General features: G+C 68.8%; 53 protein-coding genes and 1 riboswitch (1 of these 54 running past the window's edge). Of the genes, 31 read left to right on the forward strand and 22 right to left on the reverse strand.

Annotated elements, in window-relative coordinates; translation table 11 throughout:
• Nucleotides 1-115 precede the first annotated feature (115 nt).
• The gene (locus CJ014_RS12710; protein WP_245427294.1) at nt 116-1495 is read right to left on the reverse strand and encodes an ATP-binding protein; all 1380 of its coding nucleotides are present in this window, start codon (nt 1493-1495) and stop codon (nt 116-118) included.
• Between the two features lie 156 nt (nt 1496-1651).
• Between CJ014_RS12710 and ppk2 the strand changes: the two genes are divergently transcribed.
• Nucleotides 1652-2608 (forward strand): polyphosphate kinase 2, encoded by a 957-nt coding sequence (ppk2, locus tag CJ014_RS12715; protein WP_100080939.1) that lies wholly within the window; start codon nt 1652-1654, stop codon nt 2606-2608.
• Nucleotides 2609-2660: 52 nt separating this feature from the next.
• Here the strand turns inward: ppk2 and CJ014_RS12720 are convergent, their stop codons facing one another.
• A complete protein-coding gene (locus CJ014_RS12720; protein WP_100080940.1) occupies nt 2661-4034 on the reverse strand; it encodes a glutamine synthetase family protein in 1374 nt (457 codons plus the stop codon).
• 169 nt (nt 4035-4203) lie between these two features.
• On the opposite strand from CJ014_RS12720, the gene CJ014_RS12725 reads away from it, so the two are divergent.
• Nucleotides 4204-5373 (forward strand): alpha/beta hydrolase, encoded by a 1170-nt coding sequence (locus tag CJ014_RS12725; protein WP_100080848.1) that lies wholly within the window; start codon nt 4204-4206, stop codon nt 5371-5373.
• 11 nt (nt 5374-5384) lie between these two features.
• Here the strand turns inward: CJ014_RS12725 and CJ014_RS12730 are convergent, their stop codons facing one another.
• The 4 genes from CJ014_RS12730 to CJ014_RS12745 are packed head-to-tail and all read right to left on the reverse strand — an operon-like array spanning nt 5385 to nt 8151.
• Nucleotides 5385-5738: a helix-turn-helix domain-containing protein gene (locus tag CJ014_RS12730; RefSeq protein WP_100080849.1), complete on the reverse strand. Its 354-nt coding sequence runs from the start codon at nt 5736-5738 to the stop codon at nt 5385-5387.
• A 45-nt stretch (nt 5739-5783) separates the two neighbouring features.
• A complete protein-coding gene (locus tag CJ014_RS12735) occupies nt 5784-6344 on the reverse strand; it encodes a Smr/MutS family protein (RefSeq protein ID WP_100080850.1) in 561 nt (186 codons plus the stop codon).
• Nucleotides 6345-6347: 3 nt separating this feature from the next.
• Nucleotides 6348-7442, reverse strand: a complete 1095-nt coding sequence (gene mltA / locus CJ014_RS12740; protein WP_245427297.1) for a murein transglycosylase A — start codon at nt 7440-7442, stop codon at nt 6348-6350.
• A 7-nt stretch (nt 7443-7449) separates the two neighbouring features.
• The gene (locus CJ014_RS12745) at nt 7450-8151 is read right to left on the reverse strand and encodes a Tim44/TimA family putative adaptor protein (protein ID WP_100080852.1); all 702 of its coding nucleotides are present in this window, start codon (nt 8149-8151) and stop codon (nt 7450-7452) included.
• 244 nt (nt 8152-8395) lie between these two features.
• Here CJ014_RS12745 and CJ014_RS12750 point away from each other — a divergent pair, with 244 nt between their 5' ends.
• On the forward strand, nt 8396-8902 hold the full coding sequence (locus CJ014_RS12750) for an FxsA family protein (RefSeq protein WP_165790831.1): 507 nt from the start codon (nt 8396-8398) through the stop codon (nt 8900-8902).
• 132 nt (nt 8903-9034) lie between these two features.
• Nucleotides 9035-9520, forward strand: a complete 486-nt coding sequence (gene secB / locus CJ014_RS12755; RefSeq protein WP_100080854.1) for a protein-export chaperone SecB — start codon at nt 9035-9037, stop codon at nt 9518-9520.
• Nucleotides 9521-9610: 90 nt separating this feature from the next.
• On the opposite strand, the gene CJ014_RS12760 is transcribed toward secB, so the two are convergent.
• Complete coding sequence (locus CJ014_RS12760; protein WP_100080855.1) at nt 9611-10381, reverse strand: carbon-nitrogen hydrolase family protein; 771 nt, start codon at nt 10379-10381, stop codon at nt 9611-9613.
• A 203-nt stretch (nt 10382-10584) separates the two neighbouring features.
• Between CJ014_RS12760 and CJ014_RS12765 the strand changes: the two genes are divergently transcribed.
• A complete protein-coding gene (locus tag CJ014_RS12765; RefSeq protein WP_100080856.1) occupies nt 10585-11913 on the forward strand; it encodes an NAD(P)/FAD-dependent oxidoreductase in 1329 nt (442 codons plus the stop codon).
• 3 nt (nt 11914-11916) lie between these two features.
• Here CJ014_RS12765 and hemW read toward each other — a convergent pair whose 3' ends face one another.
• From hemW to rph, 3 genes are read right to left on the reverse strand one after another with little or no spacing between them, the layout of a single operon-like run.
• Complete coding sequence (gene hemW, locus CJ014_RS12770) at nt 11917-13119, reverse strand: radical SAM family heme chaperone HemW (RefSeq protein ID WP_207765741.1); 1203 nt, start codon at nt 13117-13119, stop codon at nt 11917-11919.
• 4 nt (nt 13120-13123) lie between these two features.
• Entirely contained in the window at nt 13124-13789 is a 666-nt protein-coding gene (locus CJ014_RS12775) for a non-canonical purine NTP pyrophosphatase (RefSeq protein WP_100080857.1), read from the reverse strand.
• A gap of 13 nt (nt 13790-13802) precedes the next feature.
• Entirely contained in the window at nt 13803-14525 is a 723-nt protein-coding gene (rph, locus tag CJ014_RS12780; protein WP_100080858.1) for a ribonuclease PH, read from the reverse strand.
• Nucleotides 14526-14707: 182 nt separating this feature from the next.
• Here rph and CJ014_RS12785 point away from each other — a divergent pair, with 182 nt between their 5' ends.
• Entirely contained in the window at nt 14708-15814 is a 1107-nt protein-coding gene (locus CJ014_RS12785) for a class I SAM-dependent methyltransferase (protein WP_100080859.1), read from the forward strand.
• A gap of 3 nt (nt 15815-15817) precedes the next feature.
• A complete protein-coding gene (locus tag CJ014_RS12790) occupies nt 15818-16645 on the forward strand; it encodes a TrmH family RNA methyltransferase (protein ID WP_100080860.1) in 828 nt (275 codons plus the stop codon).
• Here CJ014_RS12790 and CJ014_RS12795 read toward each other — a convergent pair.
• The 3 genes from CJ014_RS12795 to CJ014_RS12805 all read right to left on the reverse strand — a co-directional run bounded on the left by CJ014_RS12795 (nt 16642) and on the right by CJ014_RS12805 (nt 19219).
• Nucleotides 16642-17160 carry a GNAT family N-acetyltransferase gene (locus CJ014_RS12795; protein ID WP_100080861.1) on the reverse strand — a complete coding sequence of 173 codons (519 nt, stop codon included), beginning with the start codon at nt 17158-17160 and terminating at the stop codon, nt 16642-16644. The two genes, CJ014_RS12790 and CJ014_RS12795, sit on opposite strands and share 4 nt — an antisense overlap.
• Nucleotide 17161: 1 nt before the next feature.
• Nucleotides 17162-17728 (reverse strand): helix-turn-helix domain-containing protein, encoded by a 567-nt coding sequence (locus CJ014_RS12800; RefSeq protein ID WP_100080862.1) that lies wholly within the window; start codon nt 17726-17728, stop codon nt 17162-17164.
• Nucleotides 17729-17863: 135 nt separating this feature from the next.
• The gene (locus tag CJ014_RS12805; RefSeq protein WP_100080863.1) at nt 17864-19219 is read right to left on the reverse strand and encodes an MFS transporter; all 1356 of its coding nucleotides are present in this window, start codon (nt 19217-19219) and stop codon (nt 17864-17866) included.
• Between the two features lie 435 nt (nt 19220-19654).
• On the opposite strand from CJ014_RS12805, the gene CJ014_RS12810 reads away from it, so the two are divergent.
• From CJ014_RS12810 to CJ014_RS12820, 3 genes are all read left to right on the forward strand, one after another.
• Entirely contained in the window at nt 19655-21190 is a 1536-nt protein-coding gene (locus CJ014_RS12810; protein ID WP_100080864.1) for a YifB family Mg chelatase-like AAA ATPase, read from the forward strand.
• Between the two features lie 213 nt (nt 21191-21403).
• On the forward strand, nt 21404-23857 hold the full coding sequence (locus CJ014_RS12815) for an ATP-binding protein (RefSeq protein WP_165790832.1): 2454 nt from the start codon (nt 21404-21406) through the stop codon (nt 23855-23857).
• Nucleotides 23858-24030: 173 nt separating this feature from the next.
• Nucleotides 24031-24939, forward strand: a complete 909-nt coding sequence (locus tag CJ014_RS12820) for a GntR family transcriptional regulator (RefSeq protein WP_100080866.1) — start codon at nt 24031-24033, stop codon at nt 24937-24939.
• Here the strand turns inward: CJ014_RS12820 and CJ014_RS12825 are convergent.
• Nucleotides 24933-25775, reverse strand: a complete 843-nt coding sequence (locus tag CJ014_RS12825) for a fumarylacetoacetate hydrolase family protein (protein WP_100080867.1) — start codon at nt 25773-25775, stop codon at nt 24933-24935. The genes CJ014_RS12820 and CJ014_RS12825 overlap by 7 nt on opposite strands.
• Before the next feature lie 221 nt (nt 25776-25996).
• Here CJ014_RS12825 and CJ014_RS12830 point away from each other — a divergent pair, with 221 nt between their 5' ends.
• Nucleotides 25997-26359, forward strand: a complete 363-nt coding sequence (locus CJ014_RS12830) for a cupin domain-containing protein (protein ID WP_100080868.1) — start codon at nt 25997-25999, stop codon at nt 26357-26359.
• Between the two features lie 170 nt (nt 26360-26529).
• Here CJ014_RS12830 and CJ014_RS28305 read toward each other — a convergent pair whose 3' ends face one another.
• Nucleotides 26530-27243, reverse strand: coding sequence for a cold-shock protein (locus CJ014_RS28305; RefSeq protein ID WP_100080869.1), 714 nt, complete (start codon nt 27241-27243; stop codon nt 26530-26532).
• 213 nt (nt 27244-27456) lie between these two features.
• On the opposite strand from CJ014_RS28305, the gene CJ014_RS27555 reads away from it, so the two are divergent.
• The 3 genes from CJ014_RS27555 (at nt 27457) to CJ014_RS12845 (ending at nt 29024) form a co-directional block, all read left to right on the forward strand.
• Nucleotides 27457-27705: a hypothetical protein gene (locus CJ014_RS27555; protein ID WP_133121848.1), complete on the forward strand. Its 249-nt coding sequence runs from the start codon at nt 27457-27459 to the stop codon at nt 27703-27705.
• Between the two features lie 77 nt (nt 27706-27782).
• A complete protein-coding gene (locus CJ014_RS12840; protein ID WP_245427299.1) occupies nt 27783-28166 on the forward strand; it encodes a DUF2852 domain-containing protein in 384 nt (127 codons plus the stop codon).
• A 108-nt stretch (nt 28167-28274) separates the two neighbouring features.
• Entirely contained in the window at nt 28275-29024 is a 750-nt protein-coding gene (locus CJ014_RS12845) for a M48 family metallopeptidase (protein ID WP_100080871.1), read from the forward strand.
• A 141-nt stretch (nt 29025-29165) separates the two neighbouring features.
• Here CJ014_RS12845 and CJ014_RS12850 read toward each other — a convergent pair whose 3' ends face one another.
• Nucleotides 29166-31394 (reverse strand): transglycosylase domain-containing protein, encoded by a 2229-nt coding sequence (locus tag CJ014_RS12850; protein WP_165790833.1) that lies wholly within the window; start codon nt 31392-31394, stop codon nt 29166-29168.
• A gap of 310 nt (nt 31395-31704) precedes the next feature.
• Nucleotides 31705-31907, forward strand: a riboswitch (cobalamin riboswitch).
• A 91-nt stretch (nt 31908-31998) separates the two neighbouring features.
• Here CJ014_RS12850 and CJ014_RS12855 point away from each other — a divergent pair.
• The 7 genes from CJ014_RS12855 to cobJ are packed head-to-tail and all read left to right on the forward strand — an operon-like array spanning nt 31999 to nt 40060.
• Nucleotides 31999-32364 (forward strand): DUF1636 family protein, encoded by a 366-nt coding sequence (locus CJ014_RS12855; RefSeq protein ID WP_100080872.1) that lies wholly within the window; start codon nt 31999-32001, stop codon nt 32362-32364.
• Entirely contained in the window at nt 32361-33389 is a 1029-nt protein-coding gene (cobW, locus tag CJ014_RS12860) for a cobalamin biosynthesis protein CobW (protein ID WP_100080873.1), read from the forward strand. The genes CJ014_RS12855 and cobW overlap by 4 nt, the downstream gene beginning before the upstream one ends.
• 12 nt (nt 33390-33401) lie before the next feature.
• Nucleotides 33402-36728 (forward strand): cobaltochelatase subunit CobN, encoded by a 3327-nt coding sequence (gene cobN / locus CJ014_RS12865; protein ID WP_100080874.1) that lies wholly within the window; start codon nt 33402-33404, stop codon nt 36726-36728.
• The gene (gene cobG, locus CJ014_RS12870) at nt 36725-37945 is read left to right on the forward strand and encodes a precorrin-3B synthase (RefSeq protein WP_100080875.1); all 1221 of its coding nucleotides are present in this window, start codon (nt 36725-36727) and stop codon (nt 37943-37945) included. The genes cobN and cobG overlap by 4 nt, the downstream gene beginning before the upstream one ends.
• Nucleotides 37942-38568 carry a precorrin-8X methylmutase gene (locus CJ014_RS12875; protein ID WP_100080876.1) on the forward strand — a complete coding sequence of 209 codons (627 nt, stop codon included), beginning with the start codon at nt 37942-37944 and terminating at the stop codon, nt 38566-38568. The genes cobG and CJ014_RS12875 overlap by 4 nt, the downstream gene beginning before the upstream one ends.
• Nucleotides 38565-39296, forward strand: coding sequence for a precorrin-2 C(20)-methyltransferase (locus CJ014_RS12880; protein WP_100080877.1), 732 nt, complete (start codon nt 38565-38567; stop codon nt 39294-39296). Before CJ014_RS12875 ends, CJ014_RS12880 begins: the two co-directional genes overlap by 4 nt.
• On the forward strand, nt 39293-40060 hold the full coding sequence (cobJ, locus tag CJ014_RS12885) for a precorrin-3B C(17)-methyltransferase (protein WP_100080878.1): 768 nt from the start codon (nt 39293-39295) through the stop codon (nt 40058-40060). The genes CJ014_RS12880 and cobJ overlap by 4 nt, the downstream gene beginning before the upstream one ends.
• On the opposite strand, the gene CJ014_RS12890 is transcribed toward cobJ, so the two are convergent.
• Complete coding sequence (locus tag CJ014_RS12890) at nt 40036-40794, reverse strand: cobalt-precorrin-6A reductase (protein ID WP_100080879.1); 759 nt, start codon at nt 40792-40794, stop codon at nt 40036-40038. The two genes, cobJ and CJ014_RS12890, sit on opposite strands and share 25 nt — an antisense overlap.
• Nucleotides 40795-40813: 19 nt before the next feature.
• On the opposite strand from CJ014_RS12890, the gene cbiE reads away from it, so the two are divergent.
• The 3 genes from cbiE to cobM are packed head-to-tail and all read left to right on the forward strand — an operon-like array spanning nt 40814 to nt 43190.
• Entirely contained in the window at nt 40814-42034 is a 1221-nt protein-coding gene (gene cbiE / locus CJ014_RS12895) for a precorrin-6y C5,15-methyltransferase (decarboxylating) subunit CbiE (RefSeq protein ID WP_100080880.1), read from the forward strand.
• On the forward strand, nt 42031-42411 hold the full coding sequence (locus CJ014_RS12900) for a cobalamin biosynthesis protein (RefSeq protein ID WP_165790834.1): 381 nt from the start codon (nt 42031-42033) through the stop codon (nt 42409-42411). Before cbiE ends, CJ014_RS12900 begins: the two co-directional genes overlap by 4 nt.
• Entirely contained in the window at nt 42408-43190 is a 783-nt protein-coding gene (gene cobM / locus CJ014_RS12905) for a precorrin-4 C(11)-methyltransferase (RefSeq protein WP_100080882.1), read from the forward strand. The genes CJ014_RS12900 and cobM overlap by 4 nt, the downstream gene beginning before the upstream one ends.
• On the opposite strand, the gene CJ014_RS12910 is transcribed toward cobM, so the two are convergent.
• Nucleotides 43187-44302 carry a cobalt-precorrin-5B (C(1))-methyltransferase gene (locus tag CJ014_RS12910; RefSeq protein WP_100080883.1) on the reverse strand — a complete coding sequence of 372 codons (1116 nt, stop codon included), beginning with the start codon at nt 44300-44302 and terminating at the stop codon, nt 43187-43189. The genes cobM and CJ014_RS12910 overlap by 4 nt on opposite strands.
• 74 nt (nt 44303-44376) lie before the next feature.
• Between CJ014_RS12910 and CJ014_RS12915 the strand changes: the two genes are divergently transcribed.
• Complete coding sequence (locus CJ014_RS12915; protein WP_100080884.1) at nt 44377-45687, forward strand: cobyrinic acid a,c-diamide synthase CobB; 1311 nt, start codon at nt 44377-44379, stop codon at nt 45685-45687.
• A gap of 6 nt (nt 45688-45693) precedes the next feature.
• Here the strand turns inward: CJ014_RS12915 and CJ014_RS12920 are convergent, their stop codons facing one another.
• On the reverse strand, nt 45694-46272 hold the full coding sequence (locus CJ014_RS12920; RefSeq protein WP_100080885.1) for an NADPH-dependent FMN reductase: 579 nt from the start codon (nt 46270-46272) through the stop codon (nt 45694-45696).
• Nucleotides 46269-46937, reverse strand: coding sequence for a peptide-methionine (S)-S-oxide reductase MsrA (msrA, locus tag CJ014_RS12925; protein ID WP_100080886.1), 669 nt, complete (start codon nt 46935-46937; stop codon nt 46269-46271). Before msrA ends, CJ014_RS12920 begins: the two co-directional genes overlap by 4 nt.
• Before the next feature lie 142 nt (nt 46938-47079).
• On the opposite strand from msrA, the gene CJ014_RS12930 reads away from it, so the two are divergent.
• Nucleotides 47080-47778 carry a Crp/Fnr family transcriptional regulator gene (locus CJ014_RS12930; RefSeq protein WP_100080887.1) on the forward strand — a complete coding sequence of 233 codons (699 nt, stop codon included), beginning with the start codon at nt 47080-47082 and terminating at the stop codon, nt 47776-47778.
• 7 nt (nt 47779-47785) lie between these two features.
• On the opposite strand, the gene ubiB is transcribed toward CJ014_RS12930, so the two are convergent.
• A complete protein-coding gene (gene ubiB, locus CJ014_RS12935) occupies nt 47786-49315 on the reverse strand; it encodes a 2-polyprenylphenol 6-hydroxylase (RefSeq protein WP_207765742.1) in 1530 nt (509 codons plus the stop codon).
• Between the two features lie 103 nt (nt 49316-49418).
• Nucleotides 49419-50177 (reverse strand): bifunctional demethylmenaquinone methyltransferase/2-methoxy-6-polyprenyl-1,4-benzoquinol methylase UbiE, encoded by a 759-nt coding sequence (gene ubiE / locus CJ014_RS12940; protein ID WP_100080889.1) that lies wholly within the window; start codon nt 50175-50177, stop codon nt 49419-49421.
• A 127-nt stretch (nt 50178-50304) separates the two neighbouring features.
• On the opposite strand from ubiE, the gene mutM reads away from it, so the two are divergent.
• From mutM to dnaN, 5 genes are all read left to right on the forward strand, one after another.
• A complete protein-coding gene (gene mutM / locus CJ014_RS12945; protein WP_100080890.1) occupies nt 50305-51171 on the forward strand; it encodes a bifunctional DNA-formamidopyrimidine glycosylase/DNA-(apurinic or apyrimidinic site) lyase in 867 nt (288 codons plus the stop codon).
• 165 nt (nt 51172-51336) lie between these two features.
• Nucleotides 51337-51603 carry a 30S ribosomal protein S20 gene (gene rpsT / locus CJ014_RS12950; RefSeq protein ID WP_100080891.1) on the forward strand — a complete coding sequence of 89 codons (267 nt, stop codon included), beginning with the start codon at nt 51337-51339 and terminating at the stop codon, nt 51601-51603.
• Between the two features lie 572 nt (nt 51604-52175).
• On the forward strand, nt 52176-52673 hold the full coding sequence (locus CJ014_RS12955) for a rhodanese-like domain-containing protein (protein ID WP_342588542.1): 498 nt from the start codon (nt 52176-52178) through the stop codon (nt 52671-52673).
• A 382-nt stretch (nt 52674-53055) separates the two neighbouring features.
• Complete coding sequence (gene dnaA, locus CJ014_RS12960; protein WP_100080893.1) at nt 53056-54519, forward strand: chromosomal replication initiator protein DnaA; 1464 nt, start codon at nt 53056-53058, stop codon at nt 54517-54519.
• A gap of 218 nt (nt 54520-54737) precedes the next feature.
• Nucleotides 54738-55331, forward strand: the 5' portion of a protein-coding gene (gene dnaN / locus CJ014_RS12965; protein WP_100080894.1) for a DNA polymerase III subunit beta. Its footprint extends 525 nt past the window's final position; the window shows 594 of its 1119 coding nt (coding positions 1-594); its start codon is at nt 54738-54740; its stop codon lies beyond the right edge, outside the window.

Raw genomic sequence — 55331 nt, forward strand, 5'->3', positions numbered from 1 at the left:
CATTGGCCGTCTCGTACCCGTCACAGCCGCGGACCCTAGCGGCCTGGCACTACCCTTCTATGACGATTGGGCTACAATATTGTGACAATATAATATGCTGAAAACAAATGGGAAATCAAATTTCCAGCCGCTCGGCGACAGCGGGCTCCGCTTCTTTCGTCATCTCGGCATCCGCGAGGTCGGGCCGGCGGGGCAGCCAGATGTTGACGGTCGTGCCCGTACCCACTTCCGAGCGGATGACAAGGCGCCCCTGGTGGCGATTGACGATATGCTTGACGATGGCGAGGCCGAGGCCGGTACCGCGCTGCTCGCGGCTTCGCGCCGCGTCCACCCGGTAGAAGCGTTCGGTCAGGCGCGGCAGATGCTCGGCCGCGATGCCGGGGCCGTCGTCGGCGACGCTGGCACGGAAGCCGGGGCGGCCATCGTCACCGGTTTCCTCTGCGAGCGTCAGTGTGATGCGGCCGCCGTCGCGGCCGTATTTGACGGCGTTCTCGACGAGGTTGGTCAGCACCTGCGTCAGTTCGTCGCGGTCGCCGGCAACAGGGGCGGCGGTCAGGTCGCCTTCCATGATGACCGTCGCGTCGCGCGTGGCCGCGACGGGGGTCAGCATGTCGGCGACCGATGGCAATATCTCGGCGAGATCGACGGCGCCGGTCGGGCGAACGTGCGCTTTCATCTCGAGCCGCGACAGCGACATCAGGTCGTCGATCAGCCGGCCCATGCGCCGGGCCTGTTCCAGCATGATGGCCAGGAAGCGCTCGCGATTGGCTTCGTCGCGCCGGGCCGGACCGAGCAGCGTCTCGATGAAGCCGGTGAGCGAGGCGAGCGGTGTCCGGAGTTCATGGCTGGCGTTGGCGATGAAGTCGCTGCGCATGCGGTCGAGCCGAACGGCTTCGCTCTCGTCCCGGAAGCGCAGCAACACGAAATCCGGCCGTTGGCGCGGCTCGGGGCGCGGCAGGCGCAGCGGCGCGCAACGGACGACGAAATGCCGCTCGCTGGCACCTCGCTCGACGAAGCGCACCGGCAGCAGGTTTTCGCCGCGGCCGGCGCGCTGGACCGCATCGAGGATTTCCGGCACGCGCAGCCGGAAGGCCAGCGGGTCGCCGATACGGGCCGTGCCGAATTCGGCGGCGGCGGCGGCGTTCTGGTAGCGCAGCGTGCCCTCGGCATCGGTGAGAAAGGCCGGCTCCTCCATGCCGTCGAGCACCAGCTTCATGCCGGTGTCCGGCCAGCGGCGGGCCGGCAGCCGGTCGGCCGGCTTCGGCGCCACTGCCCTTCCGGCCGGCAGAACGGTGAGAGCGGCCGCCCCGGTGGCGAGAAACCCGGCCAAGGCCACGGCCGGCGGAAGGTCGGCGGCGAACAGCATGACCACCCAGAAGACGACCGCTGCGACGAGCACCGTCTGCAAGCGCCCTTCGGCGAGGGCCTCGCCAAGCGGCCCGCGTGCCTCCCGCAACGCGTCGTTGTTCTCCGGCCTATCCGGCATGGGGCTCATGGCGTTCATTTGTCCTTAAGCGAAAACGCGGAGTCTGTCATATTGATAAACGTCTTTTGTGACGCTTGTAGCGCGGGTCGCTGTGCCCGCGACGATTGCGGATGCGTCGAGTCTGGGGGAAAGCCGATGGGAAAGAAAGACAAATCGACGAACGACATGACGCGTCGCTTCGTATCGAGCGTCGAGCTGATCGCCGCCCGCGAGGGCGCCGCCGTGCTGGCGACGCAGGCGCCCGACGCGCCGCCGATCACGCTCGGCAAGACGACCTTCGACCTCGACAATCCCTATCTGCCCGAGGAAATCGAGATGGAGGCCCTTGCCTCCGGCGGTTATCCCTACAAGGAGAGCCTGAAGGAGAAGGCCTATCTCGAAGAACTGCGCGTATTGCAGATCGAGCTGGTCAAGCTGCAGAAGTGGGCCAACGACACCGGCCAGCGCATCGTCCTGCTGCTGGAAGGGCGCGACGCCGCCGGCAAGGGCGGCACCATCTCAACCTTCCTCGAATACATGAACCCGCGCTCGGCCCGTCACGTGGCGCTGGCCAAGCCGTCCGACGTCGAGCGGGGCCAGTGGTATTTTCAGCGTTACGTCAAGGAATTGCCGACCCGCGGCGAAATCGTCTTCTTCGACCGCTCCTGGTACAACCGCGCCGTTGTCGAGCCGGTGATGGGCTTCTGCACGGCCGAGGAGGCGAAGCTCTTCCTCGAGGAAGTGCCGCATTTCGAGCGCCTGCTGATCCACGACGGTATCGTGCTGATCAAGATCTGGCTCGACATCGGCCGCGAGATGCAACTGAAGCGTTTCCACGACCGCCGTCACGATCCCCTGCGCATCTGGAAGCTGTCGCCGGTCGACCTCAAGGCGCTCGGCATGTGGGACCAGTATACCGCCGCCCGCGACCAAATGCTGAAGGCCAGCCATTCCGACCTCAGCCCCTGGATCGTCGTTCGCTCCAACGACAAGAAGCGGGCCCGTCTCAACGCCATCCGCTACCTGCTGTCGAAGCTCGACTACGACCGCAAGAACCTGGCCGCCATCGGCGAGATCGACGACAAGATCCTCGGCAAGGGGCCGAAGTTCCTGAAGATCAAGAACGGCAAGAACAAGGACTGAAGCTAATGCCGGGGGTCGCCGAAAGCGGCCCCTTGGCATTCTGGAGCTCGGCTCAGGCCAGCCTCAGATACCAGTGAATGTCGCGGTCGCTGACCTCGGCGAAGAAACGGTCGCACTCCGCTTCCTTGATGGTGAGGTAAATGTCGGTGAAGCGCGCGCCGAGCCGCCGTTTCAGGAAGTCGGAAGCGCGCGCCCGCCTCAGCGCCTCCGGCCAGAAGCGCGGCAGCGACGCCTCTACTTGGGCATAGCCGTTGCCGACGATCGGCTCCGACGGTTCGCGCCTTTCCTCGATGCCCTCCAGCATGCCGGCGATGACCGCGGCGAGCGCCAGGTAGGGATTGGCATCGGCGCCGGCGACGCGCTGTTCGAGGTGGCGCGTTGCCGGCGGACCGCCGGTGACGCGGATCGGCACCGAGCGGTTGTCGGTTCCCCAGGCCGGGCCGAGCGGCGCGTAGGAATTGGGCTTGAAGCGGCGGTAGCTGTTGGCGTTGGGCGCGAAGATCGCCATGCTCTCGGCCATGGTGGCTTCGAGGCCGGCGATGGCGTGGCGGAGAAGCGCATTGCCCTCGGGCTCGCGGCTCGCGAAGAGATTGTTGCCGGCCTCGTCGCACAGGCTGACATGGAAATGGGCGCCGGAGCCGGCGAACGCCGCATAGGGCTTGGCCATGAAGGTGGCGACGAAGCCGTGCCGCTCGGCCACGCCCTTGACGAGGCGCTTCCACAGGATGGCGTCGTCGGCCGCCCGCAGCGCGTCGTCGCGGTGTTCCAGCACGATCTCGAACTGGCCAGGAGAATATTCCGAGATCAGCGTGCGGGCCGGCAGGCCTGCCGCTTCGGCGGCGGCATAGACCGCCTCCAGGAAGCTGGAAAAGTCGCCAAGATCCTGCACGAGATAGGCCTGGAGGTCGGTCGGACGGAAGCCGTTCGGCGCCGTCGGCGGCGTCACCCTGCCCTCGGCCGCCGCCCGGCCGTCGATGAGGTAGAATTCCAGCTCGACGGCGGCGGCCGGCCGGAACCCGAGGGCCTGCGCCGCGTCGACCACGCGGGCGAGCGCGTGGCGAGGATCGCTGGCCGAGCCCGATCCGTCGCCCTCGAAGGAGGTGAGGAGGAACTGGGCGGTCGGCACCTGCCGCCAGGATGAGCGAACGAGCGTGCCCGCGACCGGCCGGCATAGGCGGTCGGCATCGCCCATTTCCCACAGCAGGCCCGTTTCCTCGACGTCGGCCCCCTTGATGTCGAGCGACAGCACCGAACAGGGCAGCGGCCGCCCCGTGCGGTAGGCGCCGAGCAGTTCGGAGCGGCGCAGCAGCTTGCCGCGCTGCACGCCCGAGCAATCGGTCAGGAAGCACTCGAACTGGACGACGTCGGGATTGGCGGCCAGGAAGGCCTCGGCCTCCGCGACATCGGCGATCTTGACGGCGGACATGGATAACGGTCCCGGCATGTCGGCGCCCGGCGCGAACCGCGGGCGACGGAATGAAATCCCCGCCGTCATGGCATTTCCCGCCGCCCGTTGTCCAGCATGGCGAGGTTGGGGCTTGGCCTGACTGCCCTCGCTCGGCTAGAACGGAGGCCACCCTTGCCACCGGGTCGCCATGCGTTTCCGTTTCGCCCTTCTCTTTCCGCTGCTTTTGCTCGCCGCCTGCGCCGGCTCCCGCCCCGACGGCGGCGCGCTCGAAGTGACGACAGTGGCGGCGCCGGGCGCGACCGAGCACGAACTCCTGGTGGCGGCGACGCGCGAACGGGCGAAGACCGGGCCGGCGATGTTCAATGGCGAACGGTCGACCGGACTCGACTTTGCCGACCTGTCGATCTCGGTGCCGCCAAACCACACCACCGGCGATATCGAATGGCCGTCGCCGCTGCCCGGCGATCCCACGAAACAGTTCGTGGCCCGTTCGCTCGCCTATGTCGATGGCGCCGACGCCTTCAGGGCGCGCCTGAGAGCCAGGGTCGCCGCCCTGCCCAAGGGACGGCGCGCGGTGGCGGTGATCGTCCACGGCTTCAACAATGATTTCGACGAGGCGGTGTTCCGCGCCACCCAGATCGTCCACGACACCGGCTTCGACGGCGTGACGGTGCTGTTCACCTGGGCGTCGCGCGGCTCGGTGTTCGACTACGTCTACGACCGCGACAGCGCCACCATCGCCCGCGATGGCCTGGAAGATCTGCTGCGCATCGCTTCCGAGAGCGGGGTCGAGGACCTCTTCGTCTTCGCCCATTCCATGGGGAACTGGGCGACCATCGAGGCGCTACGCCAGGCCAAGATCGCCGGCCATGGCGATTTCAACGGCAAGCTTCGCACGGTGGTGCTGGCGGCGCCCGACATCGACGTCGACGTGTTCAAGGCGGAGATGCGGGTGATCGGCCGGCCGAAATATCCCTTCGTGCTGTTCTCGTCGTCGGACGACCAGGCGCTTTGGCTGTCCGGCCTGATCGCCGGCGAAAAGCCGCGCCTCGGCGCCTACACGGAAGACAAGGAAGCCATCGCCGACCTTGGTGTGATCGTCATCGACATCTCCGCCACCGCGGCCACCGATTCGCTCGCCCACAACAAGTTCGCCGTCGTCCTGCCCGACTTCGTCAGCCGGCTTGGCGAACGCCTCAGGCGCGGCGACCAGCTGGCAACGGGGCGCGGCAGCCTCTCGGAAACGACGCGTGGCCTGGGCGATTCGCTCGGCAGTCTCGTCGGCAACACGGCCGGCGCCGTGATAACGCTGCCGGCCTATCTCCTGACGCTGCCGATCCGGGCGGTCGGCGGCTGATATCCAACCGATCAGCGTTTTCCAACGAGGTCGATCAGCCGGTCGAGCGTCCCCTCGTCGAGGCTGCCGATCCGTTCGGCAAGGCGGTTGGCGAGCTCGGTCGCCTTGGGAGACAGGCCCTCGGTATCGATGACGACGCGCGGATGCGACAGATCGGCCAGCCGCTCGAGTTCCTCGGCTTCGTCCCAGATGATGTTGAGATGGCCGATGATCCGTTGCAGAAGATCCCAGGTCGGCCGGCCGCGCCGGCCGTGCTCGAGCGCCGACAGATAGGCCGGCGAGACGCCGATCGCCGCCGCCATCGACTTCAGGGTCATGCCGCGCGCCTCGCGGATTTCGCGCAGGCGGGCGCCGAACGGCGTCATCCTTTTCCTTTCCGGCCCGACGGATCGCGACTTTCGCTCTCGGGGCTACTTCCTCTTGCGGATGCGCACATAGAGCGCGCCGCCGCCGCCATGCACCGGCCCGGCGTCCTCGTAGCCGAGCACGACCCGCCGGAATTCCGGCAGGCTCAACCAGAGTGGCACGACGCGCTTCAGCACGCCACGCTCGTGATCGTGCAGGCTCTGGAAATCCCCGCCGGGCCGCCCCTTGCCGGTGATGACCAGCACCACTTTCCAGCCCATGCTCTGCGCATGGGAGAGAAAGCCCGAAAGCCGGGCATGGGCTTCGTCCTGCCGGTAGCCATGCAGGTCGAGCCGGCCGTCGATGGCGGTGCGGCCGCGATTGACGGCCTGCCGCTCCCGCTTGCCGAAGGGATGCAGCTTCGGCAGGGCCGGCTTGGCGGTTGGCTGAGGCGGGGCGGCCGGCGGCAGGTGGACGAGCGGCCGCTGCGTCTCGGGCTCGGCGGCGGCGATCGCCGGTGGCGGCGCAACGATCTTTTCGGGCCGCAGCGGCGTCACGGTCTTCCGCACCGCCCGCCAGAGTTCTTCCTCCTCGGGAGCGAGCGGCCGGCCTTTGCGGCGGGACATCGGTCAGCCCTCCCGCGGCACGAGCAGGGTGAAGCGAGCCGGATCGCGCACCCGCGCCGCCAGCGCGAAGGCGTCGTCACCCGAGCCGAAGAAGATGTCGCCGCGCGCCGGCCCGACGATCGCCGAGCCGGTGTCCTGCGCCACCATCAGGCGCCGGAACGGCCCGGCGGCAAGATCGGCCTCGACGAATACCGGCGCATGGAAGGTGATGAGCGAGCGATCGACGGCCAGCGACCGGCCCGGCGTCAGCGGCACGCCGGCCGCGGCGATCGGCCCCAGGGCGGGATCGGTCACCGGCGCCTCGCGAAAAAAGATGTAGGAGCGGTTGCGGGCGAGCGCCGCCCGCCGCTCCTGCGGCGCGAGATCGTCGAGCCAGGCGCGCAGCGCGTCGGCGGTGGCTTCGGCCGGACTGCGCACGACGCCGCGTTCGAGCATCAGGCGCGCCACGGAAAAATAGGGATGGCCGCTTTTGGCCGCGAAGGTGACCCGCATGAGGTCACCGTTCGGCAGGCGGAGCCGCGCCGCGCCCTGAACGTGGATGAAAAAGGCCTCGACGGCGCTTTTCACGAAGGCGATCGGCCGCACGCGCCCGTCGAGCGCCCCCGCCATGATCGCCCCCCTTTCGGGACAGGCGGCAAGGCGCCCCCGTCCATCGTCGAGGGCCCAGGTCAGCGCCGGATCGAGAGCGCACCGGTCGTCATGGACGCCGACTTCGCGCAAACCGTCGGGCGGCGCGAGCAGGGGAACCGGGAATGCGAGCGAGGGGGCAAGCCGCGCCTCCACCTCCGGCTCGAAGAAGCCGGTGACGAAGCCGTCGCCGGCAATCGGCTCGATTCGGAACGGTCGGAAATGCGCCTCGAAGAAGGCGCGCGCGGCGGCGGAATCCACGGTGTCGCCGAGGGCGGCCGCCAGTTGGCCCTTCTGGGCCAGCGCTGCGCCGTCCGGTCCGAGGATTTTGCAAGTCGGGGTCTTGTCGATGAGGCGGGCTGCCGAGCGCCGGAAGGCCGCGAAGGCGGCGGCGTGGTCGTCGTCGATCCATCCGGGAAGGTCGGTGAAGGCGACCGCCACGAGATGGGCGGCGGGAAGCGCGTCGGCCAAGATGCTGTCAGCCCCCGGCATCGGTGGCGACGAGCTTCCAGTTCGGATCCGACGACCTAATCTCGCGGGCGAACGTCCAGACGTCGGTCACCTCGGCCACCCGTTGTGAATCGCCTTCGACCACCGAACCGTCGCGGCCGTGGGTAACCGAGATGAGCTGCGAGGAAAAGCGCACCGTCACCTGCGCCACGCCGTTCTCGATCCCGGCGTCGGCCACCTCCGCCTTGTCGATGCCGACGAAGGTGAAGTCTATTTTCTCGCCGCGTCCCTCGCGTTCGGCGATCACGCCGGAAAATCCGTCGAAGACTTCGCGCGACAGCAGCGGCTTCAGCGCCGCCCGGTCGCCGGCGGCAAAGACGGAGACGATCATCTCGTAGGCCGCGCTGGCGCCCGCCATGAACCCGTCGAGGTCGAAGTTGCGATCGGCCGAGGCGATCGCCTTGAGGCCGGTATTGGCGCTGCCGGCGGGGATCGCCTCGTCGATGCGGGCGAACACGGCTTCGCGCGGATCGGACCGGCCCTCGCGCGGCAGCGTCACCACATTGTCGCCCGCCGGCGGCGGTTCGATTTCCGCCTTGCGACCGGCGAACGGGTCGAAAGGCGGCTTCTCGTTGCCGGTGCGCGTGCCGAGCACGCTCCTGAGGCGCCAGAAAATGACGACGGCGATCACGAGGAAGATGAGGCTGGTGAGATCGAGGAAGGCGTTCATCCGAGCATCGTTTCCCTCAGTTGGCGCCGGAAGGGCGCAGCATCGCATTTTGTGTCGTCTGCCTATGTAGGCGACGGCGGCGGCGAGGGAAAGACGGACATGCGGTGAATCTGGAGCGATTTCGACGACACGGCCGCCATTTGCCGCCGTCGTCGCTGCGACCATATGGGAGCGACAGCGACCCTTGCGCCCGACCGGACGGCCGGCCATCATGCCAGAACACGCCGACCGAACCGGAACCGTCATGCATCTTTCGCCTTACCTGCCCGTTCTTCTCATCGCCTGGCCGATCGCCGAGATCGCGACGCTCATCTGGGTGGGCGGCCACCTCGGCGTCATCAACACCGTCGGCCTGGTGCTGCTCGCCGCCTTCGGTGGCCTGGCGCTGTTCCGCTATGTCGGTTTCGGCCTGCTGCGCCGCGTGCAGGCCGAACTTTCCGGCGGGCGGATGCCGACCGGCACGCTGCTCGAAGGCTTTGTCGTGCTCGTCGCCGGCATGTTGCTGATCCTGCCGGGCTTCCTGTCCGACGTGCTGGCCTTCCTGCTGCTGTTCGCCCCGGTTCGGCGGCTGATCATTGCGGCGATCGCCTCGCGTCTCACGGTGTCGACGGTTTCCTCGGGCCGCCGCCCCGCCGACGACGGTGTCGTCGATCTCGATGAAGACGAATGGGAAAGGCGCAACGACAGTGATTCGCCCTGGTCGGACCGCCCGCCGATCCCTCCGCCCGACCGTGACGGCGATCGGTCTTGATCTCACCCGTCAAGCCTGATAGCGCTCGGACCCGCGGAAAAATCGGGAAACGGCCCTCTGCTGCCGGTTCCACCTAACACGAGGGTCACCCTTGCGGGCGTTGTCGCCCCGGCTGGCCGGAGGAGTGCGAAAATGAGTTCGGTTCAGCCCGAAAACGGCGCCGCTGAAGCCCAGCCGTCGATGAGCGTCGTCGCCCAGTATGTCAAGGATCTGTCCTTCGAGAACCCGAAGGCGCCGGACAGCTTGCGGGCCCGCGAGACCGCGCCGCAGATTTCCATCGGCGTCAACGTCAACTCCCGCCAGCGCAGCCAGAGCGACTACGAGATCGATCTGCATCTCGAAGCCAAGGCGGCGATCGGCGAGGAAGTGGTCTTCAACGTAGAGCTGTCCTATGGCGGCCTCATCACCGTGCAGAACGTCCCGGCCCAGCACCTGCACCCTTACGTCAATATCGAGGGGCCGCGTCTGTTGTTCCCCTTCGCGCGCCAGATCATCGCCGATGCCGTCATCCGCGGCGGTTTCCCGCCGCTGCTGATCGACCCGATCGATTTCGTCGCCCTCTATCAGCAATATCTCGCTCGCCTGCAGCAGATGCAGCAGCAGGGCGCCGCCAACTGAGGCGAATGCTCCGAACCCGTCGCGAACGGCGCGTCTCCGGAAAGGGGCGCGCCGTTTGTCTTTAGGCGGAGGCCGCTCCTTGACCGCCGCTCAGGCCCCGAGATCGGAAAGATAGGTATTCTCGGCGCGGGAGCCGGCATAGGCCTCCGGCTCGATGCGGGCGAAAAGCAGCGCCTCGTCCCGGTCGCCGGGCGCGGCGAGAATGGCGCCGTCCGGCGCTGCGATGCGGGAAAGGCCCGCGTAGGCGAATTCGCCGCCGCCGCCGCAATTGTCGACATAGGCGACGAAAAGCTGATTCTCGAAGGCGCGCACGGCGATCATGTGGGCGGCGATGAACTCGCCCGATCCGCCGACCGGCAGGGCCGTCGGCACCAGCACCGCATCGGCGCCGGCCCGGGCGAGACGGCGGACATTCTCGGGAAATTCCACGTCGTAGCAGATCAGCAGACCGAGGCTCAGCCCGTCCTGGCGGACGATTGTCGTCGAGGGCGGCGCGGCGCGGAACCAGCGTCTTTCGTAAAGGCCATAGAGATGGCTCTTGCGATAGACCGCCCGGCTCTCGCCGCAGACCCAGAGCGCGCTGTTGTAGAGCGCGTCCCCGTGGCGCTCGGCAAAGCCGGCGACGATACCGATGGCATGCCGGCGGGCGATCGCCGCGACCCTGCCGGCGAGCGGACCGTCGGCCGGCTCCGCCAGAAGCGGCAGGTCGGGGCCGGCGCCGTAGCCGACGAGGCCGAGTTCCGGCGTCACCAGAAGGCGGGCACCGCCGGCCGCCGCCTCGGCCGCCCCCCGCTCCAGCCGGTCGAGATTGGCGGCGACGTCGGACGGGCGGGATTGCATCTGCAAGGCGGCGAGCAGCATCGGCGGCTCCACGGGATGGGGGTGAGTTCAAGAGGCATACAGGCCGGGCGTGCCCCGCTCAAGCCGTTGCCGCCCGTATGAGAAAAATGCTCTTCATATAAGCGGACTTCGGAAGCTGCCGGACTGGATCGGCCCGAATTTTGGCTTAAAACAAGGGTGCTGCTGCCGGTCATTTCGGCAGCCTTCCGGGGAGTTTTGCAAAAATGGGTCCGCAGGTCGATCCCGTTCCGTCCGATATCGTGGTGCCGAAGGAGGCCGACGTCGTCATCGTCGGCGGCGGAATCATCGGCACCAGCTCGGCGCTCTATCTGGCCGAGCGGGGCCTCAAGGTCGTGCTTCTCGAAAAGGGCCATGTCGGCGGCGAGCAATCGAGCCGCAACTGGGGCTGGGTGAGGCAGGCCGATCGCGATCCGCGCGAGTTCGATCTCATTCGCGAGGCGATGCGGCTGTGGCGGGAGATGGGCGCCCATGGCGTCGGCGATACCGGCTTCCGCGAGACCGGCATCTTCTTCGCTGCTCGCCGGGGGCGCGAGGTCGACGGCTACCGCGCCTGGGTCAAGGCGGCGGCCGAGCACGGCATCGCGTCCGAGGTGATCGAGGGCGAGGCGGTGCGCGCCGTCATGAAGGACGATCTGTCGCCGCCGCCGGCCGGCCTCTGGTGCCCGAGCGACGGCTGCGCCGAGCCGCAGAAGGCGGCGCCGGCCATTGCCCTTGCCGCCCGGGCCAAGGGCGCCGTCATCCTCACCGACTGCGCGGTGCGCGGCCTCGAGGTGGCCCTCGGCGAGATCGTGTCGGTGGTCACCGAGCGCGGCAGCATCAAGACCAAGCGGGTGGTGCTCGCCGCCGGCGCCTGGTCGCGCCGCTTCCTGAAGGATCTCGGCGTCACGCTGCCGCAGCTCAAGATGCGCTCGACGGTGTCGCGGACCAGCCCGGTGGCCGGCGGTCCCGATGCCGGCATCTGGGACGACGTGATCGGCATTCGCAAGCGCGCCGACGGCGGGCTCACCGTGGCCAACGGCGTCGCCAACGTGGCGGCGCTCACCCCCGACCATCTGCGCTTCGCCCTCGACTTCCTGCCGGCGCTCATGGCCGACTGGCAGCACGTGTCGCTGTCCTTCGGTTCGCGCTTCTTCCGGGAGATCGACGACTGGCCGACGAGGCCGCTCGACAAGACGTCGCCCTACGAGAAGACGCGCGTTCTCGATCCGCAGCCGGATGTCCGCTTCCTGCGCCGGACCATGACCGAATTGAAGCGCCGCTTCCCGTCGTTCCAGGATACGCGCATCGTCCAGGCCTGGGCCGGCTTCATCGACGTGACGCCGGACGTGGTGCCGGTGATCTCGGAGGTGGATGGCCTTTCCGGTCTCGTCGTCGCCACCGGTTTTTCCGGTCATGGCTTCGGCATCGGGCCGGGCGCCGGCTGGCTGGTCGCCGATCTCGTTACCGGAACGACGCCGTTCGTCGACCCGACGCATTTCCGCCTGTCGCGCTTCTCCGACGGATCGAAGCCGAAACCGGCATCGAGACTCTAGACTTCAGGCGGCGAGGTCGGCGACCACGGCATCGAGCACGAAGGCACCGGCCGGCGTGGTGCGGATGCGGCCATCGGGCAGCACCTCCACCATGCCGTGGGTGACCAGGTCGGAGATCCGTGCCGCGTCGAAGCGCCGGCCGGACAGCCGCTGATAGCGGGACGCGTCGATGCCTTCGACAAGGCGAAGGCCCATCAGCAGCATCTCGTCGCCGGCCATCTCGCCGAAGATTTCCTCGGTCTCGATCACGCCGTTGCCGGTCTCGGCGACACGCCGCATCCAGGCTTCCGGGTTGCGCTCGGCAATGGTGGCGAGGCGGCCGCGGTCGTCGCCGTGGACGATGCGGCCGTGGGCGCCGGGGCCGAGACCGATATATTCGCCGTAACGCCAGTAGAGGAGATTGTGCCGGCTTTCGCCGCCCGGTGTGGCGTGGTTGGAAATCTCGTAAGCCGGCAGGCCGGCCGCGCCGGTGATCGTCTGCGTCAGCTCGTAGAGATCGGCGGCGGCGTCGGCATCGGGCACCACCAGCTTGCCGGCGGCATATAGTTTCTCGAAGGCGGTGTCCGGCTCGATGGTCAGCTGGTAGAGCGACAGGTGGTCGGCGGCAAAGCCGATGGCGCGCCTGAGCTCGGCTTCCCAGGCGTCGAGGCTCTGGTCGGGACGGGCGTAGATGAGGTCGAAGGAAAGGCGCGGAAACGTCTCACGCGCCAATTCGAGCGCGCGGAGCGCCTCGTCGACGTTATGCAGCCGGCCGAGGAATTTGAGGTCCGCGTTGTTCAACGCCTGCACGCCGAGCGACAGGCGATTGACGCCGGCTGCCCGATAACCGCGGAAGCGCTCGGCTTCGACCGACGACGGATTGGCCTCCAGCGTGATCTCGGCATCGGCCGACATCTGCCAGTGATGGCCGATCAGTTCGAGGAGACGGCCGACGCTCTCCGGCTTCATCAGCGACGGCGTGCCGCCGCCCAGGAACACCGACGTCACCGTGCGGCCGGGGGTCAGGCGGGCATGGGCGGCGATCTCCCGCTCCATGGCGGCGAGATAACCGGCCTCGTCGATGCCCTTCGGCCGGACGTGGCTGTTGAAGTCGCAATAGGGACACTTGCGGGCGCAGAACGGCCAATGGACGTAGACGCCGAAACCGATGTCCGGCGTGCCCACGTCCGTCGCTGCCACGCCCGACAGGAGATCCCGTTCGCTCATCGGCTCACCCGCGCGGTCCGAAGCCTATGGGGAAGGCGCCCTCGACCAGCAGCTTCAACGACCGCGACCGGTGCGACAGCGGCCCCGGCACGCCCCAGATCGAGCCGTGCTTTTCCGCCTCGGTCATCTCGCCGAACGTCCTGGTCTCGCCGTCCGGCATGAAAACAGGATCGTAGCCGTGGCCGAAATCGCCCGAGCGCGGCGGCCACACCAGCGTGCCGTCGCGCTTGCCGAGATATTCCTGGGTATGCCCGTCCGGCCAGGCGAGGCAGAGCAGCGACACGAAGGTCGCCCGCCGCTTGTCCGGCGTCGCGGCGCCGACCTTGTAGAGCTCCTCCTCGACGAGTCGCATGGCCATCGACCAGTCGCGGTTCGGCCCGGCCCAGTCGGCGGTATAGACGCCCGGACGACCGTCCAGGGCTTCGACGCAGAGGCCGGAATCGTCGGCGAGCGCTACCTCGCCGGCGGCGCGGGCGGCGGCCAGCGCCTTGATGCGGGCATTGTCGACAAAGCTCTCGCCGTCCTCGACCGGCACCGGCAGGCCGAGGTCGCCGGCCGAGACCAGCTCGATGGGAAGACCGCCCAGCAGGAAATAGAATTCCCGGAGCTTGCCGTTGTTGTGGGTGGCGACAATCAGGCGCTTGCCGTCGATGCGGCGCTGTTCGGTCATATCCTCAGTCCTCTCAGGAGGCGATGGCCGCTTTCTGCAGCTCGATCAGCTTGGCGATGCCGCCCTTGGCCAGCCTCAGCAACTGCTGCAGCTCGTCTTCGGAGAACGGGGCGCCTTCGGCGGTGCCCTGGATCTCGACGAGGCCGCCGGAGCCGGTGATCACGAAGTTGGCGTCGGTCTCGGCCGAGGAATCCTCGATATAGTCGAGGTCGAGCACCGGCACGCCGTCGGAGATGCCGCAGGAGATGGCGGCGACGTGGTCGCGCAGCACCTTGGCCTGAGCCGGCACCAGATTGCGCCGGCGCATCCACTCGATGGCGTCGTAGAGCGCCACGAAGGCGCCGGTGATCGAGGCGGTGCGGGTGCCGCCGTCGGCCTGGATGACGTCGCAGTCGATGACGATCTGCCGCTCGCCGAGGGCGATCAGGTCGACGACGGCGCGCAGGGATCGGCCGATCAGCCGCTGGATCTCCTGGGTGCGGCCCGATTGCTTGCCGGCCGCCGCCTCGCGCTTCATGCGCTCGCCGGTGGCGCGCGGCAGCATGCCGTATTCGGCGGTCACCCAGCCCTTGCCGCCGCCCCTCAGCCACGGCGGCACCTTCTCGTCGACCGAGGCGGTGACGAGCACGTGGGTGTTGCCGAACTTCACGAGGCAGGAGCCTTCGGCGTGGCGCGACACGCCGCGTTCGAGGCTGACGGGACGCAACTCGTCGGGGGCACGGCGGGACGGGCGCATGGTTTCTCCAAAGAATATCGGGCGCGGAGCGATGGGCTTCGCAAGATCGCGCCCTTGTAGCGCTGTCGGGGAAGTCCCGTAAAGGGCGGCGATCGACGAACGGGCGGGAAAGCGGCGCTTCATTCCGGCCGGCGGCCGTGTATAAGGGGCCGGAACCTCCTTTCCTGCCCGGACGATCCGCCTTGGCCAAGCCGCCCTTCCCCGTCAAGCCCGCATCCCGCGCCGGCCGCCCCGCCTCCCGCAAGCCGGAGCGACAGGCGGACGCGGCGAAAGAAACGGCCCGGCCGGAGACGCGCGGTCACGAGGCTCGCGGCCCGGCCCGTCCGTCGGGAGCCGCGGCGCTGAAGCGACCGATGCCGGCCGTGCTCGGCCCGCGCCTCGCCGCCGAGGAGGTAGGATCGCTGCTCGTCACCGAGGGGTGGGACGATTATCGCCTTCTCGACATGGGCGAGGGCGAGAAGCTCGAGCGCTACGGTGCGCTGACCGTCATACGGCCGGAGCCGCAGGCCATGGGGCCGCGCCGGCTGGCGCCGTCGGTCTGGGCGGCGGCCGGCGCCGCCTTCACCGGCGACGTCGAGGAGGACGGACCGGGCCGCTGGCGGACGGAGCCGGGCATCGGCAGCGCCTGGGAGATGCGGGTGATGGGCCTGCCGGTCGTCTGCCGGCTGACCGCTTTCCGCCACGTCGGCATCTTCGCCGAGCAGATCGCCCACTGGACCTGGATGGCCGAACGGCTTCGCGCGCATCGCGGCCCGGAGCGGCCTAAGCTCCTCAACCTCTTCGGCTACACCGGTATCGCCTCGCTGATCGCCGCCGAGGCCGGCGCCGAGGTGACGCATGTCGACGCCTCCAAGAAGTCGGTGGCCTGGGGGCGGGAAAACCAGGCGCTGGCCGGTCTCGACGCCGCGCCCATCCGCTGGATCGTCGACGACGCCGTCAAGTTCGCCGAGCGCGAAGTGCGGCGCGGCAAGCGCTACGACGGCATCCTGCTCGATCCACCGCGCTTCGGCCGCGGCCCGGACGGCGAGGTCTGGTCGCTGGAAGCCGACCTGCCCCATCTTCTCGACCTGACGCGCCAGATCCTGGCGCCGGGACCGGCCTTCATGGTGCTGACGGCCTACGCCATCCGCGCCTCTTTCCTGTCCATTCACGAGATCACCGCCGATCTCCTCGGTCACCGTCCCGGCACGATCGCCTCGGGCGAGCTCGCCGTGCGGGAAACCGGCGATCCGGCGCGGCCGGGCCGGCTGCTCGCCACCTCGATGTTCTCACGTTTTCTCGGAGCCTGAGCCATGGCCGACAGGGAAAGGGCGCCCGGCGCCGTCCGGCAGATCACTTCGCTCGTCAATCCGATCGTCAAGGATATCCGGGCGCTCGCCATGAAGAAGGCGCGCGAGGAAACGGGACGGTTCCTCGGCGAGGGGCTGAAGCTCGTCACCGACGCGCTGGAGGAGAACTGGCCGATCGTCGCCATCGCCTATGCGCCGGCGGTGCGCGACCAGCCGCATGTGGCGAAAGCCGCCGCCGCCGTGCGGGCGCGCGGCGGCGACGTGCTGGAGATGGGCGAGGCGGTGCTCGCCAAGATCACCCGCCGCGACAATCCGCAGATGGTAGTCGGCGTGTTCGGCCAACGGCTGAAGCCGCTGGCCGACGTCAAGGTGGGTGAGGGCGAGGTCTGGGTGGCGCTCGAACAGGTGCGCGACCCCGGCAATCTCGGCACCATCATCCGCACCGTGGATTCGGTCGGCGCCAAGGGCGTCGTCCTGGTGGGCGACACCTGCGATCCCTTCTCCTTCGAGACGGTGCGCGCGACCATGGGCTCGCTGTTCCACGTGCCGCTGGTCAAGACCAATCGCGACGCCTTCCTCGCCTGGGCGAAGGCGACGGGCGTCCGCCTCGTCGGCACCCACCTCAAGGCGACGCACGACTACCGCAAGGTCGAAAGCCGCGCGCCGACGGTGCTGGTGATGGGCAACGAGCAGGCCGGCATGACCGAGGAGATGACGGCCGCCTGCGACGTCCGCGTCAAGATCCCGATGGCCGGCCGGGCCGACAGCCTCAATCTGGCGGTGGCGACCGGCGTCATGCTCTACGAGCTCCGGCGCGGCCAGCTGAGTTAAGTGAGTTCCTTGTAGTAGTAGAGCGTGCCGGTGTAGCCGCCGTGCGGTTTCAAGGCGTAATTCGGAATTTCGCCGGCGAGACGGAAGCCGCAGCGCTCGTAGAGCGGTCCGGCGCCGCCGTCGCTCGCCGTGTCGAGCACGATCAGCGTCCGCCCCTTAGCGCGAGCGATCTGCTCGGCCGCGCCGATCAGCGCCGTGGCGATGCCGCGGCCGCGATGGCTCGGCCGCGTCATCATCTTGGCGAACTCGGCCCGGTGCGGCTGGTTGGGCGGGCAGTCGAGCAGCAGCGTCAGCGTGCCGACGAGCGCCTCGCCGTCGAAGGCGCCGAGGATAACGCGCCGGCCCTCGACGGCGGCGGCGAGCGATCCCTGCCAGAAGGCGCGTGCGTCTTCCACGGCCAGCGGGTGCATGAAGCTGACCGAGCCGCCGCCGGCCACCGTCTCGACGATCAGCGTGGCGAGCGCCTCGATGGTGGCGGCATCCGGGCCGAGCGGACGGATGGTGATCTCGGGCATGTCAGCTCCTCGTCAGCGCTACGACATAGCGGGCCGGCGCGTCGCTCTCGTTGGAAATGGTCACGTCGGCCGGCGGGCCGAAGCCGAGGCAGTCGCCGGCCGCCAGTATGTGCCGGCCGTCCGGATCGCTGACGACGAGTTCGCCCTCGGCCAGCCAGACCACCTGCCGGATGAAGGCGTAGGAGGCGGCCGGCAGCAGGGCGCTTTTTCCCGGCGGCATGATCACCTCGACGATTTCCAGGGGATGGTCGGGGCGAAGGAAGACCTGCCGCCGGAGATAGCCGGTGTCCGGATCGCGCCAGATCGCCTGATCGGAAGCCCGGATCAGCCGGTCGGCGCCGGCTTCCGCCCTGACCAGCAGGCCGGCCAGCGTCAGATCGAAGGCGGCGGCGAGCCGGACCAGCACGCCCGCCGTCGGCGAGGCGTCGCCGCGCTCGATCTTGGAAATGGTCGCCTTGCCGACGCCCGAGCGCGCCGCCAGGTCGGCCAGCGACCAGCCGCGCCCCTCGCGCTCGAGGCGGATGCGGGCGGCCAGCCGGGCGCCGGCTTCGTCTTCAAAAGTATCCATACATCTCTTATAAGAGACGCCAACGCGGAAGGCAACGAAGAAACGAAGCTGCCAAAGGCAGCTTCCGGCACCAAGCGCCAAAGAAAAAGCGGCCGCCGATGGCGACCGCTTCCTCGAGTATTTTGCCCTTGCCGATCAGGCGTCGATGTCGACGCCGCTCGTTTCCTTGCCGAGCACCAGCGAGATGAAGGTAAGGCCGGCCATCACCGTCAGGTAGACGCCGACCCAGAACGGACTGCCAGCGCCATAGGTCCAGAGCGCCACGGCGATGAACGGCGCGACCGCGGCGCCGAGGATCGACGACACGTTGTAGGAGATGCCGGAGCCGGTGTAGCGGACGTTGGCCGGGAACAGTTCGGGCAACAGGGCGCCCATCGGACCGAAGGTCATGCCCATCAGCGTGAAGCCGATGATCAGGAAGGCCATGACGCCGAAGCTGCCGAGCGACAGGATCGGCACCCAGACAAGGCCGAACAGCATGATGGCGGCGGTGACCCAGAGCAATGTCCGCCGGCGGCCCCAGCGGTCGGCCCAGGGACCGGACACCATGGTGAAGATGCCGAAGAACACCACGCCGACGATCATCATCATGACGAAGGTGCGATAGTCGTAGCCGAGGCCGGGGATCGGCGCCGTGGTGGCGGCGCGGCCATAGCTCAGCGAGAAGGTGGTCATCAGGTAGAACAGCACGTAGGTCGCCAGCATGTAGAACGTGCCAAGGATCAGTTCGCGCCAGTGATGGCGCACGGCGTCGGCCATCGGCAGCTTGCGCACCTTGCCGGACTTCACCGTGTTCTCGAAGGCGGCGCTTTCCACCAGGCTGAAGCGCACCCAGAGCCCGACGATCACCATCACGGCCGAGAACAGGAAGGGAATGCGCCAGCCCCAGTCGAGGAAGGCCAGCGACGGCCGCGTCGGATCGTCGGACGGCAGGGCCGCCGAGATGATCAGGAACAGGCCGTTGGCGATGATGAAGCCGATCGGCGCGCCGAGCTGCGGGAAGGTGCCGTAGAAGGCCCGCTTTCCCGTCGGCGCATTCTCGGTGGCGACCAGCGCCGCGCCACTCCATTCGCCGCCGATGGCGAAGCCCTGGGTCAGGCGCATCACCACCAGCAGGAAGGGCGCGAACCAGCCGACCGAGGCGTAGGTCGGCAGGCAGCCGATCAGGAAGGTGGCGATACCCATGGTCAAGAGGGCGGCGACCAGCGTCACCTTGCGGCCGCGCTTGTCGCCGAGATGTCCGAAGAACACCGCGCCGAGCGGCCGGGCGACCATGGCGGCGCCGAAGATGGCGAAGGAGGAGAGCAGCGCCGTGGTGTCGTTGCCGGCCGGGAAGAACAGGTGCGGGAACACCAGCACGGCGGCCGTGGCGTAGACGTAGAAGTCGTAGAACTCGATGGTGGTGCCGACGAGGCTGGCGAGGATGACACGCGCGCGCGAATTGCCGGCGCGGACGGTGCCGGACGCACCGGCGAGAGTGGTACTGGACATGGCTTTCCGTTCGTCAGAGGCACCCACCCGAAAGGTTGAGATCCCTCGGCGACAGCGGATGCACGAAAACAAGGGCGCGGAGCAAAAACCCCTTTCGGGCCGGTCGGCTTTTGCTTCGTTCGTTCTTTGCGATGTCCGCGACGGCGTTGGCAGGCCGAAGAGACACCGCTGGAAGCGCGTTTATTAGACGAAGGTCGCGCTCATGTTAAGCGGCCAACGAGCGTTTCCAGAAATTTTGTTGCGCATGGCTGCCATGTTGAGACCGAACCGTTCGTGCGGCCCAATGCTTTTGAAAGAAAGCAAATGGTTGTCGACGGCATCCTTCACGCGGCCACGCGAGTCTCGACGGAACAGAAGGCCCCTATTTGTTCCCTTCTCGTTCTTGACAGGCCAATGGGCATCCGCTTAGGTTGTGGCGGCTTGGGGGAATGAACAATGGTCGCGCACGTCAGGACCGTTTGCTTTCAGGGCGTCGAGGCGACGCCGGTCGACGTTCAGGTCCACATGGGACCGGGCAAGGTGTTGTTCAACATTGTCGGCCTCGGTGACAAGGCGGTAACCGAAAGCCGCGAGCGGGTCCGCGCCGCGCTGGCCGCTTCCGGCCTCGCCCTGCCGGCCAGGCGCATCACGGTCAATCTGGCACCCGCCGACCTGCCCAAGGAAGGCAGTCACTACGATCTGCCGATCGCGCTCGCCGTGATGGTGGCGATGGGCGCCTTGCCGGCCGACGCGCTCGCCGACCATGTCGTGCTCGGCGAACTTTCCCTCGATGGCACCATCGCACCGGTGGCCGGCGTGCTGCCGGCGGCGATCGCCGCCAACGCCGAGGGGCTGGGGCTGATGTGTCCGCGCGCGTCCGGCCCGGAGGCGGCGTGGGCCGACGCCGAAATGCCGATCTTGGCGCCGATCAGCCTGATCGCCGTCGTCAACCATTTCAAGGGCACGCAGGTGCTGTCGCGGCCCGAGCCGAGGGTGGCCGACGCCATGGCGGCGCTGCCCGACCTGGCCGACGTCAAGGGTCAGGAGAGCGCCCGCCGGGCCCTCGAGGTGGCGGCCGCCGGCGGCCACAATCTCCTGATGATCGGCCCGCCCGGTTCCGGTAAGTCGATGCTGGCGAGCCGCCTGCCCTCCATCCTGCCGGCGTTGACGCCGCCGGAACTGCTGGAAATCTCCATGATCGCCTCGATTGCCGGCACGCTCGCCGACGGCCGGCTGTCCGATCGCCGGCCGTTTCGCGCGCCGCATCATTCGGCGTCGATGGCGGCATTGGTGGGCGGTGGCGTGCGGGCCAAACCCGGCGAGATCTCGCTGGCCCATCGCGGCGTGCTGTTCCTCGACGAGCTGCCGGAATTCGCTCCGGCGGTGCTCGACAGCCTGCGCCAGCCGCTCGAGACCGGCGACGTGGTGATCGCCCGCGCCAACAATCGCGTCACCTATCCGGCCCGCTTCCAGCTCGTCGCCGCCATGAATCCCTGCCGCTGCGGCCTCGCCGGCACGCCGGGTCATACCTGCCGGCGCGGGCCGGCCTGCGCCGCCGAATATCAGGAGCGCATCTCCGGCCCGCTGCTCGACCGCTTCGATCTCACCATCGAAGTGCCGGCCGTGTCGGCATCCGATCTGATCGGCGCACGCCGCAGCGGCGAGCCGTCCGCGGCGGTGGCCGCCCGTGTCGCGGCGGCGCGCGCCATTCAGGCCGAGCGCTATGCTTCGCTCGGCCTCGACGCGTCGGTCACCAACGCCACGGCGCCGGCGGCGGTGATCGATGGCGTGTCCGAGCCCGACAACGCCGGCATGGCACTGCTGAAACAGGCGGCCGAGCGGCTGTCGCTGTCGGCGCGCGGCTATCACCGCGTGCTGAAAGTGGCACGCACGCTCGCCGATCTCGATGGCGCCGATGGTGTCGGCCGCCTGCACGTCGGCGAAGCGCTCGCCTATCGCACCGGTCCCGACCGGCGGTCGCGGGCGGCGTGACCGACAGGTGACGACCCGGCCGAATCGGCAAGCCATCCGAGCGTGATTGTCGGCCCGTCCTTGAGCACCGCGGCGGAAATCTCGAATTTTCGCCTGATCATCAACCGATTGGCAACCTTGCCGGCCTAGCCTTCGCTTGCCCTGTCGAGAGCGGCGGGGCCGGCGCATTCCTTGCTGGGGCGTCGTATGACCGCGCCGCACCCCGGGACGGACATGACCGGCCAACAGCACACTCCGCCCGACGACGCCTCGTCGCCACGCCTGTCTGCCGGATGGCTGCGCCTGCCGCGCGCGCGCTGGCGCCGCGCGCTGTTCCTGGCCTCCGCCGGGCTGGCGCTTGCCGCCGCCGCCGTCACCGTTCTCGTGTCGCTCGCCGCCTCGCCACTGCTTCTCGCCGTCATCGCCACCGTCGTTTTCGGGGGAGTGCTGTTCGAGGCCGGGCGTCGATCGGCCCGCCGTGACCTCGGCCGGCTCTATGACGCCGCCGTCGGCTCGGCCGACGAGGGCGACGGGCTCGGCGATCTCGTCATCCGCCGCGATGCCGCCGGCCGGATCACCTCCACCAACACGGCCACCACCGCGCGGCTCGGCCAGTCGCCGGGCGCCTTCATCGGCCTCGACTTTTCCGACTTTGCCGCCGATCTCGCCACCGGCGAGCTATTCGTCGCCTCCGACGTGGTGGCGCACGACGTGCGGCGGCCGCGCGCCGATCCCTGGCAGCAGTTGCGTCGCCGCCTGACGGCCCTCGCCGCCCTGTCCGGCCAGGGCGTCGTCAGGCAAGGGCCCGGCCATCTATCCGGCGATGTCTCGATCGAGACGGTCGACGGTCCCCGCTGGTTTTCCTTCTCCGAGGCGCCGATCGTCGAGGACGGCAGGGTGGCCGGCACCCGTACGCTCGGCCGCGACATCACCGAGCGCAAGGCGATCGAAGCGGCGCTGGAAAAGACCCGCGACGAGGCCGAGGCGGCGAGCGCCGCCAAGAGCCGTTTCCTCGCCGTGGTCAGCCACGAGATCCGCACACCGCTCAACGGCATCCTCGGCATGACCGCCTTGATGCAGAAGACGCCGCTGTCGGCCGAGCAGCGCACCTACGCGCGCGCCATCGAGACCTCCGGCGAGGCGCTCCTCACGCTGATCGAGGACCTTCTGGATTTTTCCAAGATCGAGGCCGGCCGGCTGACCTTGCAGCCGGAGCCGACCTCGCTGGCCGCCGTCGTCGAGGACCTCGTCGAATTGATGGCGCCGCGTGCCGAGATGAAGGGCATCGAGCTCGCCGCCTACATCGACCCGCGGCTCGATTGCCTTGTCCATGCCGATCCGATCCGCGTCCGGCAGGTGCTTTTCAATCTCGCCGGCAATGGCATCAAGTTCACCGCCGAAGGCGGCGTCGCCATCGAGCTGCAGATAACGGAGGAGGGGGAAGGCAGCGTCGGCGTCTCCTTCCTGGTGCGCGACACCGGCATCGGCATTGCCGAGACCGATCAGCAGCGCATCTTCGGCGAATTCGAGCAGGCCGATCCCGGCCCGGCCCGCGCCCACGGCGGCACCGGCCTCGGCCTCGCCATTGCCCGCGAGCTGACGCGGCTGATGGGCGGCGACATCCGCCTGGTGTCGGCGCCCGGCGAAGGCGCCAGTTTCAGTTTCGCGCTGCGCTTTCCGCTGGCCGAGGCGGGCGCCCAGGCCGGCCCCGCCGTCCCGCCGGCCACCGCTCCGACCGGAACGGTCGGCGAGCCAGAGGATTCGTCCGGCGCCGTGGGGGCTCGTGCCGCCTTCGCGTTGCTTGCCGCGAGCTTTTCGGCGAAGGACAGCGCCCCGGCGCCGGCTGTGGCCCCGCCGGTCGATCGCCGGTTCGCCGGCCGCCGCATCCTCGTGGTGTCGCATGCCCTCATCGAGGGACCGTTCCTGATCCGCCGCCTGTTCGACGCCGGCGCCGACGTGACGCTGGCGACCCAGAAGGATATCGAGCAGGAAGTGGTCGGCTCCTGGCAGCCGGATGCCGTTCTCATCGACGCCGCCGCCGGCGATCCGCTCGCCGTCATCGAGCGTATCCGCGCCTTCTCGACGACGCCGGTCGGCGTGCTGATCACCGCGGCCGAGCGGCCGATGCTGCCGGAGTTGCAGGCCGCCGGCTATGGCGCCTATCTGGTCAAGCCGGTCAGGGCGCGCTCGCTGTCCGCCGTCGTCGAGACGCTGCTCGGTCATGGCCAGTTCGCGGCCGCGGCGGAGCCGGCTCCCGCCGACCCGCTGCCGCCGGTCCATCGATTGTCGGTCCTGCTCTGCGACGACAACGAGATCAACCTGTTGCTCGGCCGGGCGTTGGTCGAGCGGGCCGGCCATGCCGTCACGCTCGGCGCCGACGGCCAGAAGGCATTGACCGCCACCGCCGCCATGCTGTCCTCCGGCGGCAGCTTCGACGTGGTGCTGATGGACCTGCACATGCCCGAGATGGACGGCATCGAGGCGGCGCGACGCATGCGGGCGATGATCGCCGACCGCGGCGGCCGCCAGCCGGTGATCGCCGCGCTGACCGCCGACGCGCTGCCGGAAACCAGAGCCCGCTGCGAGGAGGGCCTGTTCGACGCCTGGCTGTCGAAACCGCTCAGGCCGGCCGACCTCGAAGCGCTGCTCGATGCCAGCGCCAGCGGCGAGGTCGCCCACGCGTCCTGAACAGGGTTCCGCGACGATTGGGAAAGGCGAGGGGCGGGCACGGCGGTGCCGTCCCGTTTGTGTTCCTTGTCGATAAAGTGCAATACGACGTGCTGTAATCCGCCGGCGGGCGATAGGATCCGGCCGGGCTTCGCCCGTCCGCAATCGGCGGGCGTGGCCGAAACGAGGTGAGCATGCCAAAGCAGAATACCGTCTTCAAGGATGCCTATAACCGGTGCCTGCGGCTGCTGGTGGTGGGGGAAAGCCTGCCCTCCGAGCCGGAGCTCTGCACTCTGCTCGGCGTGTCCCGGACGACGGTGCGTTCCATTCTCTTCCAGATGGTCGAGACCGGCCTGATCGAATGGAACAAGCGCTCCAAGGCGGTGCAGCGGCCGCCGACCAAGGCCGACTTCTTTCCCGAGCACGAGACCAGCTCGCTGTCGGAGGTGATCGAGCGCATGTTCATGCAGCGCATCCTGATGGGAAGCGCCGAACCGGGCATGCAGATCAACGAACTGGAGCTCGCCCGTGAGATCGGCATCGGTACCACGTCGGTGCGCGAATTCCTGATCCGCTTCAGCCGCTTCGGTCTCATCGAGAAGCGGCCGAACAGCCACTGGGTGCTGAAGGGATTCACCCGGCAGTTCGCCGAGGAACTGACCGACGTGCGCGAGATGTTCGAGCTGAAGTCGGCCGCCGCCTTCGTTCGCCTGCCGGCCGACCATCCTGCCTGGACCGAGCTCGAAACCCTGCGCCGCGCCCATGCCGAGGTGTTCGCCGACATCGACAGCCGCTATCTCGAATTTTCCGCGCTCGACGACCGCCTGCATCGGCTGATCCAGCAGGCGTCGGACAACCGCTTCATCATCGACTTCTACGACATCATCGCCATCGTCTTCCACTATCACTACCAGTGGAACAAGGCGAATGCCCGCGAGCGCAACGGCAAGGCGATCCTGGAGCATCTCGACTATATCGACGCGCTCAAGACGCGCCGGCCGGAAGCCGTCGAGGCCGCCTGCCGGCTCCATCTCTCATCGGCGCGCCTGTCGCTGATGCAGTCGCTATCGGCTACCTCTACGGCGACCGGCGTTGCTCAATAGGCGGCCACCTTCTGGCGCTGCTCGCCGAGCCCCTCGACGGAGAGGCGCAACACGTCGCCCGCCTTGAGGAATTCCGGCGGCTTGCGGCCCATGCCGACGCCCGGCGGCGTGCCGGTGGTGATCACGTCGCCCGGGTCGAGCTTTACGAAGCGCGACACGTAGGACACCAGCGTCCGGACGCCGAACACCATGGTGGCCGTGTTGCCGCGCTGGCGCGGCGCGCCGTTGAGGTCGAGCTCCATGGCGAGCGCCTGCACGTCGGCGATCTCGTCCGGCGTCACCAGCCAGGGGCCGAGCGGGCCGAAGGAAGGGGCGCTCTTGCCCTTCAGCCACTGGCCGGTGCCTTCCATCTGGAAGGCGCGTTCGGAGACGTCGTTGCACAGCACGAAGCCGGCGATGTGGTCGAAGGCGTCGGCCTCCTCGACCTGCCAGGCGGTCTCGCCGATGACGATCGCCAGTTCCACTTCCCAGTCGAGCTTGGTGGCGCCCGGCGGGATCAGGATGTCGTCGTTGGGGCCGACGATGCAGTTGGGAGCCTTGCTGAACAGGAGCGGCTCGCGCGGCACCGTGCCACCCGTTTCGGCGGCGTGGTCGGCGTAGTTCATGCCGACGGCAATGAAGTTGCGCGTGCCGGCCACCGGGGCGCCGAGACGCGTGCCCTCGGGCACCAGCGGCAGGCTCTCCGGATCGAGGGCGGCAAGCGTGGCGAGCGAGACCTTCGACAGCGTCGCGCCCGAAAGGTCGGCGACGCGAGCCGAGAGATCGCGGTAGCGGCCGGCGGCGTCGACGAGGCCCGGCTTTTCGGCGCCGAAGGCGCCGTGGCGAATGAGCTTCATGGGGAGCATCCTGGAAAATAAGCGGCATCCGCTTCTACCGCAGGACGTCGGCATCGGAAAGGCGGCAAGCGGCGTCCCGTCGCAGCATCCGCTCCCCCTTGCAACCTTCGTCGGGCTCCTGACCCTGCTTTTTTCCTTTACTGTTCCGGGACGACGTCTACGGAAACTGCGGATGAGGGCGCACGGCCAGTTGTTGCTGTCGGCAGAAGAGGAGGTTCGCCATGGATGACGATGCACTGTTCCTCGGCTTTGATCTCACTGCCGTCGAGCCGGAGGATGGCGGCCCCGACCCCGACCGGATCATCAAAGGCAATCCGCGCAGCCGAACCTGGCTGGTCGAGGAACGCGACGTCGAAAAGCTTTACGCCGGCGTCTGGGAATCGACACCGGGCGCCTGGCGCATCGCCTATGACGAATGGGAGTTCTGCTCCATCCTCTCGGGGGTCTCCATCGTGCACGAGACCGGCAAGGAGACGCCGCGTGTGCTCAGAACCGGTGACAGCTTCATCCTGCGGCCGGGCTTCTCTGGCATCTGGGAGGTGGTTGAAACGACGCGCAAGCTGTTCGTGGTGCGCATGCCGTAAGGGCGGCCTCGATCGAAATAAGGCGGCCTGAAGCCTGTCGGCGATTTCGCCTGCCGGGCGCCCGGCGCGGAGGGATCGCCCGGTTTGAGCTGCGGTGGCAATTTGCAAAACAAAAACTTTCGGGCGGCGACGGGATGCCGCCGCCCGGTAATGACCGATGGTCGCAGGGATCAGTCGAGGAGGCTGATCTCGACCGCCTCGCGCCCCTTCGGGGTTTCGACGATCTTCATGGCGACGCGCTGTCCGTCGGTCAGCGGCCCCATGCCGGCCGACTGAAGGACGGAGATATGGACGAACACGTCCTTACCACCGTCCTCGCCGGCCACGAAGCCGAAGCCCTTCTCGGGGTTGAACCACTTGACGGTGCCGTCGAGCGGCGTCGCCTGGGAGGTATCGACCGACCGGCGCGGCGGGCGCGGAGCGCCAAAGCCGCCACCACCGCCACCGAAGCCGCCCGGACGCGGGCCACGATCGCCACCGCCGAAGCCGCCCGGACGCGGGCCGCGCGGCGCCTGCGGCGTCGCGGTCGACTCGTCGACCTCGAGCACCTTGACGACCTGCTTGCCCTTGGCGCCCTGGGCCACCTGGACCTTCAGCGTGGCGCCCGGCGGCACGCTGTCGCGGCCGACCGCCTGCAGCTGGCCGATGTGCAGGAAGGCGTCACCCGAACCATCGGTGAGCGCGGTGAAGCCGAACCCCTTCTCCGGGTTGAACCAGGATACCGTCGCCTCGACCACGGGGCCGGTCGGCGGGGCGCTGTCATACGGCGAAGGGCCGCCGAAACTGCGCGCCGGCCGCTCGGGACGAATGTCGAACGACGGCATCATGTCGTCATCAAATCCGCCACGCCGCCGCGGCGGGCGGAAATCCTTACCCTTACCCATTCTGTCTTCTCATCTCCGCCAAAACATAGCCCCAGACCGATGCCCACGGAGAGCTGCATCGAGCCAGTTTGTTTCTAAAGAGCTATTCCACCGCAGAATTCGTCTTTTTGCTCGGCACATCGCATCATTGCCTCGGCAATGACCCGCCAGACCGCCCGCATTTCAGAACCGCTCCACCCCTAGTCTTATCACAGATGTTAGCGTTTTTGCTGCTTGAAAATCGCGCCGTGGGTGGTTCGCAAGTCACTTTTTGCGTTTTTTTACGGGCTTGACGCACCCTGTGCGCCGACCAAAGGCGATAACAACGGTAAATGGTCGATGTCGATGGCGCGCGGCACGGAGCGAAAAGACAAGCACGGCCCGCCGCCGGTCGATCGAATCGTCTCCGCGCCGCCGGCCCTGTTCGCGCAAGATCAGAATGGTTCCAACCCCAATCCCAAAAAAGTCCTCGGCCACTCTTGAAGGCGGCTTTGACCGGGGCCACTTCGGTATCGTTGCTCGGAACGATCCGAAAGGGAAGAAAAATGAGAAGCTGCGTGATGAGACCCGGCTTTCATCCGCTATCCATCGCGGCGATGATCGTCGGTTTCGTGATCTTCTGGCCGATCGGCCTGGCAGTACTTGCCTATATACTTTGGGGGGATCGCATGCGCGCCCGCTGGAACGACCTTCGCCCCGATCTCGAGCGCGCCGCCCGCCGGGCCGGCTTCGAGCGCGGCGGCTTCCATCACCACCGCGCCGGCTCGACCGGCAATACCGCCTTCGATGCCTATCGCGAAGCTGAGTTGAAGCGCCTCGAGGAAGAGCGCGCCGCTCTCGACCGGATGCGCGACGAGTTCGACGAATTCCTCGCCAACCTGCGTCGCGCCAAGGATCAGGAAGAGTTCGATCGCTTCAAGGCGAGCCGTAACCCGGCGGTCTGATTTCGGGGCCTGATCCGGGTCCCTCCACGACCGGCAGGCCGATACGCCCCCGCGTTGCAAACGGCGCGGGGGCTTTTTCATGGCCGATGCCGCCTCTACACTTGGGTGATGCCGATTCGTCTGCCCTTCCTGCAATCGCCCGAAAAGAAGCGCTCGGCGCCCGCGAGTTTTCCGATCCTCGCCGGCGACAGCGTCGTCGAGGTGACGGTGCGGCGGAATGCCCGCGCCCGCCGCTACACGCTGCGGCTCGATCGACGCGGTGACGGCGCCGTCGTCACCATCCCGCGCCGTGGCTCGCTCGCCGAGGCCAAGGCTTTCGTGGCCCGCCATGCGGCATGGATCGCCGAGCGGCTCGCCGCCCGGCCCGACATGCCGGACGTGCCGGCCGCCGTTCCGATCCGCGGCGTCGTCCACCGGGTCCTTTCCACGGGCTCGCCACGCGGCCGGATCCGCCTGGTCACGCTCGACGACGGCCCGGCGATCGAGGTGCCCGGCGAGGCGCCGCACGTCCGCCGCCGTCTTGCCGATCACCTCAAGAAGGAGGCGCGAGCCGACCTCGCCGCCGCGGTGGCGCGCCATGCCGGGACGATCGGCGTCCGGCCCGCGGCGATCCACCTCAAGGATACCACTTCGCGCTGGGGATCGGCATCGGCGCGGGGCGTGCTCGCCTTCTCCTGGCGGCTCGTCATGGCGCCGCCTTTCGTCCTCGACTACGTCGCGGCCCACGAGGTGGCCCATCTCAGGGAGATGAACCACTCCGACCGCTTCTGGGCGATCTGCGAAAGGCTTTGCCCGGCGACCGACGCGGCCAAGGCCTGGCTGAAGGCGAACGGCGCCGGCCTGCACCGGCTGCCGTGACGCGTCCCGGACGGCTCATACCAACAGGCCTTGAAAATGCCTGTTGGTATTCCGCTTGCCGATTTCTCATGCCCTTGCTGCGCATGAGAAACCGGCAATGACTTCAATGAGCGGATGCGTCGGCATCTTCGCGAATTGGAATCAGTTGCCGAACAGGCGCTGCAACAGGCCTTTTTCCTCGGCGCTTGGCTCGGTGACCGGCACGTTGAGCGGCGGCATGGGCTGGGCGCCCGGCAGTTGCGGTCCTTGCATCGGCAGGCCGTCCGTCTCTGCGAACGTGACGCCGACGTTGGTGGGCGGCGGCACCAGCTCGACGCCCGGCAGCGGCCGGGCCGGCAGTTCGCGGCTGGCCTCTGTCATGAAGCGGTTCCACACCAGTGCGGTCAGCGCGCCGCCGGTCGCCTTCCTGGTCGGCGTATTGTCGTCGTTGCCGAGCCAGACGCCGGCGGTAAGGCCGTTGGTGTAGCCGATGAACCAGGCGTCGCGGAAATCCTGGCTGGTGCCGGTCTTGCCGGCCACAGGCCGGTCGGAAAGAAGCGCCTTCTGTCCGGTGCCGTTGGTGACGACGGCAGACAGCATGCGGTTCATGGTGCCGACCGCCACGTCGGAAATGACCCGTCCGGGGCCATCGCCCTGGCGATGGAACAGCACCTTGCCGTCCTTGGTGCGGATATCTTCGACGAGATAGGGAATGATGCCCCAGCCGCCGTTGGCAAACGGCACGTAGGCGGCGGTGATCTCGAGCGGCGTCACCTCGCCGGTGCCCAGCGCGATCGACGGGTTGTCGTGGAGCTGGCTGACGATGCCGACGCGGCGGGCGGTCTGCACCACGCTATCCGGCCCGAGCGTGGCGGTGAGGCGGGCGGCCACCGTGTTGAGCGAGCGGGCCAGCGCCGTCGTCAGCGTCACCGGCCCGAGATATTCGTTCTCGTAGTTCTTCGGCGACCAGCCGTTGATGGAGACCGGTTCGTCGACGACGATGGAATCGGGCGTGAAGCCGTGCTCGATGGCGGTGAGATAGACGAAGGGCTTGAAGGCCGAACCCGGCTGGCGCCGCGCCTCGATGGCGCGATCGAACTGGCTCGTTGCGTAATCCTTTCCCCCCACCAGCGCCTTGACGGCGCCGTCGTTGTCGACGGCGACCAGCGCCCCCTGGCTCGCCTTGTACTTGACGCCCTCCTTGTCGAGCGTCGTGCGGACGGCGTTTTCCGCCGCCGCCTGCATGCGGGCGTCGATGGTGGTGGTCACCACGATGTCGGTGCGATAGCGCGCGACATAACCGGGCAGAAGGTCCATCACCCAGTCGGCGACGTAGTTGGCGGCCGAACCGTTTCGGGCCGGCAAGGACGGCGCGCCGACCGACCTGGCCCGCGCCGCCTCGTCGCGGCTGACGTAGCCCTCGTCGACCATGGCGGCGAGCACCACCTTCGCCCGTTCGGCGGCGAGCTCCGGCGAATTGGTCGGCGCGTAGCGCGATGGCGCCTTGAGAAGGCCGGCGATGGTGGCCGCTTCGGCGAGATTGACATCGCGCGCCGACTTGCCGAAGTAGCGCCGCGCCGCCGCGTCGACGCCATAGGCGCCGGCGCCGAGATAGACGCGGTTGAGGTACATCTCCAGGATTTGCTGCTTGGAGAAGCGCCATTCCAGCCAGAGGGCGAGCACCGCCTCCTGCAGCTTGCGCTCCAGCGTGCGGTCGGGCTGCAGGAACAGGTTCTTGGCGAGCTGCTGGGTCAGCGTCGAGCCGCCCTGCACCACCGAGCGGGCGAAAAGATTGGTGACCAGCGCACGCGAAAGACCGATCGGGTCGACGCCGAAGTGGTGGTAGAAGCGTCGGTCCTCGATGGCCACCACCGCTTCGGGCAGGAAGGGCGACATGTCGGACAGCGCCACTTCCTCGCCGCCGGTGTCGCCGCGGTTGGCGATGATCGTGCCGGAGGCGTCGACGATCTCGACGTTGGGCGGCCGGGCCGGCACCTTCCAGTCGTCGGTTTGCGGCATGGTGGCGACGGTGTAGCCGATGATGCCGGCGACGCCGATCAGCCCCCAGATGCAAAGAACAGCACCCCAGTAGATCAGGCGGCCGACCAGCCCCATGCCGGAACGCCGGCTCCGCTTCGCCGGACGCTTGGAGGACTTGCGGCGACGTGGTTGCCGTTCGGCCATCTCCGCCTCCTCGCCATCACGCTGTTCGTCGTCAAAGCTGGGCTCGATCCGTTCAGAGCGCGCCGACCGGCCGCCGCGCGAATTGGGCAGGCTTCTTGGCGGCGTGAAGCGATCACCCTCGCGGGCGGAAAAATCGCCGTCGCGGGCCGGCGCCTCGAACGTCGGCTCGGCCCGTTCGCGTCGGATGTTCCGTCTGTCGCTCCGCATCGTCCGCCGCAACTCCTTCCATCCGGGCCACGTCAGCCCGTGGAGCATCCGATTCATCCTAAATGCGGCGGTTTAAGGGGGCGTAAAGGATAACACTGGGCATCCATATCTCGTGAGGCGGCTTTCGGCGCCAAGCGGCGCCGCGCGAAGCGGGCCTGACGTGGCGAGCATCGCCCCGTCAGGCACAAAGCGGAGCGGAAGCCAAGGGCGGGATGCCCGCCGGCGACTGAGGCGACCGAAAGTGGCGGTTTAAGGGGGCGTTAAGGATAACCCCTCTGCCGCTCGATTGACTTTACCTCGCAACAAGCCGCAAATGGCCGGGCGCGACGGTCCCTCTTCCCTGAGGAGGGCGAAAAGGGAACGCGGAATCGGGCAACTCCCGAAAGCCGCGGCTGCCCCCGCAACTGTGAGCGGCGAGCCGGATGCTGAGCGTGCCACTGGTCGGAAGACCGGGAAGGCCGTATCCGGCGACGAACCGCGAGCCAGGAGACCTACCGCCGCGCACGGATGTCGGGACCGCCGGTGGGGCGGGAAAGGACCTTATCATGACGCTTGCCCCGGCGGCTTTCGGCCGCCGCCCATTGACGTTTCCGGAGCGCCGGCCATGACGGCGCCGCCGATCACCCTGCACGTCTGCCTCGGTTGCCGGGCGGCGGGAGATGACGACGCCGACCGGGCCGGCTCCCGTCTCCATGCTGCCCTCGCCGACCGGCTCGCAGGGCGGAGCGACATCCGGCTCTCCGGCGTCGACTGCCTGTCGGTCTGCAAACGGCCGGTCACCGTTGCCCTGGCGGCGCCGGACAAATGGACCTATGTCGCGGCCGACGCGGCCGATCCCGACGAAGTCGCCGCCGCCGCCGCGCTCTACGCATCGAGCGACGATGGCCGCGTGCCCTGGCGCGACCGGCCGCCGCTCCTGAAATCGGGCCTCGTCGCCTGCATCCCGCCGCAGCCGGAGACCCGCCGATGAACGCCCAGCCGAAAATCCCCGTCACCATCGTCACCGGCTTCCTCGGGTCCGGCAAGACGACGCTGATCCGCCACGTCATCGAGCGGGCCGGCGGTCGCCGTCTCGCGCTCATCGTCAACGAATTCGGCGACGTCGGCGTCGATGGCGACATCCTCAAGGCCTGTGGCGCCGCCGACTGCCCGGAGGAGGCGATCGTCGAGCTCGCCAACGGCTGCCTCTGCTGCACCGTCGCCGACGACTTCCTGCCGGCCATCGAGGCGCTGACCCGCGGCCCGCGCCGGCCCGACCATATCGTCGTCGAGACCTCCGGCCTCGCATTGCCCAAGCCGCTGATCAAGGCCTTCGACTGGCCGGACGTGCGCGCCCGCCTCACCGTCGACGGCGTCATCGCCGTGGTCGACGCCGCCGCCGTGGCGGCCGGCCGCTTCGCCGACGACCCCGAGGCCGTGCTTGCCCAGCGGCAGGACGATCCGTCGGTCGATCACGACAATCCGCTGGAGGAGGTCTACGAGGACCAGCTTCTCGCCGCCGACCTCGTGGTGCTCAACAAGGCCGACCTGCTCACGGCCGACGAACTGGCGCGCGTTTCCGGGGACATTGCCGCCTCGCTGCCGAAGGCGGTGCGCGTGGTGCCGACCTCCGAGGGCGAGATCGCACCGGAAATCCTGCTCGGTCTCGCCGCTGCCGCCGAAGACGATCTGGCGAGCCGGCCAAGCCACCACGACGGCCTCGGTGAGCACGATCACGATGACTTCTCGACCTTCGCCGTCGAGATCGGCGCCGCCGGCGATCCGGACAGCCTGATCGCCCGGCTGAAGGCGGTGGCCGAGGCGCACGACATCCTGCGCATCAAGGGCTTCGTAGAAATCGCCGGCAAGCCGATGCGCCTCCTGGTGCAGGGCGTCGGCGGCCGCTTCCGCCATGCCTTCGACCGGTCCTGGCCGGCCGGGCCGCGCCGCAGCGCGCTGGTGGTGATCGGCGAAAAGGGCATCGACGAGGCGGCCGTGCGCGCCGCCCTCGCCTGAGGAGGATAACCCTTGCACATTCTGGCCGAACAGATTCGCTCGCTCGACGATAGCGTCGCGGCGGTCGATCTCGGCCAGACCCCGGCCGAGATCGTGGTGCTGTCCTTCTCCGACAGCGACCTCGGCCTTATCGCCGCCATGCACGGCCGGCTCGGGCCGGAGGCGCCGAGCCTCCGCCTCGCCTCGCTTGCCGCGCTGCGCCATCCCTATTCGGTCGACCTCTATCTCGAGAAGGTGCTGTCGAAGGCGCGCTTCGTGCTGGTGCGGCTGCTCGGCGGCGCCGACTACTGGCGCTACGGCGTCGACGAGCTGTCGATGCTGGCGCGCTCGAAGGGCATCGATCTGGCGCTGATCCCCGGCGACGACAGCCCCGACCCTCGTCTTGCCGCCGCATCGACGCTGCCGGCGCACGATCTCGATCTTCTGACGCGCTGGTTCGGTTTCGGTGGGCCAGACAATGTCGCGTCGGCCCTCGCCTTCGTCGCCGCCCGGCTGGGGCGGGCCACGGCTTGGGCCGAGCCGGCGCCGCAGCCGGCCTTCGGTGCCTTTCCTCGGGTGGGCGGCAATGGCGACCGGCGGGTGCTCGTCGTCGGTTACCGGGCATTGGTCAATGCCGGCGACGCCGCGCCGATCGATGCGGTGACCGAAGCGCTGGCCGCGAGCGGCTTCGCGGCGCTGCCGGTCTGGGTCACCTCGCTGAAGGACCCGGAAGTCGCCGGTCCGCTCGGCGAGGCCATCGCCGCCTTCCAGCCGGACGCGATCGTCAACTGCACCGCCTTCTCCGCTCGCCGCGACGATGGCACGACGCTTCTCGACGCCGCCGACGTGCCGGTGATCCAGGCTCCCCTTTCCACCCTGTCGCGCGAGGTCTGGGTTGCCTCGTCGCGCGGCCTGTCGGCCACCGATCTCGCCATGAGCGTGGTGCTGCCGGAGGTCGACGGCCGGCTCGATGGCCCGGTCGTCAGCTTCAAGGCGCCGGCCGACCGTGCCGAGGCGCTCGAATACACGCCGATCCGCCATCGGCCCGATGCCGAGGGCATCGCCCGCCTCGTCCGTCTCGTCGACGGCTGGATACGGCTGAGAAAGACGCCGCGCCCCGAACGGCGCATAGGCCTCGTGCTCTCCAACTATTCCGGCAAGGGCGGCCGCACCGCCTATGCCGTCGGCCTCGACGGCCCGGCCTCGCTTACCGCCATCGCCGACGATCTGAGGGTGGCCGGCTATGACATCGGTCCGCTGCCGGACGAAAAGGCACTGATAGCCGCGCTGGAAGGCGGCGAGGCAACGATCGATATCCCGATTGCCGACTACCGCCGTTGGTTCGCGGAGTTGCCGGAGGCGCTACGCGCATCGATGACGGCGGCCTGGGGGGCGCCGGAGGCCGACCCGCTGGTGAAGGAAGGCGCTTTCCGCCTCGCGGCGATCGTCGCCGGTAATCTTGTGGTCGCCGTGCAGCCCGATCGCGGCCGGTCCGATGCCCGTGTCGCCGACCATCACGATCCCAATCTTCCGCCGCGTCACGCCTACGCCGCCTTCTATCTCTGGCTCCGGCATGGCTTCGCTGCCCAGGCCATGATCCATCTCGGCACCCATGGCACGCTCGAATGGCTGCCGGGCAAGGCGGCGGGACTTTCCGGCGACTGCGCGCCGGCGGCGCTCACGGACGGTCTGCCGGTCGTCTACCCGTTCATCGTCAACAATCCCGGCGAGGCGGCCCAGGCCAAGCGCCGCATCGCCGCCGTCACGCTCGGCCACCTGACGCCGCCGCTCACCCGTGCCGGCGCCCATGGCGACATCGCCGACATCGAGATGCTGGTCGACGAATTCGCCAATGCCCAGGCCCTCGATCCCCGGCGGGCCAAGCACCTCGCCGCCGTGCTGACCGACAAGGCGGAGGCCGCCGGCATCGCCGAGGCGGCCGGCCTTTCCGCCGATCTCGATCCGGCCGACAAGCTGGCCCGGCTCGACGCCTGGATCTGCGACGTCAAGGACATGCGCATCGCCGACGGCCTGCACGTGTTCGGCCGGGCGCCGGACGAAACCCGCGTTGCCGCCCACCTCGACGCGCTCGGCGGCGACCTTTCGGCGGCCGGCGCCTTCCTCGCCTCGGCCAGAGCCGAGCGCGAGGGTCTGCTGTCCGCCCTCGACGGCCGGCGGGTGGCGCCGGGTCCCTCCGGCGCGCCGGGTCCGAGGCGGCTCGACGTGCTGCCCACCGGACGCAACCTCTACGCCATCGATCCGCGCGCCGTGCCGACGCGCACCGCCATGGAAATCGGCGCCCGCACCGCCGAGGAAGTCGTGGCGCGCTACGTCGAGGACCATGGCGACTGGCCGAAATCCATCGTGCTCGACGTCTGGGCGTCGGCGTCGATGCGCACCGGCGGCGACGACATCGCGCAAGCGCTGGCGCTGATGGGCGTCAGGCCGACCTGGGATGCCGCGTCCGGCCGGGTCTCCGGCTTCACGGTGCTCGCCCCCGCCCGGCTCGGCCGGCCGCGCGTCGACGTGACGTTGCGCGTCTCCGGCCTGTTCCGCGACGTTTTCCCCGGCCAGATCGCCCTGTTCGATCAGGCCGTGAAGGCTGTGGCGGCGCTCGACGAGGACGTGGACACCAATCCGCTCGCCGCCTGCCGCGATGCCGCGCCCTCCCGAATCTATGGCGCAGCACCCGGCGCCTTCGGCAGCGGCCTCGGCGAGATGACGCCGGATGATCTCGCCGCCGACCGGAGCGCGCTGGCCGACGCCTATCTCGCCGCGTCCGGCCATGCTTACGCGGGCGAGGCGGACGCTGCCGATCCCTCCGGCTTTGCGGCGCGCGTCGCCGCCGCCGATGCCTTCGTTCATGTGCAGGATCTCGACGGCCAGGATCTCCTTTCCAATGACGCCTTTCCCGCTCACGAGGGCGGCTTCGCGGCGGCGGCCGGGACGCTGGGCGGTCGGGCGGCGCTCTATCACGTCGATGCCACCGGCGATGCGCCGAAGGTGCGGACGCTCGATGAGGAAATCGGCCGCGTCGTCCATGGCCGGGCCACCAATCCGCGCTGGATCGCCGGGCAGATGCGCCATGGTCATCGCGGTGCCGCCGAGATCTGCGAGGCGGTCGCCAATCTCTGCGCCTTCGCCACGCTGTCGGATGCCGTCGACTTCAGGCATTTCGACCGGCTGTTCGACGCCACCTTCGGCGACGACCGGGTGCGCGATTTCCTCATCGACGCCAACCCGGCGGCGGCCCGCGACACGCTTCTGCGGCTCAGAAAGGTGATCGACCGGGGCGCCTGGGCGCTCCGCCGCAATTCGGTGGCCGCCCGCCTCGCCGACACGGAGGCGCGCCTCAAATGAGCGACACCCTCGTTCGCGGCTGGTGTCCCGGCGCGCGCCGTCCCATGCGGAGCGGCGACGGCCTGATTGTGCGCCTCAGGATCACCGGCGGCCGCCTGGCGCCGGAAACGGCGCGTGCCATTGCCGGCCTCGCCGCCCGCCACGGCAACGGCGAGCTCGACCTCGGCCGGCGCGGCGGCTTGCAGATCCGGGGCATCCGCGACGATCGTCTCGCCGGTGTGGAAACGGAGCTCGCCGATCTTGGCCTCCTCGACGCGGATGCCGGCGCCGAGGCGGTACGCAACGTCGTCGCCTCTCCTCTCTCCGATTTCGACGACACGGCCGAGGGCGATGCCTTCGCGCTGGCGCATGAACTGGAAGCGGCGCTCGTCGCCGACGATTTTCTCCGCGCATTGCCCGGCAAGTTCGGCTTCTCGATCGACGACGGTGGTCGCTTCGGCCTTGCCGACGTGCCGGCCGACGTGCGCCTGCGGCTTGCAAATGGCGATGTGGCGATTTCGCTCGATGGCGATATTCGGGTGGTCGAGTTGCCACCCGAAGCGGCGGTGGCCGCCACCCTTCGCCTCGCACATGCCTTTCTCGACCTCGCGCCGGACATCGATCCGCCGCCGCGTCGCATGGCGGCGCTGGTCGCCCATGTCGGTGCCGAAGCTGTTTTCGCCGCCGCCGGGCTCGCAGTGCCAGGCGTCGCGCCGTCTCGCCCTCCCGGCACCGCGCCGCTGATCGGCGCCCTCCCGACCCATATTGGCGCCGGCCTGCCCTTCGGCCGGCTGACCGCCGGTCAGCTCTGTCTCCTCGCCGACCTCGCCGTGTCCGATATCCGATTGACGCCCTTCCGCGCCGTCCTGTTGCCGGGCGCGACCGCGGATATCCTGCCACGCCTCGCGGACGCCGGTTTCGTCACCCGGCCCGACGATCCGATCCTTGCCGTCGCCGCCTGCCCCGGCGCGCCGGCCTGCGGTTCGGCGAGCATCGAGACGCGCGGCCTCGCCCGCCGTCTCGCGGCGCTGAAACCCGAAGGCCACGGCGTCTGGCTGCACGTCTCGGGCTGCGAAAAGGGCTGCGCCAGTTCCGCCGCCCACGCGGTGACGCTGGTCGGCCGTGACGGCGGCCTCGACCTCGTGCTAGACGGCAGGCCAACCGATCCTCCTCGCCACACGGGCCTTTCGCCCGAGGCGGTCGAGGCGCTTTTCCGTTCCGGGACGATTGACAGATGAGCCACGACTACATCCGCGACGGCGCGGAAATCTACCGCCGCTCCTTCGCCATCATCCGCGCCGAGGCCGACCTCGCCCGCTTTGCGCCCGAGGAGGAAAAGGTCGCCGTCCGCGTCATCCACGCCGCCGGCATGGTGGAAGTGGCCGCCGACCTCGCCTTCGGTCCCGGCGCCGTGGCGGCGGCGAAAGCGGCACTCCAGGCCGGCGCGCCGGTGATCTGCGATTCCCGCATGGTGGCCAACGGCATCACCCGCGCCCGCCTGCCGGCCAGCAACGACGTGATCTGCACGCTCGACGACCCCAGCGTGCCGACGCTGGCGCTCACCATCGGCAACACCCGCACGGCGGCGGCCATGATGCTGTGGGGCGAACGCCTCAAGGGCGCCGTCGTCGCCATCGGCAACGCGCCCACCGCCCTGTTCCATCTTTTCGAAATGCTCGATGCCGGCGCGCCCCGGCCGGCGGCGGTGATCGGCATGCCGGTCGGCTTCGTCGGCGCCGCCGAATCCAAGGAAGCGCTGATATCAGACGGTCGTGTGCCCTATATCGTGGTGCGCGGACGGAAGGGCGGCTCGGCCATGGCGGCCGCCACCGTCAACGCGCTGGCGAGCGATCGCGAATGACCAACCTCGGAACGCTCCACGGTGTCGGCGTCGGCCCCGGCGATCCGGAACTCGTCACCGTCAAGGCGGCGAGGCTGATCGGTTCGGCGCCCGTCCTCGCCTATTTCGCCAAGAAGGGCCGGCGCGGCCACGCCCGTACCATCGTCGCGCCCTACGTCCGGCCGGACACCGAGGAACTGCCGCTCTATTACCCGCTCACCACCGAGATGAGCTTTTCGGATCCTCTCTATGTGCGCGAGGTCGGCGGCTTCTACGCCGAGGCGGCCGAGGCGCTGGCGGCGCATCTGGCGGCCGGCCGCGACGTGGTGCTGGTCGCCGAGGGCGATCCTCTGTTCTACGGCTCCTTCATGCACCTCTACATACGCCTCAGGGACCGTTTTCCGGTGCGGATCACGCCGGGCGTCACCGGTTTCTCCGGCTGCGCGTCGGCCGCCGGCCTGCCGATGACCTGGGGCGACGACGTCCTCGCCGTGCTGCCGGGCACGCTCTCCGAAGACGATCTTGCCGCCCGGCTCCAAGGCGCCGACGCGGCGGTGATCATGAAGCTCGGCTCCAATTTCCCGAAGGTTCGGCGGGCGATCACCCGGGCCGGTCTTGCTCATCGCGCCATCTACATCGAGCGCGGCTCGATGGACGGCGAGGTCGTGCTGCCGCTCGCCGATAAGGCGGACGACGCCTCGCCCTATTTCTCCCTGATCCTGATCGGCGGCGAGGGCAGGCGGCCATGAGCGGAGCGGGCGAAATCCTGGTGGTCGGCCTCGGCCCCGGCCCCGAGTTCTGGCGGACGCCGGAGGCGAGCGCCGCGCTGGAACGGGCGACCGACCTCGTCGGCTATCAGCCCTATCTCGCCCGCTGCCCGGAGCGGCCCGGCCAGATGCGGCATGGCAGCGACAATCGCGTCGAGCTCGAACGGGCGCGCCTCGCCATCGATTTGGCTAGCGCCGGCCGCGTCGTCGCCGTCGTCTCCGGCGGCGATCCCGGCGTCTTCGCCATGGCGGCGGCCGTCGTCGAGGCGGTGGAGGCCGACGCAGCCGCCCGCCACCTGTCCGTGACGGTGATGCCCGGCGTTTCCGCCATGCAGGCGGCGGCCGCCCGGCTCGGCGCGCCGCTCGGCCACGATTTCTGCGCCATCTCGCTGTCCGACAATCTCAAGCCCTGGACGCTCGTCGAAAGACGCTTGCGGGCCGCCGCCGCCGGCGACTTCGTCGTCGCCCTCTACAATCCCGCCTCCAAGGCGCGGCCGACCCGCATCTTCGATGCCTTCGATCTCTTGAGGAACGTGAAAGCCGGCTCGACGCCGGTTGCCTTCGCCCGCGCCGTCGGCCGGCCAGACGAACGGATTGTCGTGACGACGCTTGCCGAGGCCGACCCGTCGATCGTCGACATGGCGACGCTGGTGATCATCGGCTCGTCGGAAAGCCGGTTGATCGACCGGCCGGGCGGAACGCCCTGGATCCTCAGCCCGCGTCAGGCGGGGGGAGGGGCGGCATGAGCGAGCCGCGCCTCGATGTCGGCCATCACGTCGTCGAGTTCGTGATAGGTGGTGACGCTGACCGGCTCGGGCGGCGCCACCATGATCACCGGCAGGCCGAGGCGCCGGGCCGCCGCCACCTTGCCGTAGGTGGCGTCGCCGCCGGCATTCTTGGTCACCATGATCTCCACCCGCTCGGCCTGCATCAGCCGGGCCTGCGACTCCTCGTCGAACGGTCCGCGTTCGAGCAGCAGCCGATAGTCCGGCAGGTTCAATTCGTGCGGCGGATCGATGGAGCGGACGACATAGTGATGCTGCGGCGCCGCCTCGAAGGCGGAAAGGCCGAGCCGGCCGACGGTGAGAAACACGCATTTCGGCTCGGGACCGAGCGCCGCGCAGGCGGCGTCGAGGTCGGGCACCTCGAGCCAGTTGTCGCCCGGCACCGGCTTCCACGGCTCGCGCGTATAGCGGATGAGCGGCACGCCGGTCGTCTCGCTCGCCGCCACGGCGTTGGCCGAGATGCGGGCGGCGAACGGATGGGTGGCGTCGATCAGCAGGTCGATCCGCTGGTCGCGCAGGAAGGCGGCAAGGCCCTCGATACCGCCGAAACCGCCGACGCGGGTGTTGAGCGCCTGGGCCGCCGGCTCGTGGGTGCGGCCGGCCAGCGACAGCAGCGCCCAGATGTCCCGGCGTTTTTGCAGCCGCTCGGAGAGGCGCGAGGCCTCGGTGGTTCCACCCAGGACGAGAATGCGCATCGGTCTTGCGGAGTCCCCCATGGCTGAAACCTCCCTTTCACCCTGGCTGACGATCGTCGGCCTCGGAGAGGACGGTCTCGACGGTCTCTCTCCTGCGGCAGTTTCGGCGATCGCACAAGCGGGTTTCATCGTAGGCGGCCGCCGTCATCTCGATCTCGTCGAGGCCGACCCGGCGATTTCCCTTGCCTGGCCGTCGCCGCTCGGGGACGCCTTTCCGGCCATTCTCGCCCGCCGCGGCAGTCCGGTGGCGGTGCTCGCCTCCGGCGATCCCTTCTTCTACGGCGTCGGCTCGCTCCTTGCCGAAATCGTCGATCCCCGGGAAATGACGGTGCTGCCGGCGCCCTCCGCCTTCGCGCTGGCCGCCGCCCGGCTCGGCTGGCCGGGGCAGGACGTCGTCCGCGTCAGCCTGCATGGCAGGGCGCTCGAACGCATCCTGCCGCATGTCCAGCCGGGCGCCCGGCTGCTGGCGCTGTCCTGGGACGGCACGACGCCGGCACGGCTGGCGGCGCTGCTTGACGCGCGCGGCCTCGGCAAGAGCCGCTTCACCGTGCTCGAAGCGATGGGCGGCCTAAGGGAGCGCCGCCGCTCGGCCTTGGCTGGCGCCTTCGGCATCGAGGATATCGACCCGCTCAACCTCGTCGCCGTCGAGGTGGAGGGCGAGCCCGACGCCCGCGTCATTCCCTTCACGCCGGGCCTTCCCGACGACTGGTTCGAGCACGACGGCCAGATTTCCAAGCGCGAGGTCAGGGCGCTCACCGTCGTCGCGCTCAGGCCGACGCGCGGCGAGACGCTATGGGACGTCGGTGCCGGCTCGGGTTCGGTCGCCATCGAGTGGATGCTGTGCGACCCTTCGCTGCGCGCTTTCGCCGTCGAGGAAAACATAACACGCGCCGCCCGCATCGCCCGCAATGCCCTGACCTTCGGCGTGCCCGACCTGCAGGTGATCGAAACCAGGGCGCCGGCCGGCCTCGACGCTCTCCCCGATCCCGATGCGATCTTCATCGGCGGCGGCTCCGGCGATCCCGGCGTCGTCGACGCCTGTCTCGGCCGGCTCAGATCCGGCGGCCGCCTGGTGATCAACGCCGTGACGGTGGAAACGACGGCCGAGGTCTTCGCGTTGCAGGCCCGGCTCGGCGGCGAGCTGACGCAGATCGCCATCTCCCGGCTCGACCGCATCGGCGGCTTCCACGCGCTGCGGCCGGCGCTGCCGGTGGTCCAGTGGACCTGGGTGAAGCCGTGAGCGGCCGGTTGGCCATCGGCGTCGGCTGCCGGCAGGGCGTGTCGGCCGAGGCGATCGTCCGGCTGATCGAGACGGCGACAGCCGGCCTCGCGCCAGCCGCCGGCCTCTTCACCATCGAGGACAAGCGCGGCGAGGCGGGATTGAGCGAAGCCGCCGAAAGACTTGCCCTGCCGCTCGTCTTCCTCTCGCGCGACGCGCTCGCCGCCGTGGCCGATCGCCTCGTCACGCCGTCGCCGGCCGCGCTCGCCCGCTTCGGCGTCGCATCGGTGGCGGAGGCCGCGGCGCTCGCCGCCCTCGCCGGCCGGGGGCGCCTCGTCGTTCCGCGCCGCGCCGCGGGCGGCGTCACCGTTGCCGTGGCCGAGGAGGTTTCAGAATGACCGTGCATTTCATCGGCGCCGGCCCCGGCGCGCCCGACCTCCTGACGCTGCGCGGCCGCGACCTGATCGCCGCCTCGCCGGTCTGCCTTTACGCCGGTTCGCTGATCCCGCCGGCCATTCTCGCCCATTGTCCCGAAGGTGCCCGCATCGTCGATACGGCGCCGCTGTCGCTCGAGGAGATCGAGGCGGAATATCTTCGGGCTGAGCGGGCCGGCGAGGACGTGGCGCGGCTTCATTCCGGCGACCTCTCGGTGTGGAGCGCCCTCGGCGAGCAGATCCGCCTGCTGGAAAGGCACGCCATTCCCTACACGGTGACGCCTGGCGTTCCCGCCTTTGCGGCGGCGGCGGCGGCGCTCGGCCGCGAGCTGACCTTGCCGGAGGTCGGCCAATCGCTGGTGCTGACGCGCACCTCCGGCCGCGCCTCGGCCATGCCGGAGAAGGAGACGCTGTCGGCCTTCGCCGCCACCGGCGCCACGCTCGCCCTCCATCTTTCCATCCATGTCGTCGACCGCATCGTCGCGGAGCTCATCCCCTTCTACGGCGCCGAGTGCCCGGTCGCCGTCGTCTACCGGGCGAGCTGGCCGGACCAGCGCATCGTCAAGGGAACGCTGGCCAGCATTCTCGGCGACCTCCAGAACGCGCCGATGGAGCGGACGGCGCTGATCCTGGTCGGCCGGGTGCTCGGCGCCGAGGATTTCCGGGCGAGCGCCCTTTATTCGGCCGACTATCAGCGCCGTTTCCGGGGCCGCGATTCCCGGGCCGGGGAGGGCGAGGACTAGACCTTCCGGAAGCCGGTGCTGGCCAGCAGCCCGCCGCTCCGGTCGAACAGCGCCACTTCCAGCGCCATGCCGCTGCCGGCGATCAGCGCGGCCGCCGTGGCGAAGCCGCGTTCGGCCACCGCCTCGGCAATCGGGATGCCGGCGGCACGGCAGAGCGTCAGCGCTTCCAGGGCGGTGTTGGCGTTGTTGACGGCCCGAACGAGATCGGCGCCGCCGCCGAGGTCGGCAATGATTGCCGAAAGCACGTCGAGGTCGACGCTGCCGCGCTTGGAATGCAGGTCGAGAAGGCCCTGGCCGAGCTTCACCCCCTTGGCGAAGCCCAGCGCCAGCGTCACGCGCGGCACCGGCGCTTTCCTCAAATATTTCAGCGTGCCGCCGACGAAATCGCCCATGTCGATCAACTGGATGTCGTCGAGACCGTGGAGCGCCTTCACCGCCTGCTCGGAGGTGTTGCCGGTCGCGGCGGCGACATGGCTGAAGCCCGAGGCGCGCGCCACGTCGATGCCGCGCTGGATGGAGGCGATCCACGCCGCGCAGGAAAAGGGCACGACGATACCGGTAGTGCCGAGGATGGAGAGGCCGCCGACGATGCCGAGCCGGCCGTTGAGCGTCCGCTCGGCCAGCTTCTCGCCGTTGTCGACCGAAATCTCCACCTCGATGTCCTCGGGGCCGCCGAGGACGGCGCGCGCCTCGTCGAGCGTCCGCGCGATCATGGCGCGCGGCACCGGGTTGATCGCCGGCTCGCCGACGGCGAGCGGCAGGCCGGGGCGGGTGACAGTGCCGACGCCGGGGCCGGCGCGGAACACCAGGCCGGCGCCCCTCGCGGCCGGCCGCACCGTCGCGACAACGAGGGCGCCATGGGTGACGTCGGGATCGTCGCCGGCGTCCTTGACCACGCCGGCCCGTGTCCAGCCGTCGCCGCCGGCGGTAATCGCCAGCGCGAAAGCCGGTCTCTGGCCGCCCGGCAGGGTCACCGTCACCGGGTCGGGAAAGTGACCGCCGACCAGACCCTCGAAGGCGGCGCGGGTCGCCGCGGTGGCGCAGCTGCCGGTGGTCCAGCCGCGCCTCAGATGCGGTGTTCCGCCGTCCGCTGCCTTGTCCGCATCCGCCATCGAGCCGCCCGATCCTTTCGGGCGACAAGGTCGGCGCTGTCTGCTATCGGGTCAAGGGGAAAGGTGAGGCGGCGATGAAGGGCTTTCTGATCGCATCGGTGCGCTCCGGCGCCGGCAAGACGACCGTGTCGCTCGGGCTGATGGCGGCGCTTGCCCGGCAGGGATTGAAGGTCGCGCCGGCCAAATGCGGGCCGGACTACATCGACCCGGCCTTTCACGCCGCCGCCGCCGGCCGGCCGGGCGTCAATCTCGATAGCTGGGCGATGACGCCGGCCCAGGTGGCGGGCCTCGCCACTCGCCAGGCAGAGGGCGCCGACGTGCTGGTGGCCGAGGGGCTGATGGGCCTTTTCGACGGCGTCGGCCACGAGATCGGCCGCACCGGGTCGTCGGCCGACATTGCCGCCGCCCTCGGCCTCAAGGTGCTGCTGGTGCTCGACGTGACGGGCCAGTCGACCTCGGCCGCCGCCGTGGCGCTCGGCGCCAGGCTTCTCGATCCGCGACTGACGATCCTCGGCGTCGTGCTCAATCGCGTCGGTTCCGAGCGTCATCGCCGGCTCTGCACCGAGGCGATCGAGGCGCTCGGCCTCGCCGTGCTCGGCGCTCTGCCGCGCGAGGCGACGGTCGAATTGCCGGAACGGCACCTCGGTCTCGTCCAGGCTGAGGAGACCGGCGATCTTCGCCATCGGCTCGAAGGGCTCGCCGATTTCGTCGAGCGGCATATCGACATCGACAGGCTGATCGGTCTTTGCGACGACGTCGCGCCGCCGCCGGGCGGCGACGCGCCGCCGTTGCCGCCGCCCGGCCAGCGCATCGCGCTGGCCCGCGATGCCGCCTTCAGCTTCGTCTATCCGCACCATCTCGCCGCCTGGCGGACGGCCGGCGCCGAGATCCTGCCGTTTTCGCCGCTGGCCGGCGAAGTGCCCGACCCCACCGCCGACGTCTGCTGGCTGCCGGGCGGCTATCCCGAGCTCTATGCCGGCGTCCTCGCGGCGGCGGATGGCTTTCTCGCCGGTCTCCGGGCGTTTGCGGCGGCAAAGCCGGTGCACGGCGAATGCGGCGGCTACATGGTGCTGGGGCAGGGCCTCGTCGATGCGGGCGGAACCTGTCACGTCATGGCCGGGTTGCTCGGCCTCGAAACCAGCTACGAAAAGCGCCGCCTGCATCTCGGCTACCGCCGGGCAAAGCTGTTTTCCGACGGGCCGCTCGGGCCGGCCGGCGCCATGCTCACCGGTCACGAGTTCCACTATGCGACGATCCTGGCGACCGGCGATGATGCCCCGCTTGCCGAAGTCACTGATGCCCACGGCGGCGCGCCGGCGCCGGATGGATCGCGGCGCGGTCGGGTGAGCGGCAGTTTCTTTCACGTTATCGCAAGGACGGAATGAGGAGGCTCAGACGAAACGCCCGGCCTCGCCGATCAGCGCGGTGACCAGCCGCTCGAGCTGTGCCGCCGCCTTGTCATTGGCGAGATTGCCTCCTTCGTCGAAGGCCTTGTCGGCATAGGGCACCGCCACCTGCTGCGTCAGCACCCGGGCGCCAAGGGCATTTTCGAGGATATGTCGGAGATGCATCAGCGAGCGGATGCCGGCGAAATGACCGGGCGAGGCGGCCCCGATGGCGAAGACGCGCTCCGTCCATAGACCGCGGTAGCGGTCGCCCCGAATGCGGCTCAGCCAGTCGATGCTATTCTTGAGAAGCGGCGTCACCGACTGATTGTATTCCGGCGAGGCGATGAACACGCCCTGCGACGCAAGCACCAGATCCGCAAGCTTCAGCGCCGCTTCCGGCACGCCGCGTGCCGCCTCGAGATCGCCGTCGTAGAGCGGCAGCGGATAGTCGGCGAGCGACAGAAGCCGCACCTCGACGTCGTGCAATGCGAGGTCCCGCGCCGCGAGCGCCGCGAGGCGGCCGTTGTGGCTGCCGCCGCGCGTCGAGCCGGAGAGCACCAGCAGGTTGGGCCGCCCCCTCAAGATAGCGCCCCGGCGCCGGGCGCCGGGCAGGCGATGCCGGTGCCGCCGAGACCGCAGTAGCCGTCCGGGTTCTTGGCGAGATACTGCTGGTGATAGTCCTCGGCGAAATAATAGGGCCCGGCCGGCTCGATGGTCGTGGTGATCGCCGCCGGCCGGCCGGCCCTGGCAAGCGCCTTGCCGTAGGCTTCGCGGGCGGCTTCCGCCACGGCGCGTTGCGCCTCGTCGTGCACGAAGATCGCCGAACGGTATTGGGTGCCGACGTCGTTGCCCTGGCGCATGCCCTGCGTCGGATCGTGGCTTTCGAAGAACAGGCGGACGAGATCGGCGTAGGAAACGGCGTTCGGGTCGAACACCACCTCCACCGCCTCGGCATGGCCGGTGCGGCCCGAGCAGACCTCCTCGTAGGTCGGGTTCTCGGTGAAGCCGCCGATATAGCCGACCGACGTCAGGTAGACGCCGGGCAGGCGCCAGAACAGCCGCTCGGCGCCCCAGAAGCAGCCGAGGGCGAAGGTGGCGACGGCGTATCCCTCCGGCACCGGGCCCTTCAGCGGTCGGCCGGTCACGAAATGGGTCTCGGCGGTGGCAACCGGCTGGGCGCGGCCCGGCAGCGCCGTCTCGGGCGTCGGCAGGACCGCTGGCTTCCGGAACGTCTCGAAAAAGGCCATGGCTCTTCCTTGTCTCCCCGTCGCGGTTCCCCCCGGAACCGGCTTCCGAAGATGGGACCGCCGCCGCTGCTTTGCAAGCCGGGCTCGCTGGCGCTCGGTGGTAGCTTTGCTTATAACGATCGCCAAGAGGAGATCTTCACCCATGGCGTCCCGTAAACTCGACCGATCGCTGATCCGCGGCTTCGACCTGTTCCGCGACATGACGGAAGAGAACCTCGATGCCGTGCTGGCCACCGTGCAGGTGCGCACCGTCGAACCGGGCGAGCCGGTGTTCAGCCAGGGTGCGCCGGCCGACGAGTTCTACTTGCTGCTCCATGGCCACCTCAAGGTGATCCAGGTCACGCCGTCCGGCGAGCAGGTGGTGGTGCGCCACGTGCTGCCCGGCGAGGTGTTCGGCATCGCCAGGGCTATCCGCCGCACCGACTATCCGGCCACCGCCGAGGCGGTGACCGAGAGCCTCGTCCTGGTCTGGATGTCCTCGCAATGGCAGGATTTCGTGACGCTCAACCCGGTGCTCGCCGTCAACGCCCTCGAGGCGGTGGGCGAGCGGCTGCAGGAGGCGCATACCCGCATTCGCGAATTGTCGACCGAGGAAGTGGAACGCCGCGTCGCCCATGCGCTGCTGCGCCTCGTCCGCCGGGCCGGCCGCAAGGAGGAGGACGGCGGCATCCTCATCGACTTCCCGCTGACCCGGCAGGACATCGCCGAGATGACCGGCACCACGCTGCATACGGTCAGCCGGCTGCTCAGCGCCTGGGAGGGGCAGGGCATCGTCCGCAGCGCCCGCCGCCGCATCGCCGTCACCGACGAGAACCGGCTCGCCGCGCTGGCCCGCGGCTGACTTCTCCTCAGATCCAGCCGAGGCTGGCGGCGGCGATCACCACGAGCGACAGCGCGCCGACCCAGAGCGGCAGGGCGATCGAACGGCGACGGCGGCTGATGTCGGCCGCTTCGGTCCGGGCGGCGATCGTCTCGATGGCGTCGAAAAGCCGCGGCAGGCGCGGGGTGAGGGCCAGAAGATCGCCGGCCGCCGACACCGCCGTCTCGATGCGGCCGATCGGGCCGAGATTGCGGGCGATCCAGCCGCCCACCACCGGTTCGGACACCTTCCACATGTCGAGCTCGGGATCGAGGCTGCGGGCCACGCCCTCCACCACCACCATGGTCTTCTGCAAGAGGATGAGTTCGGGCCGCGTCTGCATGGCGAACAGCTCGGTGGTCTCGAACAGCTGGTTGAGCAGCCGCGACATGGCGATCTCCGACGCCGGCACGCCGTGCAGCGGCTCGCCGACCGCCCGGAGCGCCTGCGCGAAGGTTTCGAGCTCCTGCTCGGGCGGCACGTAGCCGGCCTCGAAATGCACCTCGGCGACGCGGCGGTAGTTGCGGGTAATGAAGCCGTGCAGGATCTCGGCGAGGTAGCGGCGCTCGCGCGGGCCGAGGCGGCCGACGATGCCGAAGTCGACGGCGACGATCCGCCCGGCGGCGTCCACGAACAGGTTGCCCTGGTGCATGTCGGCGTGGAAGAAGCCGTCGCGCAGCGCATGCCTGAGGAAGGATTGCAGCAGCGTCGCAGCGAGCTTGGGAAGGTCGTGGCCGGCGGCGCGGATGGCGGCGACGTCCGACAGCTTGATGCCGTCGATCCACTCCATGGTGAGTACCGAGCGGCTGGTGCGCCGCCAGTCGACGGTCGGCACGCGAAAATCCTCGTCGCCGGCCGTGTTCTGCCCCATCTCCGACAGCGCGGCCGCCTCGAGGCGCAGGTCCATCTCCAGCGTCAGCGAGCGGGCGAGCGTGTCGACGACGGCGACCGGCCTCAGGCGGCGGACGCGCGGCGCGAGCCGCTCGATCAGCCGGGCGGCGAGATAGAAGCCGGCGAGGTCGGAGGCGATGCGCCGGTCGATGCCGGGCCGCAGTACTTTCACCGCCACGTCGCGGCGGGGCCCGCCCCGGTCGGTTACGATCGCCTTGTGAACCTGGGCGATCGAGGCGGCGGCGATCGGCGCGCCCAGCTCGGGAAACAGCCGGTCCGCCTCAAGGCCGAAGCTTTCGCCGATCACCGCCCGGGCGCCCGAAAGCCCGAAGTCCGGCATGGCGTCCTGCAGCTCGGCGAGGTCGGCGGCCAGCGCCGCGCCGACCACGTCCGGCCGCGTGGCGAGGAACTGGCCGAGCTTGACGTAGGAGGGACCGAGACGGGAGAAGGCGATGGACAGCCGCTCGGCCCGGCTGGCCGCGCCGCGCCGGCGGATCGCTCTTGCGAAGAGCAGCGCGGTCGATACGGCGAAGGGCCGCGGCTCGGGCAGCGGCAGCGCGTTGATCACCCCCTCGCGGGCGAGCACCCAGGCGGCGCGGACGAGGCGAGCGAGATCGACGGGAAGCATCAGGGCAATTTCCTCGATGGCGTCGTGCCGGAAGGCGCGCCCTACGGCATGCCGTTCGCGAATGTTACACGCGTCGAATCGGCGGGAGACATTCGCGATGGTTTCAAATCTTGACGCCGACGTGGAGCGCCACGACGCCGAGCGACATGTTGGTATAGCCGACGCGGGAAAAGCCGGCCGCCTCGATCATCGCCTTGAAGCGTTCCTGGTCGGGGAAGCGGCGGATCGATTCGACGAGGTAACGGTAGCTGTCCTCGTCCTTGGCGACGACCCGGCCGATCTTCGGCACCAGGTGGAAGGAATAAAGGTCGTAGACCTTGTCGGCGACCGGCGCATCGACGCGCGAGAATTCGAGGCAGAGGAAGCGGCCGCCCGGCTTCAGCACGCGGAAGGCTTCGGATAGCGCCTTGTCGATCTGCGGTACGTTGCGGATGCCGAAGGCGATCGTATAGGCATCGAAGCTGGCGTCCGGCCAGGGCAGGTCCTCGGCGTTGGCCTCGACGAAGTCCAGCTTGTCGAGGCCGCGCGCCCGCGCCCGCTCGCGGCCGACTTCGAGCATCGAGGAATTGATGTCGGCGACGGTGATATCGGCGGTGCGGTTCGAGCGCTCGGCGATGCGGAAGGCGATGTCGCCGGTGCCGCCGGCCATGTCGAGCACCTTGAACGGCCGCCGTCCCGAGCGCGGCGGGGCGAGGCGGGAGACCATGGCGTCCTTCCAGAGCCGGTGCAGGCCGCCCGACATCAGGTCGTTCATCAGATCGTAACGGCCGGCCACCGAATGGAAGACACGGTCGACAAGGCCCTGTTTTTCGCCCGCGTTGACCTCGCGAAAGCCGAAGGAAGTGCTGTTGTCCGTCATCATCCGTCCCGTCCTGCCGTGAACCTCGCGCCATCGGCGCGCCCGCGACCATAGCCGAAGAGAACGGCGGGCGCTATGTTGGCCGCAAGCGACGGGTGATCCTGCGTCGCCATGAGGAGACCATCCGCCAATGCCTGAACTGCCGGAAGTGGAGACGGTGCGCCGCGGCCTTCAGCCGGTGCTGGAAGGCGCGACCATCCTGAGCGTCGTGCTGGCCCGGCCGACCCTCCGCTACCCCTTTCCCGAGCGCTTTGCCGAACGGCTTGCCGGCCGGCGCGTCCTCGGCCTCGACCGCCGGTCGAAATATCTCCTCTGGGACGTCGAGGGCGGCGAAACGCTGCTTGCCCATCTCGGCATGTCCGGCTCCTTCCGGATCGAGAGCGCCGAAGGGACCGGCGCCGTGCCCGGCGCCTTCGCGCTCGCCCGCTCGCGCGACGACCGCCACGACCACGTCCGCTTCGAACTCCGGGGCGGCACGGCGATCATCTATAACGACCCTCGGCGTTTCGGCTTCATGGACCTGCTGCCGCGCGCCGAGCTGGAACGGCATCCGCGCCTCGTGGGGCTCGGTGTCGAGCCGACCTCCAACCTGTTCTCGGCCGCAACGCTCGCCGCCCTGGCCGACCGGCGGACGCCGCTGAAGGCGGCGCTCCTCGACCAGGGGACCGTCACCGGCCTCGGCAATATCTACGTCTGCGAGGCGCTTTGGCGGGCGGAGCTCGATCCGCGCCGGCCGGCCGCCGTGCTGGCGGATCCGCCGGTGGCCGAACGGCTGGCGGCGGCGATCCGCGCCGTCATCGCCGAGGCGATCGAGGCCGGCGGCTCGAGCCTGCGCGACCATATGCGGACCGACGGCACGCTCGGCTATTTCCAGCACCGCTTCGCCGTCTACGACCGCGAGGGCGAGCCCTGCCGGCGGCCGGGCTGCGGCGGCACGGTGGCGCGCATCAGGCAGGCGGGGCGCTCGACCTTCTTTTGTCCGTCCTGTCAGCGCTGATGGCGTTGACGGCGGCCGTTCCAGCGTCTATAAGCCCGCCCCAAGGACGGTGGCCGATGGTCGTCGGCCGCCTGAAAGTTTTACGTCGTCCGTGTGGCCGGGTCCGGCAGCCGCGGCGGCTCAACAACAAGTCCCGGCTTGGCCGGGAGAGAGAAAGGCTCGAGAATGGCCAATACGTCGTCGGCCAAGAAGGCGACCCGCAAGATCGCGGCTCGCACCGAAGTGAACAAGGCTCGCCGCAGCCGCATGCGGTCCTTCGTGCGCAAGTTCGAGGAAGCCGTCGCTTCCGGCGACAAGACGGCCGCCACCGAGGCCTTCAAGGCCGTCGAGCCGGAGCTCATGCGGGCGGCGACCAAGGGTATCGTTCACAAGAACACGGCGTCGCGCAAGGTGTCGCGCCTGGCCGCCCGCCTGAAGTCGATCGGCGCCTGATGCCGGACGCCTGGCGGCGTCGGAGAGGCCTTCGTTTCGTCAAGACAAGTCCATCGGGGCCTGGCTTTTAGCCGGGCCCTTTTGCTTTTCCGGCTCGTACGGTCCGGTCGAAATGACCGCCGGGATCCGGGAGTCGGATGGCAAATTTATTCGTTAAAAAACAAAGGGTTGGTTATACGTCGGTTTCAGGCTGCGCAGAATCCGCGGCGGCGGAAACGAAAACGCGGCTAAGCAATGGCGGGCCAGCCGGCGTACGACCAAATAGGGTTTGGCCGTATGGGGTGGCGCAAATCTTTGAATCCCCTAGGGTTCGCCGATCGCTTTTCGGGGGGTGTCCTCGCCGGTAAAAAGCGGGTTAACGACATAGGAAGATTCGGCTCTTGCTCCCCCCTTGGGGCCTGTGTATGGTCAACCCGATTGAAGCGAGCGAGCCAAGCACTCGCTTATGAAAGTAAATTAAAGCAGGGGGCTAGCCGTCGGTAATTCTTTAGGTGCGATGGCCGAGGCAAGTAGCCAACTTAATCCAGAAAGGCAATTCGGGCATATATGCGCATTTTGCGCATGGATTTGTTTTGTCTTTTCTGTTTGGTTCTTTATGGGGTGGTGGGGCAATCTTGGTTTCGGGGTCATTCAACGAAGGTCCGGGCTATGCGGGGGACGTCGGTGTGCGCGACGCGTGGGAGGCGCTTGCCGCCGACCCTCGTGCCGTGCTGATCGACGTCCGGACGGTGGCGGAATGGAACTTCGTCGGTCTTCCCGATCTTGAGAGCATCGGCAAGCGCGTGCTGCTCGTCGAGTGGCAGCGCTTTCCGGATATGGCCGTCAATCCGGCTTTCGCCGACGAGCTCGGGGAGGCGCTTGCCGACCTTGGCGTCGGCGCGGACGCTCCGCTCTATTTCATCTGTCGGTCGGGAGCGCGCAGTCGGTCTGCGGCGACCGTGGCAACAGCCGGCGGCTTCACGCGGGCTTTTAATGTGGCAGGCGGTTTCGAGGGGGCGCTCGGTCCGGATCGACACAGGGGATGTGTCGACGGCTGGAAGGCGAGCGGCTTGCCCTGGATCCAGAGTTGACCCGATGCGTTGGACAAACGCGGCTTTACGGCCGGCGCGGTGCGCGCGGATCGGGAGACCTGCCACGCTGACCACAATCTGAGATCCGGAGGGCTGCGGCTCCGGTGGATGACGGGCTTCTGTCTGTCATGAGTGTTGCCGTCGGCCTTGCGGCCGAAAAAAACTTGATGGGACGTCTCCTCGTAAGGGATGAACGTCCTGTCCTCGCCGGCGGAGATGGCGGTATGATGGGCGTGTCCCGGAAGCCGCCGCTCAAGGCTGGCAGGCAAGAGTGAATTGGTCCGGTCGTCGCTTCGGGACGGCCGGCGGAGGGCGCTCCTGGCGGAAGCGCTCTTCGGATGGAAGACCTGGTAGCTGGTATTTTTTGGATGGAGGCCGAGATATGTTGGAAGCGGAAGCCTGCGGCGTCGCCGGAGCGGCAGTTGGTCATGCCGATGCCTGGATGCGCGTTCGTGGCCGCCTCAAGGCCGATCTTGGCGACGAGGTGTTCTCCTGCTGGTTTGCCGGCATGAACGTCGAGCAGATCGAGGGCGGCACCGTCTGGCTTTCGGTGCCGAGCCGCTTCCTGAAGACCTGGATCTCCACCCACTATCGCGACAAGCTCGCCGCCCTCTGGCAGGCCGAGGGGCCTGCCTATCGCAAGGTCGAAGTGTCGGTCCGCTCGGCCATGCGGGCCAAGGTCGAGGCGCCCAGCCGTTTCGCGACGCCGGAAGCCGCTCGCCAAGCCAGCGTGCCGGCGCCGCGCGTCGTCTCTCCGGTCCGTCCTGTTGCCGATGCCGCTTCCGCCCGGCTGTTCGACGACATCTCCTCGCCGCTCGATCCGCGCTACACCTTCGACAATTTCGTCGAAGGCGCCTCCAACCGCCTGGCGCTGGCCGCCGCCCGCCAGGTCGCCGACGGTTCGGCCTCCGGCGTCAAGTTCAATCCGCTCTACATCCATTCTTCGGTCGGCCAGGGCAAGACGCACCTCCTGCAGGCGCTCACCCATCACCTCAAGGCCGAGCATCCGGAAATGCGGGCGCTCTATCTGACGGCCGAGCATTTCATGTACCGCTTCGTGCAGTCGCTGCAGACCCAGTCGGCCCTCGCCTTCAAGGAAGCGCTCCGCACCATCGATCTGCTGGTCATCGACGACATGCAGTTCCTGCACGGCAAGCAGATCCAGCAGGAATTCTGCCACACGGTGAACACGCTGATCGACGGCGCCCGGCAGGTCATCGTCGCCGCCGACCGGCCGCCGGTCGAGCTGGAAACCATGGACGAACGCGTCCGTTCGCGCCTTTCCGGCGGCCTCCTGATCGAGATCGGCGCCCCCGATGCGGCGCTGCGCCGTTCGATCGTCGAGCGCCGTATCGCCCTTACCGCCCAGCACATGCCCGGCTTCTCGGTTCCCGACGATGTCATCGACTTCATCGTTCGCAACGTTACCACCTCGGGTCGCGACCTCGAGGGCGCGGTGACGCGCCTCGCCGGCCACAACCAACTGACCGGCCTGACCCTGTCGCTGGCCATGGCCGAGACGACGCTGAAGGACCTCATCCGCGTCACCGATACCCGCCGGGTCAAGATCGAGGACATCCAGCGCGTCGTTTCCAAGCACTACAACGTTTCCAAGCAGGACCTGTTGTCGTCGCGCCGCACCCGTTCGATCGTCTGGCCGCGCCAGATCGCCATGTATCTCGCCAAATCGCTGACGCTGCGCTCCCTGCCGGAGATCGGCCGGCGCTTCGGCGGCCGCGATCACACCACCGTCCTGCATGCGGTGCGCAAGGTCGAGGAGATGATCGGTTCCGACGAGGCGCTGACCCAGGAGATCGAGGTCCTGAAGCGCATGCTCGAGGCCTGAAGCCGCAGCGGAAACGAAAAACGCCGGCGAAAACCCGTTCGGTCAACGGCTTGCCGGCTTGCGGAAATCGGCAGTTGCCGTAATGTGCTTTTCCCTGCGGTCGCCACCTTGGCGGCGACGGGGAGAAACGGCCTCGGGCGCCAGATTTTCCGGAGGCCGCGTCGGTCGCGCTCAGCGCGGCGACTTGGGCGCGGCAGCCACGACAGACGGGTTTTTCCATGCGCGTTACGCTGGAGCGGTCGCACCTCCTTGCCTCCCTCACCCACGTCCACCGCGTCGTCGAGCGTCGGAACACCATTCCGATTCTCTCCAACGTGCTGATCCGGACCGACGACGGCCAGCTCAAGCTGAAGGCGACCGACCTCGATCTCGAGGCGCAGGAAACGGTGCCGGCGATCGTCGAGCGTCCCGGCGCCACCACGGTGCCGGCGCACATGTTCTACGACATCGTGCGCAAGCTGCCCGAGGGATCGCAGGTCTCCCTCGAGGCGTCGGCCGACGGCGCCACGCTGGCCATTTCCTCCGGCCGCTCGCGCTTCGCGCTGCAGATGCTGCCGGAGAGTGACTTCCCCGACATCACCGTCGGCGACCTCAGCCATTCCTTCACGCTGGAAGCCGGCGACCTCAAGCGGCTGATCGACCGGACGCAGTTCGCCATCTCCAACGAGGAGATCCGCTACTATCTGAACGGCATCTTCCTGCACACCGTCGACGGCCCCGAGGGGCCGCTGTTCCGCGCCGTCGCCACCGACGGCCATCGCCTCGCCCGCGCCGACATCGCCGCGCCGAACGGTTCCGAGGGCATGCCCGGC

This window comes from Pleomorphomonas carboxyditropha, from assembly GCF_002770725.1.
In the GTDB taxonomy this organism is placed as follows: Bacteria; Pseudomonadota; Alphaproteobacteria; order Rhizobiales; family Pleomorphomonadaceae; genus Pleomorphomonas; species Pleomorphomonas carboxyditropha.

Bases quoted from the DNA above. Each gene is read 5' to 3' on its own strand.
- CJ014_RS12745 (WP_100080852.1), bottom strand. From the start codon at position 8,151: ATGAACGCCTTCCTCGATCTCACCAGCCTCATCTTCCTCGTGATCGCC.
- dnaA (WP_100080893.1), top strand. From the start codon at position 53,056: ATGTTGGAAGCGGAAGCCTGCGGCGTCGCCGGAGCGGCAGTTGGTCAT.
- CJ014_RS12820 (WP_100080866.1), top strand. From the start codon at position 24,031: ATGCCAAAGCAGAATACCGTCTTCAAGGATGCCTATAACCGGTGCCTG.
- CJ014_RS12765 (WP_100080856.1), top strand. From the start codon at position 10,585: ATGGGTCCGCAGGTCGATCCCGTTCCGTCCGATATCGTGGTGCCGAAG.
- CJ014_RS12845 (WP_100080871.1), top strand. From the start codon at position 28,275: ATGCCGATTCGTCTGCCCTTCCTGCAATCGCCCGAAAAGAAGCGCTCG.
- CJ014_RS12875 (WP_100080876.1), top strand. From the start codon at position 37,942: ATGAGCCACGACTACATCCGCGACGGCGCGGAAATCTACCGCCGCTCC.
- CJ014_RS12800 (WP_100080862.1), bottom strand. From the start codon at position 17,728: ATGGATACTTTTGAAGACGAAGCCGGCGCCCGGCTGGCCGCCCGCATC.
- CJ014_RS12890 (WP_100080879.1), bottom strand. From the start codon at position 40,794: ATGCGCATTCTCGTCCTGGGTGGAACCACCGAGGCCTCGCGCCTCTCC.
- ubiE (WP_100080889.1), bottom strand. From the start codon at position 50,177: ATGATGACGGACAACAGCACTTCCTTCGGCTTTCGCGAGGTCAACGCG.
- CJ014_RS12815 (WP_165790832.1), top strand. From the start codon at position 21,404: ATGACCGGCCAACAGCACACTCCGCCCGACGACGCCTCGTCGCCACGC.
- CJ014_RS12915 (WP_100080884.1), top strand. From the start codon at position 44,377: ATGAAGGGCTTTCTGATCGCATCGGTGCGCTCCGGCGCCGGCAAGACG.
- hemW (WP_207765741.1), bottom strand. From the start codon at position 13,119: ATGAGCGAACGGGATCTCCTGTCGGGCGTGGCAGCGACGGACGTGGGC.
- CJ014_RS12730 (WP_100080849.1), bottom strand. From the start codon at position 5,738: ATGACGCCGTTCGGCGCCCGCCTGCGCGAAATCCGCGAGGCGCGCGGC.
- CJ014_RS12910 (WP_100080883.1), bottom strand. From the start codon at position 44,302: ATGGCGGATGCGGACAAGGCAGCGGACGGCGGAACACCGCATCTGAGG.
- CJ014_RS12750 (WP_165790831.1), top strand. From the start codon at position 8,396: ATGCATCTTTCGCCTTACCTGCCCGTTCTTCTCATCGCCTGGCCGATC.
- cobW (WP_100080873.1), top strand. From the start codon at position 32,361: ATGAACGCCCAGCCGAAAATCCCCGTCACCATCGTCACCGGCTTCCTC.
- CJ014_RS12775 (WP_100080857.1), bottom strand. From the start codon at position 13,789: ATGACCGAACAGCGCCGCATCGACGGCAAGCGCCTGATTGTCGCCACC.
- CJ014_RS12760 (WP_100080855.1), bottom strand. From the start codon at position 10,381: ATGCTGCTCGCCGCCTTGCAGATGCAATCCCGCCCGTCCGACGTCGCC.
- cobM (WP_100080882.1), top strand. From the start codon at position 42,408: ATGACCGTGCATTTCATCGGCGCCGGCCCCGGCGCGCCCGACCTCCTG.
- msrA (WP_100080886.1), bottom strand. From the start codon at position 46,937: ATGGCCTTTTTCGAGACGTTCCGGAAGCCAGCGGTCCTGCCGACGCCC.
- cobG (WP_100080875.1), top strand. From the start codon at position 36,725: ATGAGCGACACCCTCGTTCGCGGCTGGTGTCCCGGCGCGCGCCGTCCC.
- CJ014_RS12790 (WP_100080860.1), top strand. From the start codon at position 15,818: ATGGCCGACAGGGAAAGGGCGCCCGGCGCCGTCCGGCAGATCACTTCG.
- CJ014_RS12850 (WP_165790833.1), bottom strand. From the start codon at position 31,394: ATGCGGAGCGACAGACGGAACATCCGACGCGAACGGGCCGAGCCGACG.
- CJ014_RS12930 (WP_100080887.1), top strand. From the start codon at position 47,080: ATGGCGTCCCGTAAACTCGACCGATCGCTGATCCGCGGCTTCGACCTG.
- rpsT (WP_100080891.1), top strand. From the start codon at position 51,337: ATGGCCAATACGTCGTCGGCCAAGAAGGCGACCCGCAAGATCGCGGCT.
- CJ014_RS12795 (WP_100080861.1), bottom strand. From the start codon at position 17,160: ATGCCCGAGATCACCATCCGTCCGCTCGGCCCGGATGCCGCCACCATC.
- cobJ (WP_100080878.1), top strand. From the start codon at position 39,293: ATGAGCGGAGCGGGCGAAATCCTGGTGGTCGGCCTCGGCCCCGGCCCC.
- CJ014_RS12805 (WP_100080863.1), bottom strand. From the start codon at position 19,219: ATGTCCAGTACCACTCTCGCCGGTGCGTCCGGCACCGTCCGCGCCGGC.
- CJ014_RS12810 (WP_100080864.1), top strand. From the start codon at position 19,655: ATGGTCGCGCACGTCAGGACCGTTTGCTTTCAGGGCGTCGAGGCGACG.
- CJ014_RS12725 (WP_100080848.1), top strand. From the start codon at position 4,204: ATGCGTTTCCGTTTCGCCCTTCTCTTTCCGCTGCTTTTGCTCGCCGCC.
- ubiB (WP_207765742.1), bottom strand. From the start codon at position 49,315: ATGCTTCCCGTCGATCTCGCTCGCCTCGTCCGCGCCGCCTGGGTGCTC.
- mutM (WP_100080890.1), top strand. From the start codon at position 50,305: ATGCCTGAACTGCCGGAAGTGGAGACGGTGCGCCGCGGCCTTCAGCCG.
- CJ014_RS12735 (WP_100080850.1), bottom strand. From the start codon at position 6,344: ATGTCCCGCCGCAAAGGCCGGCCGCTCGCTCCCGAGGAGGAAGAACTC.
- CJ014_RS12710 (WP_245427294.1), bottom strand. From the start codon at position 1,495: ATGAGCCCCATGCCGGATAGGCCGGAGAACAACGACGCGTTGCGGGAG.
- CJ014_RS12880 (WP_100080877.1), top strand. From the start codon at position 38,565: ATGACCAACCTCGGAACGCTCCACGGTGTCGGCGTCGGCCCCGGCGAT.
- CJ014_RS28305 (WP_100080869.1), bottom strand. From the start codon at position 27,243: ATGGGTAAGGGTAAGGATTTCCGCCCGCCGCGGCGGCGTGGCGGATTT.
- CJ014_RS12830 (WP_100080868.1), top strand. From the start codon at position 25,997: ATGGATGACGATGCACTGTTCCTCGGCTTTGATCTCACTGCCGTCGAG.
- ppk2 (WP_100080939.1), top strand. From the start codon at position 1,652: ATGACGCGTCGCTTCGTATCGAGCGTCGAGCTGATCGCCGCCCGCGAG.
- CJ014_RS12855 (WP_100080872.1), top strand. From the start codon at position 31,999: ATGACGGCGCCGCCGATCACCCTGCACGTCTGCCTCGGTTGCCGGGCG.
- secB (WP_100080854.1), top strand. From the start codon at position 9,035: ATGAGTTCGGTTCAGCCCGAAAACGGCGCCGCTGAAGCCCAGCCGTCG.
- rph (WP_100080858.1), bottom strand. From the start codon at position 14,525: ATGCGCCCGTCCCGCCGTGCCCCCGACGAGTTGCGTCCCGTCAGCCTC.
- CJ014_RS12840 (WP_245427299.1), top strand. From the start codon at position 27,783: ATGAGACCCGGCTTTCATCCGCTATCCATCGCGGCGATGATCGTCGGT.
- cbiE (WP_100080880.1), top strand. From the start codon at position 40,814: ATGGCTGAAACCTCCCTTTCACCCTGGCTGACGATCGTCGGCCTCGGA.
- CJ014_RS12720 (WP_100080940.1), bottom strand. From the start codon at position 4,034: ATGTCCGCCGTCAAGATCGCCGATGTCGCGGAGGCCGAGGCCTTCCTG.
- CJ014_RS12825 (WP_100080867.1), bottom strand. From the start codon at position 25,775: ATGAAGCTCATTCGCCACGGCGCCTTCGGCGCCGAAAAGCCGGGCCTC.